Here is a 57,671-nt window from a genome sequence, read left to right as displayed (position 1 = left end):
CAGGGTGACGTCGCCCGCTTCCTCGGGCGTGACGATGCTGAATTCGCCCTGGAGGTTGGTGGTCGCCTGAACCCCCGTCCCCTCGACCACGACCCGCGCGCCGGGCAAGGCAACGCCGGTCGCGTCATAGATGCGCCCAGACAGGATCGGCCCGGAGGCGGGCACGCCCGCCGGTGCGGCATCGCTGGCAAGGGCGAATGCCGGGCTGGCGGCAAGCCCCAATGCGATGAGCGAGGCCCCCGCGAAACCGCGGATGCCGGAACGAATGGCGTGCATGATGCTCCCCCTGGGCGCTGGTCGTGCCGACACCCTCCCCGGCATCGGTCCTTCCCGCCCCCGTGGCGGCGCAATGTTACGGCGCGATGTTAACCAGATGACGTTTACATGACGCCGTCGTCAGGATCGATTTCCAAGGACGACATACGGCTGAATCCTCCCCGAAACGGGGAGGGGGACCATGCGAAGCATGGTGGAGGGGGATCGCCGCACGGGACGTCCTATGAGGAAGCCCCCCTCCGTCATCGCTACGCGATGCCACCTCCCCGTGCCGGGGAGGAATCACTTCCTGGTTAAGTACAGCCCCCGCAGCTTCGCGATCCTGGCCGGGTCCACGCCCAGTTCGTCCTTCAGATAGCCCATGGTGCCGCCCGGATGCCGGTCGGTCACGGCGAACACCGCCTCGATATAGCGGCGGTCGACCCCGGCGAAGGTTCGCGCGGCCTCGGGCGACAGCTTGGCCCAGAAGCCGGTCGGATGCGCGGGCGGCGGGGCCATATGCTGGTTGGAGAGGAGGTAATCCTCGATGACAGTCGCCCTCGGCACGCCCAGCGCCGACAGGAGCAGCGCGGCCGCCACGCCGGTCCGGTCCTTGCCCGCCGTGCAGTGGAAGGCGAGCGGCGCGTTCCCGGCCAGCAGTTCGGCGAACATGCGGCGGTACTGCCCCCGGAACTGGTCGAGCAGCTTGGGATAGGTCGCCGTCATCGCCGCCACCACCTGTTCATGCGTCCAGGTCGATGGATCGCCGGGCAGCATCATGCCGCTCATGTCGAGCGCATAATCGTCGCTCAACACTTTGGGCTTTTGCCCGGCGGGCCAGTTGGTCGGCTCGCCCGTGCGTTCGCGGGTGTCGCGGAAATCGCAGACGGTGCGGATGCCCAGTTTCTGGAGATAGGCATAATCCGCCGGGGTCAGGTCGTGCATCTGGCCCGAGCGATAGAGCAGCCCCCATTTGACCGTCCGCCCGTCCAGGGTGCGATAGCCGCCCAGGTCGCGGAAATTCCGCCCGCCCTGAAGCGGCAGCACCCGCTGGTGCGCCGGGGCCGCGACGGGCGCGGAGGCCGAAGCCCCCGCCCCCAACGGAACCGCGACCAGCAGCGCCAGGGTGAGAAGGCCGCGCATCAGAACTTCACCGTGGCTTCGAGGCCATAGGTGCGCGGTTCGTTGAAGAAGCCCGACACGCCGGTCAGCGTGTTCAGCCCCTTGTAGAACATATGCTGTTCGTTCAGCAGGTTGCGCGCCCAGGCGGCGACGCTGAGCGTCGCGCCGGTGCCGTTCAGCGCGATATCGGTGATGCCGAGCCGACCGTTGACGACGAAGCCCGGATCGCCCTTGGGCTGGCTCACCCCCGGCGCGGGGTCGTTGTAATTGGCGTAGAAGCCGCTGTCGTAATTGCCGTCGAGATGCGCGACCAAGGTGACATCACCCATCGGCCGATCATAGTCGATCGCGCCGCTGGCGGCGTGCGCCGGGGTATAGACCGGGTAGATTTTGATCGGCGTCGTCACCACCACGCCGCTCGCCCCTTGCGGGAAGGGATTGACCGTCGCCGGGATGGTCAGGTCGTTATAGGAATAGCTGGCCCCCAGCGTCAGCCCGGTCATCGGCGCGAAGGTCAGCTCCGCCTCGAACCCCTTGGCGCGGCCGGTGCCGGGCGCATTGGCGGTCTCGATGGTCGTCCGGTTGGTCTGGAGCAGATTGCCCTGCGCATCGACCTGGAGGTAATTGGCCTGGAAGTCGATCTGGATCGACTTGTACGCGCCGGTATAGGCGGACAGGTTCAGGCGGGCGCGGTGGTCGAGAAACTCGGTCTTCGCCCCGATCTCGAACATCGACAGGATTTCCGGGTTGAACGGCGCATAGCGCAGCGAGCGCGAATTGGCGCCGCCCGACTTATACCCCTCCGACCATTTGCCATAGACATGCACGTCGCCGGTCACGTCATAGGCCAGCGTCAGCAGCGGATCGACCCGCGACCAGGCGGCATTCAGGCGACGCGGCCCCGTCACCCCGTCGACATTGGGGGTGGCGCCGTTCACGATGAACAACTCGCCATGCTTCATGTCGCGGGTATAGCGCGCGCCCCCGGTCAGGTGCAGGCGGTCGTCCAGGATCGCCGGGGTCCAGGTCGCCTGGCCGAAGGCGCCGATGCTGCGCGTCGTGATCCGGCTGGCGCGGTCGAAGGGGACGGTCGCGATATTATAGGTGGCGACGGTCGCGGCGGTGCCGTCCGCATTCCACACCATGGTGTTGAACGCCTGGGCATTGTCCTCGCTATGCTCGCGATACGCCATCGCACCCGCGACATATTTCAGGCGCGGGGTGTCGCCGATCAACTGGATTTCCTGGCTGAACTGGTTCTGGGTAAAGCCCGCCAGGCTGTAGCGGCTGAACGCGCCGTTGGGCTTGTAGGTGGTGCTGTTCTGGCCGCCATTGTCATATTGGCTCTGGTCCAGCTCGCGGTATGCGGTGATCGACTTGAGCTGAAGTCCCGGCGCCAGGTCGAGGCCGAGCGTCAGGCGGTGGCCATGGGTCTTGCCGATGCTGTCCTGCTGCGGCACCCCGACGCTGGCGGTGCGCACCCGGTCGGGCTGGAGCGGCAGCGCGGGCGCGCGGGTCAGTGTGCCCGCCGTGATCGTCTGGAGATAGAGCGGGGTCGAGGCGTCGTAGGAGGTGTCGAAGGCATAATCCGCGCTGACGCCGTCCTGCGGCTTCCACAGCACTTCCACATGCCCGCCATGCCGGTCGAAGCCATTGAAGTCCGACTGGCCGGGCAGCGGATTGTCGACCAGCCCGTTCCGCTTGGTGACGATGCCGTCCAGCTTGACGCTGAAATTCTGCCATTCGGGCAGGTTGAGATGCGCCTCGATCTTGTGCGCGCCGAAATTGCCGATGCCCGCCGTCGCCGACAGGCCGAACTCGCCGGTGGGCTTCTTCGTCACGATGCTGACCGCGCCGCCCTCGGTATTGCGGCCGAACAGCGTGCCCTGCGGACCCTTCAGCACCTCGATGCTCTCGATATCGTAGAGCGCGGTGCCCAGCCCCTGGGCGCGGCCGAGATAGACGCCGTCGATATAGACGCCGACGCCCTGGTCGCGCGCGGGCTGGTTGCTGTCGGCCAGCACGCCGATGCCGCGAATGTTCATGATCAGCGCCGAGTTGCGCGAATAGAAGGGCGCGACGCGAAGCGACGGGATCGCGCCGTCCTGAAGATCGACCAGCGACTGGACATGGCGGTTCTTCAGGTCGTCGGCGGACAGGACCGAGATGGCGATCGGCGTCTTCTGAAGGCTTTCGGGCCGCTTCTGCGCGGTGACGATGACCTCGGCCAGCGTGCCGTCATCGGTCGTCTTCTGCTCATCGGGCGCGGTCGTTTTCGCCGGTTCGGGATCGGCGGCCATGGCAGGCGTGGCGATCAGAAGAGCCAGGACGCTGGACGCAAAGAACCGCCCCGCGCAACGCGGGTTGAACGAAGTCATGATGGTTATTCCCCCCAAAGGATTATGCCGCGATCCCTTGGTGCCGGATCATTGCGGCGTGATGACATTTTGGAGGAATGGCGATGATATTATGATGAAATCTCGTTCATCATGGTCGGCGGTTGTCGTTTCCACTGCCGCGCCGGATTATTCCGATCGCGATACTCAATGCCAGAGAATCAGCGGAGTGCCGCCTTCACGTCGTGACTACGGACATCGTCCGGAAATGCGGCGAGCCTGCGCACCCCCGGGCCATGATGCACCCGGTTCCTCACCCGTTCCCGATCGCCCGCGCCGCCAGCCCGCGCACATCGACCCGCGCCTTCAACCGGGCGCACAGCAGGGCGCTGCCGCTGATCTTGCGCTGGACGAACAGGGTTTCGACATGGGGCACCTGCCAGGTGTCGCGGTCGGCGATCAGGCTGCGGGCCTCTTCGCGCACCACCGGCACGAAGGCGCGGTCGCCGAAGTCGAAGGGCCCTGCCCGCGCCATGGTGTCGTCGATCGCGGCGATGATCCGGTCCACCGCCGGGCGGTGCGCGGCGACCGCCGCTTCGCCCAGAAAGCCCGTCTCCACCGCAATTTCGCGGATCCGGTCGCGGTCATGCGCCAGCCCCGCCTCGATCAACCGGCGATAGGAGGCGACCGTCTCCGCCGGCACGTCGCGGGTCGCACCGAAGTCGAGCAGGACCAGCCGCCCGGTATCCGCCTGCCACCGGTAATTGGCGAAGTTCGGATCGGTCTGCATCATGCCGAAGTCGAACAGCTCACGCAGCACCAGTTCGATCAGCGCGGTCATCGCGGCGTCGCGGGCGGGCTGGTCCGCCTCCGCCAGCGTCTCGATCGGCTGGCCGGGGATATAGTCCATCGCCAGCACCAGCGGCGTGGTCAGCACCGGCTCCGGGCGGGGCACGACATAGCGCGGATCACCGGCCAGCCGCTCGCCATAGGCGCGCATCCGGTCCGCCTCGCGGAGATAATCGGCTTCTTCGGCCAATTGGCGCTTGGCCTCTGCCAGCAGCGGCTTGAGGTCCAGCGCGGGCGGCAGCAGGTTGGAGACGCGCAGCAGCGTCGCGACATTGTCGACGTCCGAGCCGATGCTGTCGCGCACGCTGGGATATTGCACCTTGATCGCCAGCACCCGCCCGTCGGGCAGGGTCGCGCGGTGGACCTGCCCGATCGAGGCGGCGGCCATCGGTGCGGCCTCGAAATGGCGGAAGCGACGTCGCCAGTCGGCTCCCCACTCCGTGCGCAAGACCTTGTCGAGCTGCGCGGGCGGCATCCGATAGGCCTGGTCGCGCAGCCGGGCGAGGATGGTCTGGAGTTCGGGCGGCAACAGGTCGCCCGCATCCATCGAGATCATCTGCCCCAGCTTCATCGCCGCCCCGCGCAGGTGCGACAGCCGGTCGGCGACGCGCGCGGCATTGCCGGGGGTGAGGATCAGGTCGCCCAGGCGCGGCCGCTCGCCGCTGGCCAGCCTGCGCGCGCCCTCCGCCAGCATCCCGCCCGCGACCCCGCCCGCCAGCCGTCCGAACGCGCCGGCGCGCGCGATGCGGCCGCTGGGAACCGGGCGGTGGGTGGCGTTGTGGGTGGGCTTGTCGTCGTTATCGGTCATGACCGGGATAGCGGCGGGCGTGCGGCTTGGTTCCGTCGGCCCCGCCATGACCGGAACGGGACGGAGTGCGCGTCGCCGGAGGTGATCGCCATTCCTCCCCTTGCAGGGGAGGTGGCAGGCTGTAGGCCTGACGGAGGGGTGTCGCCGTTGGCGAGGACAGGGTGCACTCGCGACCGGGGACACCCCTCCACCAGCTTCGCTGGTCCCCCTCCCCTTGCAGGGGAGGAATGGCGATTGATCTGAATTTTCGCTAACGATCGAACGACATCAGGATCGGGCACGGCCCCGCCGACCCGCTGCCGCACTCCCTCGCCAGCGTCTGGAGGGCATCGCGCGCCGCCTGCAACTCCGCGATCCGGGCGTCCAGCGCGGCGATGCGTTCCTGGGCCAGCGACCTGGCCCGCGCCCGGTCGTCGGTCGCGTCCAGCGCCAACAATTCGCCGATCTGCTCCAGCGTGAAGCCCGCATTCTGTGCGGACCGGATGAAGCGCAACCGCCGCACGTCCGCCTCGCCATAGCGGCGGATGCGGCCACCCGATCCCGGTCCCTCGGGCCGCGCGGGCGTGTCGATCAGGCCGCGCCGCTGATAATAGCGGATCGTCTCCACCCCGACGCCGCCCTCGCGCGCCAGTCCGGCAATCGTCCAGTCGGCCATCGTCTTGACTCCGTACCATGGTACGCATGCCATATGGGGATCGGACCCCAGCCGGAGAAGATGATGGCGACGCCCCCGCCCCTACGCAAGATTGCGACCCTGTACCGCATGGTGATGCCCACCCACACCTGCCCCTATGGCCTGAAGGCGAAGGACCTGCTGCGCCGACAAGGTTACGAGGTCGAGGATCACCTCTTGCGCACCCGTGAGGAAACCGACGCCTTCAAGGCCGAGCATGGCGTGAAGACGACGCCGCAGGTCTTTATCGGGGGCGAGCGGGTCGGCGGCTATGACGATCTGCGCCGTTTCTTCGGCAAGCGGGTGGCCGATCCCAGGGCGACCAGCTATCGCCCGGTCGCCGCCCTGTTCGCGATGACCGCGCTGATGGCGCTGGCCGCATCCCAGGCGGTCTATGCCACGCCGTTCACGCTACGCGCGGGCGAATGGTTCGTCGCGTTCAGCATGGCGGTGCTCGCGCTGCTGAAGCTCCAGAATGTCGAGAGCTTCGCGACCATGTTCCTGAACTACGACCTGCTGGCGAAGCGCTGGGTCCCCTATTCCTATGCCTATCCCTTTGCCGAGGGGCTGGCGGGGGTGCTGATGATCGCGGGCGTGTTGACCTGGATCTCGGTGCCGGTCGCGCTGTTCATCGGGGGCGTGGGCGCGGTGTCGGTGGTCAAGGCGGTCTATATCGACCGGCGCGAATTGAAATGCGCCTGTGTCGGCGGGGCGAGCAATGTGCCGCTGGGGTTCCTGTCGCTGACCGAGAATGTGATGATGATCGCGATGGCGGTTTGGATGGTGGTCCGGCACGGGTGATCCCGCTCCTTCCGTGCTCGTAGGGACAGGTTTCCCCGGGGAAACGCGTCTATCCTCCCCTGCAAGGGGAGGGGGACCATGCGCCAGCATGGTGGAGGGGGCGTGCGGCGGGGGACGACCTTTGTGGCGATCCCCCTCCACCACCGCTTCGCGGCGGTCCCCCTCCCCGTGCCGGGGAGGATAAGTTTCCCCGGGGAAACATCGCCCCGCCCCCGCACCTTGCCCGATTGAATGAAATTTGCCATTAGGCTGCCCCAAAAGCTTCAAGGGGTGCGCGAGTGGCGGAAGATCATGCAATGCTGTCCCAGATTGGCGATCTGGCGAGCGCCGGCGAGCGGATGATCGAGCGGTTGCGGCGCAAGGCGTTCCTGCCCGAGAGCCGCAAGGGCCTGCATCTCCGCTTCGGCATCGCGGAGGCGGCGCAGTTGCTCGGCTGTTCGACCAACCGCATCCGCATGGCGGAGGAGGATGGCCGCCTCCCCCCTGCCCCGATCACCGACAATGGCCGTCGGCTGGGCTATAGCGTCGAGCAGATGCTGACGATGCGCGACGTTCTGGGCGCCTCCCCTGCCCGCGCGGCGCATGACGTGCCCGCGATCATCGCGGTCCAGAATTTCAAGGGCGGCGTCGGCAAGTCGACCGTCACCACCCATCTGGCGCATTATTTCGCGGTGCAGGGCTACCGCGTGCTGGTCGTCGATTGCGACAGCCAGGCGACGACGACGACGCTGTTCGGCTTCAACCCGCATTTCAACGTCACCCGAGAAGAGACGCTCTACCCCTATCTGTCGATCGACCCGACCCAGACCGACCTGGCCTATGCGGTCAAGCCGACGCCCTGGCCCAATGTCGATCTGATCCCTTCCAACCTCGAATTGTTCGACGTGGAATATGAACTGGCCGCGGCGGGCAGCGATGGCGGGTCGGTGCTGGCCGCGCGGTTCCGCAAGCTGAAGCGCGGGCTGGCCGAACTGGCGCGCGATTATGACGTGGTGCTGCTCGATCCTCCCCCTGCCCTCGGCACGATCAGCCTGGCGGTGATGCAGGCGGCCAATGCGCTGCTCGTGCCGCTCGCCGCGACGACGCCGGATTTCTGCTCGACCGTCCAGTTCCTGTCGATGATGGACCAGGTGTTGAACCAACTGACCAGCGCGGGAATCGAGGTGGATTACCAGTTCGTCCGGCTGATCTGCTCCAAGTTCGACGGCAACGACCCCAGCCACGCCATGGTGCGCGCGATCATGGAACAAAGCTTCGGCCCCGCGCTGCTGCCCGTGCCGATCCTGGAATCCGCCGAGATCAGCCATGCCGCGATGCGGATGATGGACCGTCTACGAACTCGAAAAGCCGATCGGCACGCCCAAGACGCACAAACGCTGCCGCGCCAATCTGGACGAGGCGATGCGCCAGGTCGAGCAACTGGTCCGCCAGGGCTGGGGCCGGATCGAACCGGCGAGCGAGGAGGCGGTGATCCATGCGGTGGCTTGAGCTTGCGAAACTCGCGAGAGGGCGCGTTTCGGGGCGGTGCCAGCCCGCTCCCCCACCCGGCCCCCCACACGGTATCCTGATGGGAGGCCGGGTGGGGGAGCGGGCTGGCACCGCAACATGCGTCACGACGCATGTTCAAAGGGATCAAGAATCCCCTCTTCCCCACACAGAGATGTTCTTGCAATGTTCTGCCGGGGAGGCATTCCATGGCGCGTAAACAATCCGACTATCTGGCGGCACTTCTGGCGGAGGAAGAGGGCGACGCCCCCTCCACGACCCCGGTCCGCGAGGCGCAGGCGGACCGCGTCCGCACCACCACGTTGCTGGGTCGCGAATCCGCACTGGCGCGGGTCGCCAGCGGCGAGGTGCGGCAGGTCACGCAGTTGCTGCTCGATCCGGCGCGTGTCCGGGTCTGGCCCGGCAATGCCCGCAACTATGACCTGCTGACCGAGGAACATTGCCGCGAACTGATCGACTCGATCATCGCGGAAGGGGGGCAGAAAGTCCCCGCCGTGGTCCGCCGGATCGAGGGCGACCCGGACCATGATTATGAGGTGATCGCGGGCACGCGGCGTCACTGGTCGATCTCGTGGCTGCGGGCGAACAGCTATCCCGACATGCTCTTCGTGGCGCAGGTCGCGAATCTGGACGACGAGGCGGCGTTCCGCCTGGCCGATCTGGAGAACCGCGCGCGCGCCGATGTGTCCGATCTGGAGCGGGCGCGCAATTACCTGTCGGCGCTGACCACCCATTATGGCAATCACCAGACGCGGATGGCCGAGCGGTTGAAGCTGTCCAAGGGCTGGCTGTCCAAGATGCTCAAGGTCGCCGCGCTCCCCGATGTCGTGATCGCGGCTTTCGCTTCGCCCTATGAGGTTCAGTTGAAGCCGGGCTATGCGCTGGCCCAGGCGATGCAGGACAAAGGGGAGGCCAAGGCGATCATCGGCGTCGCCCAGTATATCACGCGCCAACAGGTCGAGCGGCGTGAGGACGGCCTGCCCCCCATCCCGGCCAGCGAAGTCCTGCGCCGCCTGCTGACCGCGCGCAAGATGATGATGGGCGAGGATGGGGAGCCAGAGCGCTACCGCTATCACAATCGCTATGGCCGCGTCGTGCTGTCGGTTCAGTCGGCCAACCGCCAGGGCGTGACGGTGCGCCTCCATGCCGGTTCGGGTGCGGATGTCGAGGAAATTGTGAAGGCGTTGCGCGGTGCGCTGGCGCATCTCGAAGAGACGGGGCGGGGGCTTCAACCCTGATGTTTCCCCGGGGAAACACTGACGCGGCACCGCCCCCCTTTGCTATGTTTCCCCGGGGAAACATGCAGCGGGGTAACCGCGCATGAGCACCAAGCCCAAGGACGGCAGGTCCGAGCAGTTCGAGCTGTTCCTGCCCTATCTCGCCGATCTGCCGCTGCGCGATCAGCGCGAGATGATGGAGCGCCCTTTCTTCAGCCTGGCCAAGTCCAAGCGGGTCAAACCGATCGACTATCGTTCCCCCGACGGCAAGCTGTGGGTGCATGTGTCGGGCAATCCCGATTACGGTATGGCGACGATATGGGATGCCGACATCCTGATCTACTGCGCATCGATGCTGGCTGACATGGCCCGGCGCGGGATCAACGACGTACCGCGCAAGCTGCACCTGATGCCCTACGACCTGCTGCGCGCGATCGGGCGCCAGCCGACGGGACGCGCCTATGAGCTGCTCGGCCAGGCGCTCGACCGGCTGGTGTCGACAACGGTCAAGACCAATATCCGCGCCGAGAACCGGCGTGAGGCAACGTTCAGCTGGCTCGACGGCTGGACCCAGCTCGTCGACGAAAAGACCGAACGTTCGCGCGGGATGACCATCGAGCTGTCGAGTTGGTTCTATGAAGGCGTGCTGATGACGGGCGGGGTCTTGTCGATCGACCGCGCCTATTTCGACATTTCGGGCGGTCGCGAACGCTGGCTGTACAAGGTCGCGCGCAAACATGCGGGCGGAGCAGGAGAGGCAGGCTTCGCCATCTCGATGCCCACATTGTTCGAAAAGTCGGGCGCGGAAGGGCAATATCGCCGCTTCAAGTTCGAGATCGCCAAGATCGTCGAGCGCAACGCGCTGCCCGGCTATGCGCTGTCGCTCGAACATCACGAGGGGAAGCGCGAGCCCAGCTTGCGGATGCGTCGCCGAACGGAAGGGGAGGGGGGCGCGCCCTCCGCCCGCCCGAACGCTGGCCGTCCGAAACAGGCCAAGCGCCCCCACGATCCCGCTCCGACTGCGGCGACGCCCCAAGCCGCGTCCGAACCGGATGTCGACGTCACCTCGGTCATCCGGCGGAGCGTCAAGAGCCTGTCCAGCCGCGCGACCTTCGGCGAGATCACGGACGCGACACTGGCGCTGCTCCGGTCTGAATGTCCCGGCTGGGACTATCAGACCCTCCACGCCGAGTTCAAAGCCTGGGTCGAAGGCGATCCGGCCCGCACCCCCGCCAGCTATCAGAACGCCTTTATCGGCTATGTGCGTCGCTTCGACGCCAAGAACCGGCATCTGCTTCGCTGACGACAGGGGAGGGGCGCTGCCATCGTCTCGAGAGGTGGGGCCCCCGGCTGGCAGCCGTCACCGAATTTAGCTGCTAAATTTTGGTCGTGTCTTGGAACCACATGGAGCATCTCGCCTCTGTGCGTTCCCGATATATCGGTTGTCCGACGACCTTGCCGATCTTCCCGGAACGCAGGATGCCAGTTTGAACCTTGCCACGCACGATGCGCCAAAAACTGATTCAAGAAGACCCGCAATTTCATCGCGCAATCCGGCTTTTCGATATATCCGGAACGCATCTCGATACTACGGGAACGGTCCCGCGACACATCGGGAACGCCGGCCACGATATTCCGGGAACGGATGCTCGATATGTCAGGAACGCCGGGGTTGCTCGAAAGCGCCGAAATGCGGGAACTTTTTGCCTCAGGGTACCCGCTTAACCCTTTAATTCCTATCTAACGTTCTAACCATGGGAGATAAATTTTTTCCGAGTTTTCGAAGAGCTTGATCAGTTTTCTGTTTCAGCAGAAACGAAGCGATCTATCGGCACGGGTCGCGCAAGGTCCAGCGAACAAACGCGCTATGGTCAGTGGATTTCACCTGCGTCTCCACTTGGACGGGCTTCGGCTACGTGACGTTCGTCATCGACGCATTCGTCCGACGGATCGTCGGCTGGAAGGTCAGCGGCAGTCCTACCGCTGGCTTCGTGCTGGATGCACTGGAGCAAGCCATCCATGCCCGGCGCCCCACGGAGAAGGGCGCGCTCGTGCATGAAGTCAGACCGGCGCTGGTCGAGGAACTCGTCGAGGTAATCGAGACCGCGGCGGGTGAAGGCGGTGGTGGACCCGGCTTCGTCGTCGAGGCTGTCGATGACGCTGAGGCCCGCTTCTTCGGGCGCCATGTCCTGGGCGCGTTCCTCAATCACGTCGATGTCTACGTCGAAGTGTCTCGCCGCAAAGCGAGCGGTGAACACCATCGAGGGGGCCGCCATCAGGCGGCCTTCGCGACCGGGATCCGAGGCGTCCAGTTCCACGGCAGCAGTTCGTCGAGCCGCGTGGCGGGGTGGTCGGCAATGCGGGCGAGCACGTCGGCGAGCCAGGCTTGCGGGTCGACGGCATTGAGCCGCGCCGTCTGGATGAGCGTGTAGAGGATGGCGGCGCGCTGGCCGCCCCGGTCCGAGCCGCAGAACAGTCAGGCCTTGCGACCCGAGCGTCTCGGTCACGTCCTCGCCGAGCTTTGACAGGCGCGAGCCGCCGCAGGCCGGGCATGAGCACGGCGCCGGGATCACAACCCGCTCGCGCGGCAGGTGTTCTGGAAAGGGCTTCCTGACCGGCCGCTTGCGCTCGAACGGTGCGACGCTGGCGGTGTTGGCGGCGACCTCGGCGGTGAGGTCATCCTCGCTGGCGTCGGCCTCGAGATCCTCGAGCTGGAGCTCCATCTGCTCGAGCAGGCGGCGGCTGCGCTCGGCGCGCGCGCCATACTGCTCACGCCGGAGCCTGGCGATCTGCAATTTCAAGGTGCGCGATGACCGCCTCGATGGCGCTCTCGCGGGCGACTGCATGGGCGGCGCGCTCAAGCGCAGCGGCGAGCAGCGCCTTCAGCGCTTCGACATCGTCGGGAAAAGGCGAAATGACCGCTGCCACGCGGGAGAGTGAATCACCCCTGGCGTCCCCGCGCAAGCGATAATGGTCTATCCGGCGCTCGCCGGGCGCCAGCTATACTGCGGGTTCCGCCAGTCGATGCCCTCGAGCAGGCAGGCCAGCTGCGAGGCTGTCAGCGACACCACGCCGTCCTTCGCCGAGGGCCAGACGAACCGGCCCTTCTCCAACCGTTTGGCATAGAGCGACATGCCCAGGCCATCGTGCCAGATGATCTTCACCAGCGAGCCGATCCGGCCCCGGAACACGAACAGGTCGCCGCCATGCGGGTCGCGGTGGAGTTGCTGCTGCACCATGAGCGCCAGCCCCTGCATGCCCTTCCTCATGTCGGTGTGGCCCATCGCGATCCACACCCTGGCACCCGGCGGGATCATCGCAGCGCCTTCAGCGCCGCGGCCGCCAGCGCCGGTGACGCCGAGGCGAATATCCTCAGGCGGCCGCCATCGGGCAGATCGAGCACGGCCGCCACGACCGGCTCGGATACCGGCCGAGGCGCATCGTCCACGACCACCGCCGGCACGAACCTCGGCTCCGCCTGGCGAACCGCGGCACGGCGCCACTGGTAGATCAGGCTGCGAGCCACGTCATGCCGCCGGGCAACATCGCAGACCCTGGCACCCGAATGAAACGCTTCCGCCAGGATGCGCTCGCGCTGCTCGTCACTCCAGCGACGCCGACGCTCCGGCCCCCTCAATATCGTCATCTGCGCCATGGTCGGTACGGACGTCCTTACGTGCGGCTGTAAGGATCCCCTCTATCCCCGACCCGATCACAGCAAGGCGGCTCACGCCTGTTGTTGCCCCCTAATTGGCTGACAGAGCCTCGCGTGTTGTCGCGATGAACTCGCGGGGTGACCTGTAGCCGAGGGCGCGGTGTGGATGCACCTCATTATAGTGGTCGAGCCAAGCTGGTAGCTGCGCGATGACGGTCTGCGCGTCGGGCCTGGGGTTCACGCGGACGTAATCGCGCTTGAGGGTGCGGACGAACGCCTCGGCCATGCCGTTGGACCGCGGGCTGCTGACCGGGGTGGTGCGCGGCACCAGCCCGATGTCGCGGGCAAAGGTGCGGGTGTCGCGGGCGGTATAGCAGGTGCCGTTATCCGTTAGCCACTCGATTGGCTGGGGTACGCGGTTCACCCGACCGTAGCGGTGCTCGACGGTGGCGACCATCAGGTCCTGCACGTCCTGGGCGGTGATACCGCTCGTGGTTGCCACATGCCCCATGGCCTCGCGGTCGCAGCAGTCGAGCGCGAACGCGACGCGCACCTTTTCGCCGTTGTCACAGGCGATCTCCAGCCCGTCGGAGCACCAGCGAGTGTTGCGCTGGTCGACGGCGACACGACCGTCGTGACGGCGCTCCCCATGCCGTCCGCCGCCTCTTTGGAGCAGCAGTCCATGCACCTTCATGACGCGGTAGACGCGCTTGGGATTGGGAGCAGCGCGACCGGTCTGCTCAGCCTGGCGGCGCAGCAGGGCATGGACGCGGCGATAACCGTAGGTGGGCAGATCGGCGACAAGCACCCGGATGTCGGCGACCAGCTCGGCATCCGGCAATGGTGGCCGTCCGCGCGGTCGTGGCGGTGGTTGGTTGCGCATCGCAGACAGATGCGGGCGGGCGACGCCGAGCGCATCGGCTACCGCAGTCACAGAATGTCCCCGGTGTGACGTGACCCCGGTCTTTCATCCAGCGGCAACCAGAGACCGACCGTGGTTTTCGCGCATAAGCGCAGGTGAAGCAACGGGCGGGGTTAACCCCGCCCGTTGCTGTTCGAGCCCGGCAGCGAAGGCTGCCGGAGTGGCGTAGCCGAGCGAGGAGTGCGGACGCTCGTTGTTGTAGTCGTCGACCCAGCGGGCCAGAATCGAGCGGGCCTGACCGATGGTGAAGAACAGCGTCTCGTTGAGCAGCTCGTCGCGCATGCGACCGTTAAAGCTCTCGACGAACCCGTTCTGCGTGGGCTTGCCCGGCGCGATGTAATGCCACTCGATGCGGGCATCGCCGGACCAGGCGAGCACCGCGTTCGACGTCAGTTCGGTCCCGTTGTCGCTGACGATCATCTTCGGCCTGCCACGCTCGGCGATCAGATCGGCCAGCTCGCGCACGACCCGCCGGCCCGAGATCGACGTGTCCACCACCGCCCGAAGGCATTCGCGCGTGACGTCATCGACGATGTTGAGCACGCGGAACCGACGGCCGGTCACGAGCTGGTCGTGGACGAAGTCCAGACTCCAGCGCTGGTTGGGAAGCGCCAGCACTGACGCGGGCGCACGGCTGCCTGTGGCGCGCCTTCGTCCCTTCCGGCGCCTGACCGTCAAACCCTCCTCACGATAGAGCCGCTGGGTCTTCTTGCGGTTGATCGTGATGCCGTCCCGGCGCAGCAGGATGTGCAGACGCCGATAGCCGAACCGTCGGCGTTGCTGCGCCAGCTCGCGCAGCCGCGACCGCAGGTCGCCATCATCCGCCCGGCACGAGCGATACCGCATGCTCGTGCGGTCTGCCCCAACGACCGTGCATGCCCGCCGCTCGCTCATCCCCAGCGTCGCCTGGAGATGCGCGACCGCTTGCCGCTTCGCGGCGGGCGTCACCACTTTTTTGACAGCAGGTCTTTCAACCCCGCATTGTCCAGCATCGTGTCCGCCAGTAGCCGTTTGAGCCGGGCGTTCTCCTCTTCGAGCGACCGCAGGCGCTTTGCGTCGGATACCTCCAGGCCGCCGAACTTCGCCTTCCACGCATAGTAAGTCGCGCTCGACATCCCGTGCTTGCGGCACAGCTCCGTCACCACCGCACCCGCCTCGGCCTCCTTCAGGATGCCGATGATCTGCTCTTCCGAAAACTGCTTCCGCTTCATTCCGTCCGTCCCTTTAAGGAGACGGTCTCTACTTCCAGTTGGATGAAGAAACGGGGGTCACGTCACCGGGCAGTGAGGTCGAGCGCAAGAGCAGTTTTTTTGGGCCTGCGGCACGGGACACGGCCTCACGCAGCAGCTCGTTCTCCATGGCCTTCTTGCCGAGCAGCCTCTGCAGTTCGCGCACCTGCGCCTCCAGCGCCCGGTACTCGGACGCTGGCACCACCTCCTCGCCGGCTGCCGCGGCGGTCAGCGCACCCTGGTTCATCAGGCGGCGCCAGGTGAAGACCTGGCTGCCGCTGATGCCGTGCTGGCGGGCGACGAGCGACACGCTCATCCCCGGAAGATACGTCTCCTCGACGATCCGGACCTTCTCCTCCGGTGTCCACCGCCTCCGGCGCTGGACACCGGAGAGGACCTCGCCGTCATTGTAACGCCTGGTCGTACCGTCAGTCATATGCCTCACTCTTATCCAAGAGCGAGGCCCTGTCAGGTCATTTGAGGGGCCACCTCAACGCCGGATGCTCACACAATGCCCTTGCCGAAGGCATCAATGGCCTGTTCAAAGCCGAGGCCAGTCCACACGCCCTACGAAGCTATCTCCAAGGCATGACAGAACGAGCCCGACCGATTCACGTCAAAGCCCGCGGGCGTTCACGGATCGACCTTGTCACCATATCAGTGTCAAAGGACGCCCCGCCGTTCGACGGCCTCGCTATTTACCAGCGGTCGCCACCACCCTTCGTTGGCTAGAAACCAGCGAACCGTCTTCTCAATTCCGCTATCGAAGGATTCCTCAGGAACCCATCCCAGCTCGGGTGCGGATGCGTGAAGCATCGATGGCGTAGCGCTTATCATGGCCGGGGCGATCGACGACATGGGTGATCTGTCTTGCGTAACTCTCTCCATCCGCCCGCGGACGAAGCCGATCGAGTATCGCACAAAGGATCCTGACAACATCGACATTCTGTTTTTCGTTATGACCGCCGATATTGTAGGTTCGTCCCGGAACACCCTTTTCAAACACGGTTTGCAAAGCACGAACGTGATCCTCGACATACAACCAGTCGCGCACTTGGTCGCCCGCACCATAAATCGGCAAGGATTCGCCTACGAGTGCTTTGGCGATCATCAGCGGGATCAGCTTCTCGGGGAAATGATAGGGACCGTAATTGTTCGAGCAGTTGGTGATAAGTGTCGGCAACCCGAAAGTGTGTCCCCAGGCAGAGACGAGGTGATCCGAGCCAGCTTTCGATGCCGAATAGGGGGAGCGGGGATCGTAGGGTGTGTTTTCCGTGAAATACCCGTCCGCGCCGAGGGAGCCATAGACTTCGTCAGTTGAGATGTGGTGGAAACGAAATGCTGCCTGTTCGGTCGAATCCAGCCCGGCCCAATAGGCCTGGGCCTCCGCGAGCATGACATAGGTGCCCACGACATTGGTCTGTACGAATGCACCCGGACCATCGATCGAGCGGTCGACATGGCTTTCCGCGGCGAGGTGCGTGATGATGGTCGGGCGAAAATCAGCAATCGACGAACGCACCGCTTCCGCGTCGCAGATATCGCCCCTGACAAAACGATAGCGGTCGCTTGTTGCGACCGGAGCGACGGTCGTAGGCGATCCGGCATAGGTCAGCTTGTCGAAGTTGAGAACCTCGTAAGCTGTATGTTGGATCAGGTGCCGTACAAGGGCTGAACCGATGAAGCCGGCACCGCCGGTTACGAGAATGCGCATGACCGTTGCACTAGTTTGTGTCTTCATGTGGTGCAATCGTCGCGGACGATTGGCGTGCCGTTTTGGTTGACACCGGAAACGGACCGCCTAGGCAAACGGAGCATCGCCATTTGCTGGATTGTCCCCCCACTATGACTCAACGGTCGGACCGTATGTTCCTTTCCTCGCCGCACATGAGCGGTCGCGAGCAAAAGTATGTAGACGAGGTCTTCACGACCAACTGGGTCGCGCCGGTCGGCCCGATGGTCAACCGCTTCGAGCAGGATCTGGCCCGTTATACGGGCATCCCGCACGTCGCGGCGCTGTCGAGCGGGACCGCCGCGCTGCACTTGGCACTGCGCCTGAGCGGGATCGGCCAGGGTGACGCGGTATGGGGCGCGACGATGACGTTCATCGGCGGGGTCGCGCCGATCTGCTACCTGGGCGCCGTGCCGGTCTTTCTGGATATCGCGCGCAACGACATGCTGCTTGACCTGGACCTGTTGGAACAGGCGCTAGGGGAGGCCGATCGCGACGGTACGTTGCCGCGGGTCGTCATCAGCACCGACCTGTACGGCCACGTCGTCGATGGCGTGCGGATGCGCCGGCTGGCCGACCGATACGGCTTTGTCTGGATCGCTGACGCGGCTGAGGCTATGGGCGCATTCCGCCATGGCGTTCATGCCGGGGTCGGGGCTGATTTCGCGATCTTTTCCTTCAATGGCAACAAGATCATCACGACGTCGGGGGGCGGCGCGCTGGCATCGTCGGATGGCGATGCGATCGAGCGCGCCCGCTTCCTGTCGACCCAGGCTCGCGATCCCGCCCCGCATTACGAGCATACGACCTTTGGCTATAATTACCGTCTGAGCGGATTGTGCGCCGCGGTCGGGGTCGGGCAGCTTGAGGTGCTGGACGAGCGCGTCGCGGCACGTCGGCGCGTTCATGATCATTATCGCGCGCGACTGGGGGAAATGGACGGGTTCACGTTCAGCGACGAGCCTACGGACATGCGCGCCAACCGCTGGCTGACGACGGTGCTGATCGATCCGGTCGCGGCTGGGATCTCGTGCGAGGACGTGCGCCATGCGCTGGAGGCGGAACAGATTGAAAGCCGTCCGCTGTGGAAGCCGATGCATCTCCAGCCCGTATTTGCCGGTTGCCGTGCGCTGGGCGGCGACGTTGCAGCGCGGAATTTCGATCAGGGCCTGTGTTTGCCGTCCGGCTCGCAGATGACCGACAGCGACGTCGACCGCGTCGTCGACGTCATCCTGTCGCTGCGGCGACCAGCATCATGATGAAGCGGCTGTTCGATCTGGCTGTGGCGTCGCTGTGCCTGATCCTCTTTTCGCCGATAATGCTGGTGCTGGCGGTCATGATCGCGCGGCGTATGGGAAGACCGGTGATCTTCGCGCAGCAGCGTCCGGGACTGGGTGGTCGACCGTTCCGCATGTATAAATTCCGTACCATGAACGATCGGCGCGACGCCGACGGCATGTTGTTGCCGGATGGCGAGCGCCTGACCAGGCTGGGACAGTGGCTGCGCAGTTCCAGCCTCGACGAGCTGCCTGGACTTTGGAACGTCCTGCGCGGCGATATGAGCCTGGTCGGACCGCGCCCGCTGCTGATGGCCTATCTGGATCGCTACAGCCCGGAACAGGCGCGCCGTCATCTGGTGCGACCGGGCATCACCGGCTGGGCTCAGGTGAATGGCCGCAATGCGTTGACATGGAAGCAGAAGTTCGAGTTAGACACTTGGTATGTCGATCACCGCTCCTTCTGGCTTGACCTTCGCATCCTAGTGATGACCGTCACGCGCGTGATCCGGCGTGACGATATCAATGCCGCAGACGCAGCGACGATGCCGGAATTTCTGGGCGAGCAGGAGCTGCCGCCAGCGGGCCATTAACGCGGGCAGCATTCCTTTTCCGTCCGGACGGCGGGTGCCGATCGGACATCTATCTCCTCTTCTTTTTCAACAAGGTTTTTCCGTGTCCAAGCACCTATCGATCGAATTGGCGGGTGACATCATCACGCAACCGCTCGGCCGGCTCGGGCGGGCGCTTGAGGGGATCGATGTGAGCGTGCGGCACCACGACATCGACCAGCACAGTCAGGTTCTGATCGATGAGAGTCGAGCCGACGTTCTGATCCTTCATGCGGGACTGTCCCATTTCCTGCACGACGGCAACATAGAGGCAGCAAGCGAGCAGATGGCGCAATATTGTGAGCTGCTGGCCAGGGCCGCGGCTCGGGGATCGACGCTGATTGTCGTCAACAATCTGCTGGCGGTTCCTGGTCAGCGGATCGTCGGGATCGATGGGCTGAAGCTGGCCGATGGAATTGCGACGCTCAATCAGATGCTGACGCGCTGTGCGGAGAGCCATCCGATGCTCTCGGTCGCCGATCTCGCCGGGGTCGTAAGCCGGGTCGGGACCGATCGCGCGATCAGCATCCAGAATGACCTGGTCATGCGGATGCCCTATACCCAGCATGTCCTGCCCGCGATCATAGCGGAATATGCCCGCATCGTCCGCGAACGCTTCGTGCCGCGCAAGAAGGTGGTAGTGCTGGACGCGGACAACACGCTCTGGGGCGGGGTGATCGGGGAAGATGGGGTGGACGGTGTCGAGATCGGCAGCGAATATCCCGGTATCGTGTACCAGCGTTTCCAGCAACAGCTGCGCGCGTTGCGTGACAGTGGCGTCCTGCTGGCGATGGTATCGAAAAACAATCATGGCGATGTCGCCGAACTGTTCGCCAAGCGCGCGATGCCGCTGGCGCTGTCGGATTTCACCGCGACCCGGATCAACTGGGAGCGCAAGAGCCAGAACATCGCCTCGATCGCGCAGGAGCTGAACGTCGGCGTCGATTCGATGGTATTCATCGACGACAATCCGTTCGAGTTGGAGGAGGTCGGCCGGTCGCTGCCCGGGGTGTCGGGGCATCGTTTCGATGGGGGTAGGGCTGCGGACGCGCTGGCGCTGCTTGGAACCATAACCGACCTGGGCTGCTGGTCGTTGACCGCCGAGGACCGAGCCAAGTCGCAGCAATATGACCAGGAGGCGCAACGGCAGACGATCGCGCAGTCTGCTGAGACGATCGAGGACTATATCCGCTCGCTCGATATCCGCATCGAGGTCGGATTGAACCGCACCGCACAGGTGAAGCGGATCGCGCAGCTGACCAACAAGACCAACCAGTTCAACCTGACGACACGGCGGTGTAGCGAGGCGGAGATGCTGGCGCTGATGCAGCGCGCCCATGTCTATGATTTCCGTGTCATCGATCGTTTCGGTGACATGGGGATCGTCGGCGTGGTGATTGTAGCCGACGGGATGATCGATACATTTCTGATGAGCTGCCGCGCGATTGGCCGGAGGATCGAGCAGGAGATGCTGCGCCATGTTTGCGAACAGGAGGAAGGGGCGGTAAAGGGCGTCCTTATACCGACGGCCAAGAATGGGATGGTGGCGGATTTCTATACGGATAACGGCTTTACGTTCGCTGACGAAGCGGAGGGGATACGTTATTTTCAATATGCAGGCGGTCCGCGTGTTTCGGCACCGCTGACAATCAAAAAGGTGGATTGATGTCGGAACTGCCCGAGTTGCTTCATTCGGTATGGGCGCGTGTCGCCGCGGACATCGAGCCGCCGCTCGATCCCGAGGTGTATGATGACCTCAACGTGATCGATAACGTGGACTCCTTCACCATCGTCAACTTGTTGCTGGAAACCGAAGTCGCGATCGAGCAACAGACGGGTACCTACGTCACCCTGGCCGACGAAACGATCTTCGATGCGGCGAAGTCGCCGCTGCGACGCTGGGCGGACTGGGTCGCCTATGTCGAGGCGCGTCGTGGCTGAGGCAGAGCGCGCAGAGCTGCGTTTCGACAAGGCGCGGATCGCCGGAATCGTCACCACCGTCGGGGACCGTTGTGTCGAATTCGCGGCGGAGCGGGAGCGGTTTGGTTTGGGAGAGGGCGAGGCAGATCGCCTGCGGCGTGCGATCGGTCTCGATCGGCGACAGGTGGTATCGGGCGCGCAGACGACGACTGATTTGTGCGCACAGTCCGCGCGGGCCGTGCTTGCCGGTTGCGGGGTCGATCCGACAGCGGTGCAGGGGTTGATCCTGGTGACGCAGTCACCGGACCATGCCGCGCCATCGTCGGCGATCTCGCTCCAGCACCGGCTGGGGCTGCCGGTGACCTCGATGGCATTTGACATGCGGCTGGGCTGTAGCGGCTTCGTCTATGGTCTTGCGGTCGCGTTCGGGTTGGTACAGGCCGGGTTGAACCGGGTGCTGTTGTGCGTCGGCGATGTCGCAAGCCGTTTCATCGATGCCGACGATCATGCGATCGCGCCAATCATGGGCGATGCGGGCGCCGCGATCCTGATCGAACGCAAGGACAGCGATAGCTGGTTCCAGCTCTATTCGGACGGATCGGGCGCACGGGCGCTGATGATCCCCAACAGTGGCTTCCGGAATGTGCCCGAGGATGAAGGCAAGCCCGCGCTGATGCATATGGACGGCGCGGCGGTGTTCAACTTCACCCTTCAACGCGTCCCCGGCATGATGACCGACATCCTGGCCTTCGCAGGCAAGGAAATGGACGCGATCGACCAGTTCGTCCTGCATCAGCCCAACAAGTATATCCTGACCAACTTGCAGAAGCGTATGAAGATACCCGCGGACAGGATCAGCATGTCCACCCAGTCGCGCTATGGCAATCAGAACGCCGCCTCGATCCCCGGTACGATTTCCGGCTTTTTGTCGTCGCACTATGCAGAGGGCAAGGTCACTTCGCTCTTCGCTGGCTTCGGCATCGGGCTGAGTTGGGGTGCATGCGTATTGGAAACCGACAGCATCTACGCCCCGCCGACCCAGACCTATTCCGGAGAAGAATGATGACAAAGGACGAATTCCTGCAGGCCGTCGGCGATGTCATCGAGACCGAGCAGCCGTTGGAGGCGGGCCGCGATCTGGCCGATTATCCGAACTGGGACTCGCTGGGCATCCTGTCGCTGATCGACCTGTTCGAGGAAATGGGCGTCACCGTCGATCTGGAGGCACTTGCCGCGTTGAAGACCACCGACGATCTCGTGGCGTTGGCCGGATCGGCGATCGATGGCTGATCCCGAGGCGGCATCGCCCCATGCCGTTGTTGTCGGCGCGTCGAGCGGGATCGGTCTTTCGGTCGCGCAGCGGCTGGCGGAACGCATGCCCGTTACGGCGCTGGCGCGGCGTGTCGAACGGTTTGGGACGGCGGGCCATGACGGCATCATCGGGCTGTTCTGCGATGTGGACGACAGCGCCAGCATCGATGCGGCGTTGACCCAGGCCGTGGCCGAACGGGGCAAGATCTCGGCCTTGGTCTATTGTGCGGGCGCGCAAGTCATCAAGCCGATGCGTGCGATGAAGCCCGCGGAGATCGACCGGGTGATAGACGTGAATATCAAGGGTGCACTGCACGTTGCCCGGCACATGGCGAGCGCGCGCATCGCACAGGCGGATGCGGTATTCTGCGGGGTTTCATCGATTGCGGCCACGCGGCCTGAGCCGGGGATCGTCGCCTATGCCGCGGCGAAGGCGGCGCTGGACGCGATGATCAAGGGGCTGGCGCGTGAACTGGCGCCGCGCCGTTTCGTCGGTGTCGCGCCGGGCTGGCTCGATACTGAGATGACGCAGTCGCAGGCGCATATCTACAACGCCCAGTTTCGCGAGGAACTGGAGAAGCGTACCCCGCTGGGCATCACCTCGGTGCAGGCGGTGACCGATCTGATCCTGTACCTGCTGTCGCCAGCGGCCGGCTCGATCACGGGCCAGATCGTGACTATCGACGGCGGGGCCTCGCTCTAGATGTATTTGCACCATGTCGGATATGTCGTGCGCGACATCGAGGCCTATGCCCGCGGCCTGCCCGGGCTGGAGCAGGTGCGGATGGTCGAGGATCCGCTGCAACAGGCGCGGCTGGCACTCTATGGTGTCGGTGGATCGGCCGCCCCTTATGTCGAACTGATCCAGCCGCTGACCGCCGAAGCATTCACTTGGCAGCATATCGACCGCGTAGGGGAAGGGCTGCACCATATTTGTTACGGTGGCCTCGACGAAGCGGGCGTTATGGCGGTGATTCGCGAGCGGCGTATGCTCAAGGTACGCGGTCCCATCCCTGCGGTTTTGTTCGGGCGGGACGTGATCTTCGCCGTGACGCAGAAGAAGGCGATCGTGGAGTTCGTGTTGTGAGCAGGATCGCGTTCATGGGCGGCAGCGGTTTCGCCAAGGAGGCGTATGAGATCGCGCTTCTATGTGGTCATCGGGTGGTGGGCTATACCGGGCTAACGCCGGGCGTCATCAACGCGCCCTATTGGGGAACGGGCGACGCGCTGCTCGACCATCGCGCTGACTTCGACTCCGTTTTCATCGCCTTTGGCGCGGTGAACCGGAGCTCGTTGGAAGTCAGGCGTGATGCGATCGCCTGGGTGGATGGCAAGGGATTGGTTCTGGAGACGCTGGTGTCGCCCCGTGCCACGATCTCGATGGGGGCCTCGATCGCGGCGGGCGCCTTTGTCGCGCATGGCGCGGTAGTCAGTGTCGATGCGTGCCATCGACCGATGCGCTATCCTGAATACCAGCGTGATCGTCGGGCACGATGCGACGATCGGTGTCGGTGCGATCCTCGCCCCCGGCGCGTTTGTTGGCGGGGCCGCAGCGGTCGGCGACCATAGCCTGATCGGGCCTGGCGTCATCGTGCTTGAGGGGCGGCGTATCGGTTCCTTTGTCGTGGCGGGGTTGGGTAGTACGGTCGTGCGATCGGTCGCGGATGGCGCGACGGTGATGCCACAACGCAGCCGGGTCCTGAACGGCTGACGCCGTACTCCCCTGCCATCTCAGCCAGCGGCGAAAGAACGATGCGGATACTTATTCTCACGCAGTGGTTTCAACCCGAACCGCATTTCAAGGGTCTCGAATTCGCCAACGCCTTGCGTGACCTGGGGCATGAGGTCGAGGTGCTGACGGGCTTTCCCAATTATCCCGGGGGCACGGTCTATCCCGGCTATCGCATCCGGCTGGTGCAGCACGAGACGATGAACGGGATCTCGGTGACGCGCGGATATCTGTTCCCCAGCCACGATCAGTCCGCGCTGCGGCGGATCGCCAATTACGTGTCCTTCGCTGCGTCGACGACGCTGCTGGCGCTGACGCGGCGCAAGCCGGACGTCGTGTATGTCTATACGCCACCCATGACCGCGGCGCTCGCCGCGGTGGTGCTGCGGCTGTTCCGCCGCGTACCTTTCGTGTGCGATATCCAGGATCTGTGGCCCGACACGCTGGCCGCCACGGGGATGGTCAACAATCGCCGCATCCTGGCCGCCGTCGGCTGGTGGACGACGTTCGCACTGCGTCGCGCGGCGCGGATCGTCGTGTTGTCCAATGGTTTCAAGCGTCGCTTGCTGGAGCGGGATATCTCCACCCCGGTCAGGGTCGTGCCGAACTGGGCTCCACACGAAATCGTCGCTGGCGCTCGGCACGTGGCCGCCCGCCTTATTCCAGAGGATGGCGTGTTCACGATCCTCTTTGCCGGAAATATGGGCAGGGCGCAGGCGCTGGATACCGTGATCGAGGCGGCGCGGATCCTGCGCGACCGGGCGGTGCCCATCCGCTTCGTCATGGTGGGCGGCGGGGTCGAGGTGGAGCGGCTGAAGGAACGCGCGGGCGACCTGCCCCCCGATAGGATGGTGTTCCATCCCGCCCGGCACCCGTCGCAGATGAGCGATCTGTTCGCCGCAGCCGATGCGCTGCTGGTTCATCTGCGCGACGATCCGTTGTTCGATATCACGATTCCGTCGAAGACCCAGGCCTATATGGCGATTGGGCGGCCTATCCTGCTCGGGGTACGCGGCGATGCGGCCGCGATGGTCGAGGAGGCGGGCGCAGGCCTGATCTTCCCGCCGCAAGATGCCTCGGCGCTGGCCGACGTGGCGCAGCGACTGGCGGCGATGCCCGCTGCCGAACGTGCGGCCATGGGGGTGGCCGGGCGTCGTTTCTATGACGAGCGGCTGGCCTTTTCGATTGGCGTGGTCGCGATCGCGGAGGAGTTGGCCGCAGCCGCCGGTCAGTAAGAAGGGGCGTGACGCGGCACGGGTAACGCAAGGGGACGTTGCCTGCGCTGAATATCGACGATGGTCGCAGCGATTAACAACAACAATACGATATTGGCGCGGTTGGCCGTGAAGGCCGGACCTCCCAAGGATGCCCCGATCGTGAATAGAATCAGCATCACCAGGAAACGGCCCTGATCCATCGCACGGTGCCGCCAGCCGTGGATCAGTAAGGCGAGCAGGGCAATCACAAATCCCCCCAGCGCGACGATGCCCCCCTGATAGAAAAATTCCAGGAAGCCGTTGTCGAGCGGTAGATGCGACCCCAGCCCGCGTCCCAGCGGCCAATCTCCGACTTCGAAAAGCGATTGGAACAGGATCGAAACCTGACTGTCGGCCTGTCCGAAGCGCCCTGCGGTCAAGGCCGAAAACAAGCCTCCGGTATAATAGAGCGCAACCAGCGAATCGACATAGTCCGGATTGTAGCGGACGAATAGCGGTGGCACGATAAGCATCGTCGGCAGTGCAATGGCCAGTACCAGCCAGAAGGGGATCACGCCGATCCAGATTGCCAGAGCCGCCGAACAAACGATTCCAACGACGATGAAGTTTTTCGACAGGCTGAGGCCCCCGCCAGCCATGATCAATACCAGTAAGCCGACGAGCAGCAGCTTGTTCACCCTGGCATATTTCCAACAGAATACGAGTGCCATCAGGGCAACCGAATAGAATACCCCGGCTTCGAGCGGCTGGTTGAAAATGCCCGAGAAGCGCCCGATTTCCTGCGCCTGGGTCCAGACCGAATCGTCCTCGGTACGAACCCATAAGGTCATGACGGTCAGGATGCGCGGCGAGGCAAGGGCGCCCAGGGCAGCCAGGCTGGCGACGCCGGCGCATCCTGCGGCCGACAGCGCGCTATACAAGGTTGCATTCGGAGTCCGCGACAACAGCGCGGGAAAGCTGAGCAGCGCAACGACGGGCAAAGTGACGCGGATCATCGAGAAAAGCCCACTGGTCGCCAGCCCGGTCTGCCAGGACAGTCGGCTTGATACCGCCAGCGCGATCAGGCTGACGATTAGCGGGATGCCCCAGATGAATGGCCCGGCATGTTGACGGCGGGCCATGAAGAGGGCGGGGATCGTCAGAATCGGAACGGCGAGCTGGTCGACGCGCACTCCGCCAGGCAGGTACGGCATCAACGCCGACAACGTTATGAGCAGGGGAATGATGATGGCAGTCACGAACGCTCGTCCCTGAATGATTGGTCGCGTCGGCTCGCGAAGGCTTGGTCGGGATGAAGGCGATCGTGCAACGCCAGAAGCGGCAGGCCGACGAACAGGCGCAGGGTGGTCGCGACGTCCAGCAACCGCGGCGTTGCCACGGCCTGATCGGCCAGCCGGATCAAGCCTGCCGCGGTATGTGCGACGGAAAATTCCTGAGCCTTGTCCGCGCAGGCGGTGGCGATCGCACGGCGCTGGTCTCGGTCGGCGAACGCCGCGCGGACCAGATCGGCCATCGGGCGAAGTGGCAGATCGGCTCCCAGCTCGTTATAGGAAAAGCCGCTGATGTCGCTCAGGAAGCCATAGCTGAGCGGCTCTTCGATCGACTCCACCCCGACCATGGCGGGCAGGCCTGCTGCGGCCGCCTCGATCAATGCGGTGCCGCTGCCGACGAACAGGTCGGCCCCGTCCCAGATCGAACCCAGCCGGTCATAGGCGACCCGGCCGTGGAGCCGCACCCGATCGCCGATACCCAGCATCTGGGCCTGCGCCCGAAGGGCTTCGCGCTGGTTTCCTTCGCCATAGATGTCATATTGGAGATCGGGAAATTCGGAGAGGAGCTCCGGCATGATGGCGATGATGTGCCGGTTATACGTTTTGAACCGTTCCAGATTACCGACCGATACGATCCGATATCCCTCCCGTGGCGGCAGGCCGGCTGGCAGGGGGGCGACGTCGATGCCGATCGGCAATAACGGCGAGGATCGGTAATCGGGACGATCATGGAAGCGGACATAATTGTCCCGGCTGACCTCGTTGAAGAAGACGAGGTTTTCGGAAGGCAGGCGCCGGAACAGCGCCAATAGCTCCGCCGCAAAGAAATGGTGTGCGCGGTACAGAAACTCGTTCTGGTGATAAATGCCTGCCGTGACCCGGAATTCGGGTCGGTGACGGGCCAGTCGCGCGGCCACGATCAGGCCGAACGCACCCATGGCATGAAGGGTTGTCCCGAACGGCGCAAGCGCATCGCCGAGCCGATTCCAGGCGATCGGCGCGACGGCACCGAGCTGTCGCTGCAGGAGGTGGCCGCGATCGTGCTGGAATGATGCCAGGTCGAACAACTCAGCATGCCGTGCCAGCTCGCGCGTCAGGCCGATATCGCCACCCGGGCGAAGCACCAGTACGGCACAGCGTCGGTTCCTCGCCTTCATCGCCGCGCACGTCCGCACGAGGAAGGTCGTCCCCCCGTTCATCTCCAGTACGTTGGCAACGAAGATCATCGGCGGACATATTCCCGAAGCGCGATGAGCGTGATCGCGAAATAGATGCCATAGGTCAGCGCATAGGCCTGCGCCACTTCGCGCAGGCCGTAACCGGCGTGCAGTGCCAGCAGAGTGAACAGCAGGTATAGACCGCACTGTGTCAGCTCGGCGATAATGTGAATCTTGAGCGCGGCCTTGGCGATGCCGAGGAAACCGACGACATAGGAACAGACGCGTAAGGTATCGCCCAGCAATTGCCATCCGAGGACTTTTTCCATCGGCTGGAATGCGTCGGAAAAGAGCAGCGGCACGATGATCGGCCGGGCGAGATACACCAGGGCCGCACAGCCCGCGAAAGTCGGTCCTACAATCCGCAGGGCCCTGACGACCGCAGCCCCGGCCTGGCGCCGATCGGAAATCGCGGAGAGGCGCGGCATGTGGCTGGTCGCCAGGAAAACCGTATAGAAGCCCATGATCGCTCCCGACAGCCGGGTCAGTCCTTGCCAGATACCGGTGCTGGCGATGTCGAGATGCCCGGTCAGTTGCGTCCGGATGATAATTTCGGTCATAGGAAAGGCGATCGCAGATATTGCGCTGATGCCGGTATAGCGCAACAGCCGCCGGATGTCGCCGCGCTCCATGCGTGGCCGGGCAAGCGCGAGCAACCCGCGGCGATAGGCGATGATGACCGCCGGGATCGCGGTGCTGGCGGCGACGGCGAGCAATGCGACCGCCGCGCCAGCGACACCGCCAAGCCGGATCAGGCCGAATGCAACCGGAACCGCGCCCAGATAGCCGGCAACGGTGATGATCGCGAAATCGACGGGGCGACGCTGGCCGTTGACTGTCGCGACGACCGCCCCTCCGACGAAGCATAGGAAGTGCGCAACCCCGACCAGCGGGATGATCCATGCCATGCCGCCATGACCGAACAGGATCGACGCGAGCGGGCGCGCTGCCACCAGCGTCGCGACCATCACGATCGCGCTGGCCACCAGTCCGAACAGCGTGGCGCTGCCCAGGAACTTGGTCAGGCGTGCGAGGTCAGAATGATATTCTGCGACATATTTGGTGATGCCGTTCATGATACCGCCGCCCGCGAAGACGGTCATGATGGTCGCGACGCTCATCAGATTGCCGAGCAGGCCCAGCCCTGCGGGGCCGACGATCACCGCGATGAACTTGATGACCAGCAGGTTGACCGCCATCCGCATCCCATGCGCCAGCGCGGCCGCCGCGGGCGCGGCGAGCCTTTGGAACAGGGCCGGATGGAGGCGGCGACGGATCATGCCGTCAGGATGCCCAGCACCTCTTCGGCCACCCGGTCCGCCTGCGCCTCCGTCATGTCGGCGAACAGCGGCAGGCGCACGATCGTATCGGTGTAATGGTCGCTGTTGGGCAAGGAACGCCCGTCATGGAAGCGGTGGAAATAGGGGCTGCTATGCAGCGATAGATAATGTGAGGCGGCGCTGATACCGGCCGTGCGCAGTCCGTCGATCAATCGCTGTCGCTGTTCCAGGTCGGCGCAAACGAGATAGAACATGTGGGCATTGTTGGTCGCCCATTCCGGGAGCCGCGCGGTCCGTACGCCACAGGCGCCGACCTGCGTCGACAGCGCGCGATCATATCGCGTCCAGATGGCGCGCCGTCGCGCTTGAATTTCGTCCAGCCGTTCGAGCTGCGCGAGCAGATAAGCGGCGAGGACATCGGAGGGCAGGAACGACGAACCGATGTCCACCCAGCCATATTTGTCCACTTCGCCGCGGAAGAAGGCTGAGCGATTGGTTCCCTTTTCACGGATGATTTCGGCACGTTGCTGCATGGCCTCGTCCCGAACCAGCAGCAGTCCTCCTTCGCCGGCGCTGATGTTCTTGGTATCGTGAAAGGATAGGGCGCCGAGGTCGCCGATCGTGCCTAGGGGGCGCCCGCGATGATAGGAATCGATCGCCTGTGCGGCATCCTCGACGATTGCGATTCCGTGACGGCGGGCGATGTCGCCGATCCGGTCCATATCGCAGGCGACGCCGGCATAATGCACCACGACGATGGCCTTGGTACGTGGCGTGATGAGCGCCTCGATCGCGTCCGGCGAAATATTGGGATCGTCGACCCCGCTGTCGGCAAAGCGTAGCATCGCCCCGCGCAGTACAAAGGCGTTAGCGCTGGAGACGAAGGTAAACGACGGCAGGATCACCTCGTCGCCCGGCCCGATATCCAGCAGAAGGGCCGTCATTTCCAGCGCGTCCGTGCAGGACGTCGTTAGCAATGCGTGCCCCAAGCCCATCGTCCGAAACGCTTCGTGACAGCGCTTGGTGAACGGGCCATCGCCCGAATGCTTGTTCCCACGCAGGCATTCGGCGACATAGTCCAGCTCACGCTGTCCCACTGATGGCTTGTTGAACGGAATGGTCCTCATTCACCGATCTTTCGAAGCAAGTCTTTGCAAAGGGAGGGCGCGTCAGCCGTTCGCGGCATGCGAGTGGCTGGCGGCGAGATCGAGCAGATATTGCCCATAGCCGGTTTTTCGCCAATGCTTGTCCGGTTTGCGCGAGGGTCGCGATATCCAGCCAGCCATTGCGCCAGCCTATTTCTTCCAGACAGGCGATCATCGCGCCTTGGCGGTTCTGCACCGTCTCTACGAAATGGGCTGCGGCCAGCAGATCGCCATGTGTGCCGGTGTCCAGCCATGCAAATCCACGACCGAGCAGGCTGACCTTGAGCGCGCGCCGATCCAGATACGCCTGAAGAACGCTGGTGATCTCCAGCTCGCCCCGCGCACTCGGCGTGACGGACCGGGCTGCTGCGACGACTTCGCTGTCGAAAAAATAAAGGCCCGTGGCCGCGAAATGGCTACGCGGAATTTCCGGCTTTTCCTCGATCGATAGAACATGGCCCAGTTCGTCGAACTCGACGACGCCGAACTGGCGCGGATCCTTGACCTGATAGGCGAAGACCGTTGCTCCCTCGGTCGTGGCGGCCGCCGCTTCCACGATCTGGCGCAAGCCCTGACCGTAGAAGATGTTGTCGCCGAGCACCAGCGTGACTGGCGCGCCATCGATGAACTCCTCGCCGATCAAAAACGCCTGCGCCAGTCCGGCAGGGGTCGGTTGGATGGCATAGCTGATCCGAACGCCGAACTGCTCACCATTTCCCAGGACGCGCTGATAACTCGCGATGTCGGCCGGCGTGGTGATGACCAGGATATCCCGAATGCCAGCAAGCATCAGCACCGACAGAGGGTAATAGATCATCGGCTTGTCATAGATCGGCAGAAGCTGTTTGCTGATCCCCAGGGTCGCCGGATATAATCGGGTGCCGGTACCGCCGGCCAGAACGATCCCTTTGCGATGCAAGTCGCATACTCCTTGTCGTTAGATGCCCGGTCATCGATCGTAGAGGCCCGTCGCGGGGCTCTGGCTCAATCGCGTCAATCTGTCCAGTTGCCCAGACGATATCCGAGGGCGGATTGTGATCGCATAGGTCCCTTCAGGACTCTGCCAGATAGGCCTGTTCCAGCTCGAGGAGTGTCTTCTGTCGCCGCCAGACCCGCTTGGCTGGATTGCCGGTGTAGATGGACCAGGGTTGGGTCGACTGGGTGACGACCGAGAGCGCGCCAACGGCACAGCCTTCCGCCAACTCGACGCCGGGGAAAATGAGCGATGACGTGCCGATGATGCAGTGACGACCGATTCGCACCGCCTTCTTGGTTTCCTTCTTGTAGCGATCTGGAACGGTGGCGTTCGTCATCGTGGTGCCGCTGTAATCGTCGCTCTGTGCGAAGACATGGCAGCCATAGGCTAGCCCCGAAAAATCCTCGAACGTGATCCCCGGTTCGCCGCCTGCCACATTGCAGCCGAGCGCGATATGAACGTTGCGCCCCATCGTCACGCGCCCCGACACGCAGCAGAAGTCGTCTATGCGCGAGAAGTCACCAATCTCCATTTCTTCTGCGCCATAGATGCTGGCCCGGTCACTAATCATCACATCGCGGCCGACATGACGAAAGCCCATCGCCTCAACATCCGCGCGCTTCAGATAACCCATCTTTTTTCTCCCGACGTGCAGGGAAGGAGCGGGTACGACGTGGTGGCGTCCGGGTCCATGGCCTAAAAGCATGGACTGGATGCCTTGTCGGTGGTCGGACAGTCATGTATCCGGCGACGTCACTCCGCGCCTGCCGTCAGATCGTGGGAGTCCCGACCTTGCCGCGTGCCGGTGGCGGGAAGGGGTGGCGGCGTGTGTGATGAAACACTGATGGACGGAAAGACAGCCGTGGAAGAGAAGATCAATCAAGCGTTCAAGGATGCGATCGGCATCGATCCGGCCAAGAGCGATGTGCCGCTTGCCTATAACGAGACGCCTGGCTGGGATTCGGTGGCGCATATGGCGCTCGTCGCCGGGCTGGAAACGCAGTTCGACTGCATGCTGGACATGGACGACGTGCTCGACATGAGCAGCTACGACAAGGTTGTCGAAATCATGGGCAAATATGCCTGACGTGATCGACCTGGGCGGACGTGTCGGCGTGGTGACCGGTGCGTCACGCGGTATCGGCGCTGCCGTTGCCGAGGCATTGGCGCGGTCTGGCATGAACCTCATTCTTGGCGGCCATCGCCATGCCGACACGCTGGAGACCTTCGGGCAGGAACTCGCCCGCGGCCATGGGGTGACCGTGTCTTGCCATGCCGGTGACATGGCCGACCCGGCGACGGCGACCGCATTGGCCAAGCTGGCATTTGCACAGCATCGCCGGCTCGACCTGTGGGTGAACAATGCCGGGGTGCTGGTCGATGGCCTGATCGGGATGATTCCCGATGCGGACGTGCAGAAGACGCTGGCCGTCAACCTGGCCGGGACGATTCACGGTATCCAGCAGGCGACGCGGCTGATGCAGCGCGGGCAGGGCGGATCGATCGTCAATCTCGCGTCGATCATGGGCCGCTTCGGCAATGCCGGATTGCTGGCCTATAGCGCGTCGAAGGCTGGCGTGATCGGTGCAACGCTGTCGGCGGCCAAGGAACTGGCACCGAAGAATATCCGGGTCAACGCCATCGCCCCCGGCTTCATCGATACCGACATGGCTCAAGGACTGTCCGACGAGAAGATGGCGCAGCGCCTGTCGTCGATCGGTATGGGGCGGATGGGCAGCGCTGCGGACGTGGCGAACGCCGTCCTGTTCCTGGCCTCCGACCTTTCGGGCTATGTGACGGGTCAGGTCATCGGCGTCGACGGAGCAATGGTCGTTTGACGACGGGCGATCTGCTCGTGTCGATCGCGGCGATCGACCCCGCACGGCCAGCCTTGCTGGACGACACGGCGAGCGAATGGCTCAGCTATGGCGCGTTGTGTGCACGCGCCGCCAATTGGGCGGCGCGGCTTTCCGGTGCCCGCGCGCTGATGTTTCTTTATGCGGCCAACGACATCGACACGGTCGCGGCACTGCTCGGCGGCATGGAAGCCGGACATGCCGTCGTGCTGTTCGATCCGTCCCTGCCGCGCGCCAGCCGTGACGCGCTGGAGGCGACCTATGCGCCGGAATGGGTCGTCGAAGACGGCCGTGCCGAGGATCGCCGTTCCGGTGCCGCCGCGAGCGACCTACATCCTGCACTGACGGTTCTGCTGTCGACCTCCGGCTCGACCGGCAGCCCCAAGCTGGTAAGACTGACGCGCAGCGCGATCACCGCGAATGCGACCGGAATTGCCGAGGTGCTCGACATACAAGGCGACGATGTCGCGGCCGGCTATCTGCCGCTGCATTATTCCTATGGGCTGTCGGTACTGACCAGCCATCTGGTTCGCGGGGCGCGGATCCGGCTGACGGCAGCCGGCCTGACCGACCGGGCGTTCTGGCCGGCGATGCGCACGGCGGGCGTGACACACATGCCGGGCGTCCCCTTTCATCATCAGGTCATGGCCAAGCTCGGGTTTGCGCGGCTGGGGTTGGATCGCCTGCGCACGCTGACGCAGGCAGGCGGCGCGATGGATGCGGAACTGCGCCGACGCTGCCACGATCACATGAGCGCAGTCGGCGGATGCTTCTATGTCCTCTACGGACAGACGGAGGCTGCACCGCGGATGACGACGCTCCAGCCCGCCGACTTCCTTGTCGCACCGACGTCGGCAGGGACGCCGCTGCCCGAATGCCGGTTGGAGATCATCGATGCCGACGCGCAGGGTGTCGGAGAGGTGGTCTTCCATGGCCCCAACGTCATGATGGGCTATGCCGAATGCCGGGCGGATCTCGTGCGCGGGGACGAACTTGGCGGCATGCTGCGGACCGGCGATGTGGGCTATATGGACGATGCGGGCCGCCTGCATCTGACCGGGCGCGTCAAGCGCTTCGGCAAGGTCTTTGGCCTGCGCGTCAACTTGGACGACGTGGAAATGGTCGCCAACACCGTCTGCGACAGCGCCGTCACGCAGGAAGGCGAGGCGCTGGTCGTTAGCTACGCCCATGATGGGGACGACGAGACGGTGAGACAGGCGATAGTCGGTCGACTGACCGATCGGTTCACCGTGACACTCGCGGGCTATCGCTTTCGGCGGCTGGCGGCGGTGCCACGGACCGCGCGCGGCAAAGTGGATTACAAGGCACTGGAGACCGCAACGTGATAGGTTCGCTGGCTGCGGCGCTGGACGCTCCGGCTTATTCCCTGACGCAGGCGCAGCGCGCGCCACTGTTGCTCGACGGTCTTAACGAACTGACTGCGCATCATTATGCATCCGGGTTGCCGTATCGACGTATTATCGATGGTGCCTGGGGCGGGCTGCGGTCGGCGGCCACGGTCGAGGACGTGCCCTATCTGCCGGTATCGCTGTTCAAGACGCAGCGCCTGCAATCGATCGACGATCAGGCGGTGCGCGTCACGCTGACGTCGAGCGGGACGACCGGGCAGGCGGTTAGCCGGATCGCGCTCGACACGGATACGTCGACGATCCAGCAAAAGGCGCTCGCCAATTCACTTGCCCATGTTCTGGGCAAGCGCCGGTTGCCGATGCTTGTCATCGATACCGATATGGTGTTCAGGGATCCGCGCCGGATGAGTGCTCGCGGTGCTGGGGTGCTCGGTCTGATGCGCTATGGTCGCAATCACGCCTTTGCGCTCGACCCGGATCTTGAGCCGGATGTCGAGGCGGTACGCGCCTTTCTGGCGGAACATGGCGGTCAACCGTTCTTTATGTTCGGCTTTACCTTCATGGTGTGGATGCATTTCCACGATCGCTTCCGCGATAGCGGGATCGATCTCTCGAACGGCATCCTGATTCATTCGGGCGGCTGGAAGAAGATGGTCGAACGGTCGGTCGACAATGCGACCTTCCGTCATGCGTTCAAAGAAGCGTTCGGCCTTACGCGCATCTACAATTTCTACGGAATGGTCGAACAGATCGGATCGATCTTTCTGGAAGGTCCTGACGGCTTGCTGTTTCCGCCCAACTTCGCCGACGTCATCATCCGCGATCCGCAGAGCTGGCAGCCGCTGCCCGCCGGGCAATCCGGCGTGATCCAATTGTTGTCGCTGCTGCCGCATTCCTATCCGGGGCACAGCGTTCTGACCGAGGACATGGGTGTCGTCGAACGGGTCGATCCCGGTGTCGACGGATGGAATGGCCGGGGGGTGCGAGTGCTGGGCCGGGTAGCGAAGGCCGAGTTGCGCGGGTGCAGCGACGTGATTGCGGCGGCTTCAGCATGACCTGCATTTGGAGTCCGGCGCGCGCCGACGTGACGGACGATGCACTGCTGCGCCTCGTCACCGATATGGAATATCAGGGTCAGACACCGTGCGACCCCGCCGCGCTGGCGCTGCTCGGCAGCCTGTCTCAGCGCATCCTGCAGGATCCGGTATCGCGGCGGATGCCGCAATATGTCGCATTGGCCTATTGGCTTCGCCCAGCGGCGATATCCCGGCTGGTCGCGGCGCTGCCGGTGCCGCCAGCCGATCTCGTACCGGTGCCGCGCGGGGTGGCGCTTCACCTTCCCCCGACCAATGTCGACACCATCTTCGTCTATAGCTGGGCGATGTCGGTGCTGGCCGGGAACGCCAATGTCGTGCGGCTCGGCACGACACTGTCGGACGAGACCGAATGGCTGGTGCGGACGGTCATGTCGACGGTCGAGGCGCATGGGCAATCGGCGCGACAGCTGTTCTGCCATTATCCCTATGGCGGGGAAACCGAGCGGACATTGTCATCGCTCTGTGACCTGCGCATGATCTGGGGCGGCGATCACAAGGTCGCCACGGTATCGGTCGTCCCCATACGACTGGACGGCCTTTCGATCGGTTTTCCCGATCGAAAGTCGCTCGCGATCATTTCGAGCACTGCCTATCGCGCCGCCTCGGACGCGGAGCGCGACGCGCTGGCGGTACGGTTTTTCAACGACGTCTTCTGGTTCGATCAAATGGGCTGCGGATCACCGCGGCTGATCGTCTGGCTGGACGAACCGCGCGATCTTGCCGACGATCTGTATCGTCGGTTGGGAGCGGTCATCGCCGAGCGGCGCTATCGTGTCGAAACCGGGGTCGCGATCGGCAAGCTGGCACTGTCCGCCGATTTGCTGGCCGAGGGAATCGCGACGCGCCATCAAGCCTATTCGAATGAACTGCACGTCAACCGTGTCGAGGATCCGGTCGCAGCGCTGCGGCGTGGCCATGGCGGCGGCTTCTTGGCCGATTGGGTCGCCACGGACATGAGGGACGTCGCGGGCCTGATCTCCCGTCCTGTCCAGACGCTGACCCATTTCGGTCTTGGAGAGGATGAAACCGGTCGCCTCGCCCGGCTGATTGCCGGGCGAGGCGGTTATCGCATCGTGCCGATCGGCCAGGCGCTGCAATTCGATACGACCTGGGACGGTATCGACTTGATGGGGCATATGACCCGGAGCATCCTGATCCGGCGTTGACCCGCATTCGCGGATCAGCCTTGGCAGAGCACCGCGTTCCAAGTCCCCGGCGTGCCAGCGCGTGTGCAGACCCACGACGCGGGCTTGCCCGGTTGCGGGGCAACGTTGAACACGACGCTGCCCCGCGCCCATTGCTTGCGGTCGAAGGCGTCCGGCGCCTCCTGTGGTGACGCCGGACCAAAGGTAAGGACAGGCGCGTCACCCTTGGCACCATACCGGCCTGCGAAGGCGATTTCCGATTGGTGCGGATCGATCGTGATCGCACGTTCGAACCAGGTGATGTGTTGCGCCAGCCCGTCGGAGAAGGTCGCCCGACCGACCGGCGCGTTGCGTATGCCACGCGGATCGTAACCGCGATAAAGCTGACCGGCCGCGACATCGCCGTTCATGTCGATCAGGGCTGAGGTGCCCGCCGTATCGTGAAGGTTACCGTTGCAGAAATTTCCGCCCGCACGTACCGGCAATGCGGTCGATCGCCCCCAAATGATGCCGAACCGCCCCGCCGCCAGCGCGGCGGTCGACAGCTGTATGCCATTGCCCTGTACGCGCAGACCCTTGTGCGGGGCGGTGCCAGCGTCAAGACGGATGTCGCCGCCCGTGTTGCTCTCAAGATAATTGTCGCTGACGGTCGTCGCTAGGCAGGTACCCAGTACGATCGCGCGCCCCCCGATCCCCTCGATCAGATTGCCATCGATAGAACAGCGGTTAAGCGCGGGATCGTTGTCGCCATCGATGACGAAACCATCGGTCGCGAACTCGATGATATTGTGCGTGAACAGGCAGTCGAAAGCCATCGGCGCACTGACCACGGCCCCCGCGCCACCGCGGATGATCGCACCGATCATTCGTACGGATTGCAGATAGTCCTTCGCGCGGATCACCCAGTCGATGTTGCGGAACTGGGTGCCTGGTGCGATCACTAGTCGGCGCAGGCGATCGCCGTCCAGCATCGTCGTTCCCTTGCCGGGGCTGCTCTCGAACGCCGGGCCATCGATGACGAGGTCGTAGAATGGCCCACGCGACGCCGTGATCGCGACTCCGCGCCGTTCGCTGCGTAGCGTTCCCGGCCCGCTCAGGACCAGCCGGCGCGGGTCGGTGCCGTCATTCCCGCGCAGGTCGAGTTGCGAAAAGCGGAAGTCCCCGACCGGGATGAAGACATCCCGCCCATCGCGCAAGGCCGCCGCGACCGCTTTCTGGATCGCATCGGCATTGTCGGGGCGATCGGGGTCCGCGCCGAATTCGGTGATCGGTATCCCCGCGCGCGCCGGACCACCGGGGGCGGGGGATGCCGATGAATCCTCGGCCGCACGGACGGCGGCATGGGTGCCCACGCCAGCCAGTGCCGACGATCCGGCGAGCAGGAGATCGCGACGACTGGTCACCTAGGCGTCAAACTGCTTCCAGACGACACGACGCACATAGTCCGTGTAGCTCATGATGATCCGCAACACCTTGTCCGAGACATTGGGCTTCGCATAATCTGCAGGCAGCCGCAGCAGGCGATCGTCCCCGCGCGGCTGGTCGGCGAGGATCTGCAGGCCCTGCAGAATCCGGTTGCGCTGAACGCCGACCATCATGACGCTGGCCTCCTCCATCGCTTCGGGCCGCTCGTGCGCCTCGCGGATGTTGAGCGCCGGAAAGTTGAGGATCGACGATTCCTCGCTGATCGTGCCGCTGTCCGACAAGGTGACGCGCGCGTGCAGTTGCAGGGCGTTATAGTCGATGAACCCGAAAGGCTTCATCGTCACCACGCCAGGGTGGAAGGTGACACCGGTGGCGTCGATGCGCTTGCGCGTGCGCGGATGTGTGCTGATCAGGACGGGATGATCGGGATACGTCTCGGCGATCGCGTTGAGGCTGTCTGCAAGCGCGTGCAGGTTGCGGTCGGAATCGACATTCTCCTCGCGATGCGCGCTGACGAGGAAATAGCCGCCCTTGCGGAAGCCAAGCCGCTCCAGCACATCCGACGTCTCGATCGCGGCACGATGATGTGCCAGTACTTCAAACATCGGGCTGCCGGTTGTTATGACCCGGTCCGCTGGCAGTCCTTCGGCCAGCAGATAGTTGCGCGCGATCGTCGAATAGGGCAGGTTCACATCAGCGGTGTGATCGACGATGCGGCGGTTGATCTCCTCGGGTACGCGATCGTCGAAGCAGCGGTTGCCGGCTTCCATATGGAATACCGGAACCCGGCGTCGCCGCGCCGGGATCACCGCCAGACAGCTGTTGGTATCGCCCAGCACCAGGACCGCATCCGGTCGCTCCGCTGCGATCAGTGCATCCGCCTTGGCGATGATCGCGCCGATCGTTTCCGCCGCTGAACCACCGGCCGCATCCAGGAAATGATCCGGCGACCGGATACCCAGATCGTCGAAGAAAATCTGGTTCAACTCGTAATCGTAATTCTGTCCTGTATGGACGATCACGTGATCGGTATATTGGTCCAGCCGCGCCATCACGCGCGACAGACGGATGATCTCCGGTCGCGTGCCGACGATCGTCATGACTTTCAGGCGGGTCATGCACTCACCGCCGCGGCGATCGTATCCGGCTTCTGGCGATCGAAGATCTCGTTCGCCCACAACAGCGATATCATCAGTTCGTCTCCGATGTTTGTCACGTCATGCGCCCAGCCCGGTACGGTCTCGACGATCCGCAGGTCATCGCCGCTGGTATCCAGTTCGTGGAACTCGCCGGTAATCATATGCCGGAAGCGGAAGCGGGCGCGACCGTGGACGATCAGGAATTTCTCGGTCTTCGTATGGTGGTAGTGCCCGCCGCGCGTGACACCCGGATGTGCGTTGAAAACGGAAAACTGCCCGGAGTCGATTGTTTTCAGCATCTCGGCAAACGCACCACGCGGATCGCTGTGGGTGGTGATCGGATAGCTGAAGCTTTCCGGCGGCAGGTGAGAGACATAAGTAGCGTACAGGGCACGCTCCAGTCCGGTGCCGACGTGACCGATGATGCCGGTTTCGCGCATCGCGGCAAAACCGCGGATCGTATCGGCGACCGCGCCGACTGTCGTGTCATAGGCCGGGGCGACTTGATGCTGCCCGGCGGGGGGGACGTCGGACAGAATCGTCAGGAACGCCGTGACGACATCGTCGACATATACCAGACTGAGCCGTGCGGCGGGATCATGAACCTCGATCGGGATGCCACGCGCCGTCCGGTGACAAAAGGTGGCGATGGCGGAATTATAGTCGGGGCGTGCCCATTTGCCGAATATGTTGGGCAGGCGGAAAATATATACCGGCGCCCCGATGCGCGCGCCCAGGGTCGCCAGCGCCTGTTCGCCGGCGAGCTTGCTGCGGCCGTAATCCGTATCCTCGCCCGCCCGGCTGGACGATGCGACGATAACCGGAAGCGCCCGTCCGCCCGAGACGATCGAATCGGCCAAGGCCACGCTCGCATCGCGATTGACGGCCATGAACTCGGCCGTATCGCGCGGGCGGTTTGCGCCGGCCAGATGGATGACGGCATCGGCCTGGGCAATGCCGTCCGCCAGATCCGCTGGCGTAGAGGCGCGCGTGATGGCGATCGCGCGCTTGCCAAGTTCGGTCAGGCGTAATGTCAGGTTGCGCCCGATGAACCCTTCGGCACCGGTAACCAGAATGGTGTGCATCGTCATTGTGGCTCCGGCCTGCCAGCCAGCACGTTCTTCATATAGTCGAGGTTGCGCAGGATCTGCACCATTTCGTCATGGTCGAGACGCGTGGTATTGTGCGAATTGAAATCGCGATGTTCCGACACGGCCTGGTCGCCATCCTCGACATAGGCGGCATAGTTGAGATCGCGATTATCGGGGGCGATCCGGTAATAGCCGCCGCGGTCTTCCGCGACCGCCATCTCTTCGCGGCTCAGCAACGCCTCGTACAGTTTCTCGCCATGTCGCGTTCCGATCACCCGCGTGGGATGATCGGCATGCCCCATCACGTCCAGAACCGCCTTGGCCAGTCCGCCGACCGTGATCGCCGGCGCCTTCTGAACGAACAGGTCGCCATTGCTGCCATGTTCAAACGCATAGAGGACCAGGTCCACGGCCTCCTCCAGCGTCATGACGAAACGGGTCATGCCGGGATCGGTCAAGGTGATCGGCTTTCCGGCGCGGATCTGCTCGACGAACAAAGGGATGACCGATCCGCGCGACGCCAGCACGTTGCCGTAGCGCGTGACGGTGATCACCGTCGACGTTCCCAGCGCCAGTCGCGATTTGGCGATCGTCACCTTCTCCATCATCGCCTTGGAAATGCCCATGGCATTGATCGGATAGACCGCCTTGTCGGTAGACAGGCAGACGACCCGCGAGACGCCGGCCGAGATCGCCGCCTCCAGCAGGTTATCAGTGCCGACGACATTCGTCTTGACCGCTTCCATCGGGTAGAATTCGCAAGATGGAACCTGCTTGAGCGCTGCGGCATGAAATATATAATCGACTCCTTGCACCGCATTCGAAATCGATCGGAAATCCCGGACATCTCCGAGATAATATTTCAGGCGTGGATCCCTGTAATGAAGGCGCTGATCCTCCTGCTTCTTTTCGTCTCTGCTAAAAATCCGAATTTCGCGAAAAGGAGCATTCAGCAATCGACGAAGAACGGTCGAACCGAACGAACCGGTTCCACCAGTAATGAGCAGGACCTTGTCTTGAAACATCTATGATCTGCTTTTTGTTGTTTTTTCATCCGAATTGGGATGATGCCGGAAGGGTACGCCCGTTTAGATGGGCTGCGTGCGACGATCAAGGGCGATCAGCAGCCCGCTAACTCAGCAAGGCTGTGGATGACGCCTGCTGGACATGGCAGGGAAAACGCCGTAGAGTGGGCTGCAGAATAACGCAACTGGCGCGCCTGTTGCGACATCTTCCGTTTATCCGGAGTTTGCCTCTTGCCGTAAGGCGGTGAGCCGAATTTGCAGCTCAATGGATGTCCTTCTTGAAGACGCATAGTATCGCCACGCCATTGTTGGCTCTGCCGCCGACATCCAAGCGATTGATCCTGATTGGTGTCGATGCGGCATTGTGCGCGCTGGCCGTGTGGCTGGCGCTCTATCTGCGGCTGGGTGAATGGGTGTCGTTGACCGGACGGCCTAGCATCGCCGTCGTATTATCGCTCACGCTTGCGCTGCCGATCTTCTGGATTCTGGGCGTATATCGGGCGGTGTTGCGTCATCTGAGCACGCAGACGCTGATAACCTGTGCGGTCGCCTGCATGGCCTATGGGCTGACTTATTCGGCGATCATTACCGCTTATGCCTTTGATGATATTCCGCGTACCGTTGGCATCATCCAGCCGCTGCTGTTGTTCCTGGGCGTGACCTTCTCGCGCTCGCTTGCCGGGCTGTTATTGAGTGGCCGACTGACCGGATCGCGCAACCGACAGCGCGATGCGGCCATGGCCCTGATTTACGGGGCCGGTTCGTCGGGGCAGCAACTGGCCATGGCTATGGCCGACAGCCGGGAAATGCGGATCGTCGGCTTCCTCGATGACGATCAATCGCTCCATGGCCGGCGCTTGCGCGGACTGCCGGTGATGGACCCCGCGGAACTGGCAGATGCGATCAATCGCTGGCAGATCACGGACATCCTACTGGCGCTGCCGTCGGTATCGCGCGGCCGTCGCAACGAAGTCATCGCCGCGCTTCGCCGTTTTCCGATCAGCATCCGGACACTGCCCGGATTGATGGACCTTGCTCACGGCAAGGTCCATGCCAGCGACCTGCGCGAACTGACGATCGAGGACCTGCTCGCGCGCGAGGCGGTCGATCCCGACGAAGCACTCGTCGCCTCGACACTGCGCGGCCGCACGATCCTCGTGACGGGGGCAGGCGGATCGATCGGCAGCGAATTGTGCCGACAGATCATGCGCGGCCTGCCTGCACGCCTGTTGCTGTTCGAGGCAAACGAGTTCGCGCTTTACAACATCCATCGCGAACTGGAGCCACACGCGTCCGACAACGGGATCGAGCTGGTACCGCTACTCGGGTCGGTGGTCGATCGGGCGCGGGTCGCGACGGTCTTCGAGACCTGGACGCCGTACATGGTCTTCCATGCCGCTGCCTACAAACATGTCCCGCTCGTCGAACACAATGTGCTGGAAGGATTGCGCAACAACGTCATCGGGACACGTGTCGTCACCGAGGCGGCGGTGCGGTGCGGAGTGCATCACTTCGTGCTGGTCAGTACTGACAAGGCGGTCCGCCCGACCAACATCATGGGCGCAACGAAGCGCTGGGCGGAACAGATCCTGCAGGGATTGCAGGCCAGCGGCGCATCAACCTGCTTCTCGATGGTCCGTTTCGGAAACGTACTGGGATCGAGTGGCTCGGTCGTGCCGCTGTTCCGGGAACAGGTGCGCAATGGCGGTCCGCTGACGATCACGCATCGTGACATCACCCGCTTCTTCATGACGATCCCCGAAGCGGCGCAGCTCGTCATCCAGGCCGGTGCGATGGCGCGGGGCGGTGAGGTGTTCGTCCTGGACATGGGCGAGCCGGTGCGGATTATCGACCTGGCCCGCAACGTCATCGAACTGTCGGGATTTACCGTGCGCGACGAGGATAATCCGCACGGCGATATCGAGATCAAGGTGGTTGGTATGCGTCCCGGCGAGAAACTTTACGAGGAACTGCTGATCGGGAATGATCCGGTCGCAAGCGCGCATCCCCGAATTCTGATGGCCAGCGAGCCGTTCGAGGCTTGGGAGCGATTGCGCGCGCATCTCGACCGGCTCGAAGAACTGATCGCGGCCAATGACGTGGTGGCAACCAAGGCGCTGCTCGGCCAGGTCGTGCCGGAATTCGCATCGGTATCGGATATTGTCGACTGGACTCATCTCGCGGCAACGCTGCGCCGGTCGAATGCTTTGCCACAGCATACCAGTTTAGCGGGTGTTCTGTCATGACGACTTCGCCTTTGTCCCGGATAAGACAATGGTGCCGTGACGAGCAGATGCTCAGCATTCTGCTGATGGGTGGTCTGCTGTTGGTGTCATGCGTGGCGGGCGGCGCATCGCGCGCGAACCAGCCAGGCCAATTGGCGGTTCGCGTCGCGGCGATCATCGTGCTGATGATCCTGTGCTTTACGCGCCGGACCTGGACGGTCAGCGATGTCAGGATGCCGCTCGTGATTGTCGGAGGGGCGGCGCTTGTTGCCCTCTACCAGCTTGTTCCACTTCCGCCCTCGATGTGGCAGGCTCTGCCAGGTCGTGAACCATTCGTCGCTGCGATGGCGGCGGGCGATCAGCCGTGGCGACCGATTAACCTGACCCCCGATGCTGGGTGGAACGCCTTGCTTTCGCTGATCGTACCGCTGGCGATGATCGCAATCCTGGCGATACTGACCCAAGCCCGCGCTATGGCTGTCGTCCGGCTACTTTTGGCGATCGTGATTGTGGCCGCACTGCTCGGCTCGTTGCAACTCAGCGGCGCCACCTTCGACAATCCGTTCATCAATGAAACAGTCGGCGAGGCGGCGGGTATCTTCGCCAATCGCAATCACCAGGCTTTGCTGCTGGCCTGCGGTCTGCCCCTGTTGGGCCTATGGGCCTTTCGTCAGCGGGGGCGGCGGGAGCGCGAACGCATGGCTGCGGCGCTGGCGCTGGCGGTCTGGTTTCTGTTCCTTATCCTATTGACCGGATCGCGGGCCGGATTGATCTTGGCAATGGCCGGATTGCTGGCGATGGGATGTCTAGCCTTTCCCCGATTGCGTCGCCTGCGGCCAAGGTGGGTATTGCCAGCCGTGGCCGGTGCGGGGCTGCTGGCGGTTGGCGCGATCGTTTTGATTGGGATGAGCAGTGGACGGGCACTGTCGCTCCAACGGCTGTTTGCCAGTGCCGACGATCACGATATTCGCTCCACGGCGTTGCCGCTTCTGCGCAATATGGCGATACACTATTTCCCCTTCGGTTCAGGCATGGGGTCCTTCGATCCCATGTTCCGCATTGTCGAACCTCGTTCGTTGCTCGCCCCGACCTATTTCAATCATGCACATAACGACGCCCTGGAAATCGCGATCGAGGGCGGACTCCCCGCGATCATGCTGCTTGTGTTGGTCATCTTCTGCTGGGGCCGCCTGGCGATTACCGCGTGGCGTGATTTGAACGGCGGGCCGGGCACGGCCCTTTTCGGGATGGGCGATACTATCGCTGATCTTGGCGTCTAGCCTTGTCGATTATCCGATGCGAACACCGACGACGATGATGATGGCGGTGATCGCGATATGGTTGGCCCGGGGTTCCGGTCGGAGGCCAAGCCGCCGCGAGGCCGCTTTACCGTCCTGATGGTTCACCTTATAGGCTCCCTTATAATCCTGAATATGGGACTACTTCAGTTATGCGTCGCTTGAGGCTGGCCCTGCCGGCAATTATCCTACTCGCTGGATGCGCTCATCGAGCACCGCTCCAGTCGACGGCCGAACTGACGGTGGTTCAGGATATGCGAGCGATGCCAGCGCCACTGCGCTCCGATCTCACGGCTCCGGAGCGTGCGAGCTTCGTCGGACCGCTCGATACCATTTCGGTCGACGTATTCAATGTTCCTGAAATGTCGAGGGAGGTGCAGGTCGATGCCGGTGGGCGCATTGCCATGCCGCTGATCGGTTCGATCGAAGCCGGCGGCAAGACATCTGCAGAGCTTGCAAGTGCGATCGAGGGAGCCCTTCGTCAGCGCTATGTCAGAGACCCCCAGGTGACGGTCAACATCCGTAACGCCGTCAGCCAAGTGGTAACGGTGGATGGGCAGGTCACCGAGCCAGGCCTTTACCCGGTGACAAACCAGATGACGTTGTTGCGCGCGGTAGCTTCGGCCAAGGGTCTGTCGGAATATGCACGGCAGGAGGATGTCGTCATTCTGCGCACGGTCGACGGACGGCGTATGGCAGGGCTTTATAATCTCGCTGCCATCCGGGAAGGGCGCTACGCTGATCCGGCGATTTACGCCAACGACGTCATTGTCGTGGGCGATTCTTCACAGCGCCGCATGTTCCGCGATATTGTCGGCCTGTCGCCATTGTTGGCGGCACCGCTCCTCGCGATCCTTCAAAAATAAGCGCTAGGCGTCGTCACATGAGAAAAGCCACCGACGTCTTGCACGTTGTCGAAAACCGAGCGAGCGATGGGCATGATACGCCACGATTGCCGCTCTTGAGGCAGTATCTTCGCATCGCTCTTCGCTGGCGCTATGTGGTCGGCGGCATCGTCGCGGGCTGCTTGCTGCTCGGCATCATCATCACCTTCATGATGACGCGGCAGTACACCGCGACGACGACCGTCGAGATTTCGCGTGAATCGAACAATATCGTTGCCATCCAGGGCGTAGAACGCGAAGCGGGGCTAGCCGATCAGGAATTCTATCAGACCCAATACGGGTTGCTGCGATCACAGTCGCTGGCAGAGCGTGTCGCAGGACAGCTCAGGCTTGTCGACGACCCCACCTTCTTCACGCAGTTCCACGTCAAATCGAAGGCCCCCGCTTTCGAACTGATCAATGGTCACTACAGCCCGACCGGGCGGCAGGTCCGCCTGCGTGTTGCGGGAGAAGTATTGCTAGACCACGTCGATATTGCACCGACGCGCCTGTCGCGGCTCGTTGAAATCCGCGTGACGACACCCAGCCCTGAACTGTCGGCAAAGATCGCCAACGCCTGGACCGCCAGCTTCATCCAGGCGTCGTTGGAGCGGCGCTATCAAGCCACGTCCTATGCACGCAATTTTCTTGAAAACCGTATCGAAACTTTGCGGGTTCGCCTTGAGTCATCCGAACGAAAGCTGGTCGCCTATGCTTCGGCTCAGAAGATCATCAATCTCCCGGGCTCGACGGAGCAAGGGCGGTCATCCAATGACCGGTCGATCCTGACGGATGATCTGACGTCCCTGAATACGGCATTGGCATCGGCTACTGCCGATCGGATCGCGGCTCAGGCGCGTTACGAAAAGCGTGGCGCGTCGGGAACCAGCGCGGAAGCATTGCGCAACGTCGCAATCAACAATCTGCGTCAGCGGCGAGCCGAGCTAGCCGCCGAATATAAGCGGTTAATGCTTCAATTCCAGCCAGAATATCCTGCGGCCCAGGCAGTAGCCGCGCAGATAAGCCAGCTGGACCAGAGTATCGCGCGTGAAGAAGCCAGGGTCACCGGGTCGCTCGACGCCGATTATCGCCAATCTCTCGATCGTGAACAACGCCTCAAAGCGCGCGTCGAAGCATTGAAGCAAGGCTTTCTTGATCTACGCCGTCGGAGCATTCAATATAATATCTTCCAGCGCGAAGTAGATACGAATCGGCAACTATATGATGGCTTGCTGCAACGCTACAAAGAGATCGGCGTAGCGGGCGGGGTAGGCGTCAATAACGTTGCGATCGTCGATCCGGCGGACGTGCCCGATCGCCCATCGAGCCCCCGTTTGGCCCTGAATCTCGCGCTGGCGCTGATTCTCGGCTGCGGTCTTGGCGTGCTGTCGGCTCTGGCGCTGGAGCAGATCGATGAGGCCATCGTGGATCCGGCAGACATCCAGAACGAGCTCGGCGTGCCATTGCTGGGATCGGTTCCGAAGCTGCGGGAAGGTGAGCCCAAGGACGCGCTGCTGGACCGCAAATCGGCGTTGGTCGACGCATATATGGCGGTGCAGACTAACCTGCAGTTTACTTCCGAGGCTGGCGTGCCGCGCTCTATTGCGGTAACCAGCACCCGTCCGGCCGAGGGTAAGTCGACCACCGCGCTGGCACTGGCGACCACATTGGCGCGCGCCCACAAGCGCGTAATACTAATCGACGGCGACATGCGGTCGCCATCGATCCACCATCTAATCGGCGTGTCGCACGATCATGGCCTGAGCAACTTCCTGAGCGGGCAGGACGATATCCAATCGCTGCTCGTCGATGGTGGAGCGCTGGGTTTTGCGGTGATGACCGCTGGGCCGATTCCGCCCAATGCGGCCGAACTGCTGACCGGTGATCGGCTGAAGCTGCTGATCGAACGACTGCTGGAAGAATTCGATCATGTGGTGATCGATTCGCCGCCAGTCATGGGGCTGGCCGATGCTGCGCTGATCGGCAGCCATGTCCAGGGCATCGTCTATGCCGTCGAAGCGCACGGAACGCGGACGAGCGTGGTGAAGATCGCGCTGTCACGCCTCGTCAGCTCGCGGGTACGCCTCCTGGGTATGGTCGTAACCAAGTTCGAGAGCAAGAAGGCCAGCTATGGCTACGGGTACGACTATGGCTATGGCTATGGCCGCGCGGGTCAAGATGTCTGATACGACCAGCCTGCCGATGCCCGGTCGGCCCGTAGGGTTGGGGATTCGCCTGTTCGTCTGTTTGGCATTGGTCATCCTGTTGGTGATTACGCTGGTGACCGGCATAGCCAATATGGTCCGGTCGACCGCACCCGAGTTGGCGTTGCGTCTCGCGCCCTGGAATGGCCCGGCTGCGGCAAATGCCGCAGAGCAACTCGTGTTCAGCGATCCGAAACAGTCCGAGCGTGCGTTGGGTCTGGCTCAACGCGCGTTGCGACGGGATCCCACGCTTGTTGCTGCGGTCACAGCACGCGGAATAGTTGAGGAACTGCAAGGCCACGCTGACGCAAGCCGCCACGATCTTGTCTATTCCGCCTGGTTGTCGCGCCGTCACCTGCCGACGCAACTATGGTGGATTGAGTATGGCGCCGCGCATGCCAACATCCCGCTGGCATTGTTGCATTATGATCTTGCCCTTCGTGCGATCCCGCAGGCTCCCGATATTCTGTTTCCCATCCTGGGAAGCGCGATCGCGCAGCCGGAGGTCCGCCGGAAGCTGCTGCCGATCCTCCGCGAGGCACCGGCCTGGCGGAAGCCCTTCTTTCATTGGCTCGCGACCAATGGCGTCGATTATCCGTCAACGGCACTCCTGTTGAGCGATTTGCGGCTTAAAGGCAACGATCTCCCCCCAGCCTTGTACGGGCAGGTTGAAAATGGGCTGATCGCGCAAGAAGATTATGACGCCGCCTGGAATTTTTATCGGCAGCGTCACCCCAACGCGCGCCGGGATGCGACTCAGGACGTGACTTTCCGATCCGCCAGTGCCGGATATCGGTCGCCGTTCGATTGGAACGTGCTCGACGGGCAGGGGGAAGCTGTTATCGGTCAGCAGGGTGGAGACTTCGTTCTTTCTTTTTCCACGATCCCGACCAATTCGACGCAATTGGCCCGTCAGACGATGCTTTTACCCCCCGGCCATTATACGTTACGTGACGACGTTCGTTTTGACGCCGCTCCGGTCAAAATGCGTCCCTATTGGATTGTGCAATGTCTTGATGGCCGGAAATTGGTCACCATTCCTATCGGAAGCAAGATTGCGCAGCCCTTTGCCATGCCCATGGATTGTCCGGTACAGTGGCTGATCTTGGCCAGCGATGCATCCGACACGCCGCAAGGAAGTGAAGGGGTCATTCATTCAGTGATGGTGCAGCGCAATAGTGCAGGGAATGCTCAATGACGAGCTGCTATTTTTTTTTAATCTTGGCAATGATCACCATGTCTTCCGATAGTGGCCAGACTCATGGCGCATCCCATCAGTCGCAATTTGATATTCGGTTGAAGACCGATATTGATTCCAATATTGCCAAGAGAGTCGGAAGCAGGCTGGAATCGCGGATCAACAATCGTATTGGACGAACGACTTCCATCGACATTAATCAAGAAACGAGTTACCAAAATTCCGATAATTTTGTGACAAAAGTAGAAATTCCGACCCGCCCGGATCAGGCTGGCAGATAGCCATTTTGACTAAGACCATAGTTGGCATGAAGATACCAGCTGCTCGGTAAACGGCAGACTTTGCGCGAGACCATAGAGTAGGTGGTATAGTCGCAATCGGTTTTGCGATTGCCTTATATCAGCCGACCGCCGCCCCGGTACGTCCTCCAATTTAACATAACAAATATTATCAAACCTAAGGAGTGCAAGCACCAGATACAAATGACACCACTCTGCTAGATAGAAATGGCACTGCCGGTGCTGTCAGCGGGTCGCCGGTGTCATAGCCTTCCTCGGCAACGAGGACGCGCATGATATGACGGTGCTGACGATGAGTGCTGCAGAGATCACCCGGTTCGACACGTTGATGCGGGTCGACCGCGGCGAGATCCGGATCCCGGACGCGATGGAACTGCTGGGCCTCCAGCGGCGGCAAATTTACCGGCTGCTCCGCCGTCTTCGGCATGAAGGCGCTGCGGGCCTCGTCTCGCGCAAGCGCGGGCGGCCGCGCAACCGGCGCTTTAGCGATGCCTTCCGCGCCGAGGTGGTCGCGCTGGTGCGCGAACACTATGCCGACTTCGGCCCGACGCTCGCGCGCGAGTACCTCGCCGAGCGCCATGGTCTGGGACTGTCGTGTGAAACGCTGCGACAGATCATGATGGAAGCCGGCCTCTGGAAAGACCGCGCAGCTAGGCGCCCTCGCCCCTATCAGCCCCGCTACCGGCGCGACTGTCGCGGCGAGCTGGTCCAGGTCGACGGCTCAAAACATTGGTGGTTCGAGGAACGCGGCCCGCAATGCACGCTGCTGGTGTTCATCGACGACGCCACGAGCGAGCTGAGGCACCTCGAGATGGTCGAGAGCGAGAGCACGTTTTCCTACATGCGCGCGACGAGGACGTACCTTGAGCGGCACGGCAAGCCGGTCGCCTTCTATACGGACAAGCACAGCGCCTTCCGCAACAACACGGCCTCGGCAAACGGCGACGGGATGACCCATCTTGGGCGCGCGCTGGACCGGCTGAACATCGAGCTGATCTGCGCAAACTCGCCGCAGGCGAAGGGCCGTGTGGAGCGCGCCAATGCCACGCTGCAGGACCGGCTCGTCAAGGCGATGCGGCTCCACCGCATCAACACCATCGACGAAGCCAACGCCTTCCTCCCCTCCTACATGGTGCAGCACAATCAACGGTTCGCCAAGGCGCCGTTCGACCCGCGCGATCTGCACCGGCCGCTCGCCATCCACGAGAACCTCGAAGCCGAGATGGTCTGGCGCGAGCAGCGCACCGTCACGGGCGCCCTCACCCTCCATTACAACAAGGCGATGTTCATCCTGGAGCCGTCCCCGGTCGCACAGGGCCTCGCCCGCAAGAAGGTGGATGTGTGCGAGTATCCGGATGGCCGGCTCGAGATCCAGCACGACGGCGAAGTCCTGCCCTATCGCGTCTTCGACAAGATGCGCCGCGTGAACCAGGCGCCGGTGGTCGACAATAAGCACCTCGACGCAGCACTCGCCCTCGCTCACGCCATCCAGCAAGTGCAGCCGCACCACGCCAAGCGCAACAACAACGAGCCTGCGCGTACCGCCCAGCCCGGCGGCATGTTCAAGACCCCCTCGCCCGTACCCCCTGGACCGAAGCTGGATCGCCGCAAACTGGGCAATCAGCGCCTCAAGCGAGGTCCCCGCCTTTCCAACGATGAACTTGTTGGGCGTGGCTTGGGAGAGTACGTCCACCAGCAGACAGGATGACCGGATACCGCGCCTGCCGGCGTCTCAAAAACGATGGTGAAACGGGGCGGCCAACGGCTTCCCAAAAACCCATTAAGTGACATTCCGAGAAGGTTGGAAGTAGCCACGCGGCGTTGCTAGGCCGCATGAGTACCCGTCGATAAATACGGACTGAGGAATACGTCAGCCTGCGGCCGTCATACCGCAGATGTCGGTGAGCAAAGTCGGACCTTCGGGTTGCCAACCCAAATGCTTCCGCGTCAACGTGCTAGATGCTGACATGTCCTTCGATGCGAATGCTGCAAGCCAGCCGAAATGCGCACCAGCCTCGTCCGTGCTCACGGACCTCAACGGCAGGCCGAACGTCTGGCCGATCGCCTCGGCAATGTCGCGCAAGCTGATCGCGCCTTCAGCGGTGCCATGGTAGCGCGCGCCGGCCTCGTTCCGCTCCAGCGCCATCCGGTAAAGACGGGCGGTGTCGAGAACGTGCGCGGCCGACCATGTGTTGGCGCCCTCGCCGACATAGGCTGAGACGCCCTTCTTACAGGCAAGCCCGATGAGGTCGCTGACCAACCCTTGCTTGCGGGTGTCATGGATCTGAGAGTTACGCAGCACGATGACGTGGATACCGCGCCCGTACAGCGCCTCCCCTGCCAATTCGGAGGCTATCCGCGGGTTGGGACTATAGGCATTGAAGACATCCTCCGATGCCGGCTCGCCCAGTGCGGTCGATCCCATGGCGGTACTGGACGTGATGATGAGCGGCTTGGATGTACCTTCCAGGCCTGCGCCCAGCGCCTCGATGGCACGCCGATCCTTCTGGCAGTTTTCCAGGAAGTCCGCAAAATTATGGTCGAACGCCGTGTGGATCACACCGTTGCAGGCGGCCGCGCCTTCTGTCAGGCTTTCCAGATCCTCGATATCGCCCCGATGCGCCTCGGCCCCCGCCGCAACCAGCGCGTCAGCGCCAGCATCCGATCGGGTGAGGCCCAACACGCGATGCCCGGCACCCAGCAGCTCGGGGATGATGTGGGAGCCGATAAAGCCGGTCGCCCCGGTCAGAAACACGCGCATCGAACATTCTCCATGGCAGATGCAGCCATATCAATCCACGCGCTATCCCGTAAAAGTAGTGAGGGTATCCTATTATAGTTACTAACGGGAAGACGATGGCGACTGACTTCGACAATGGTCTCGGCCGCTATCTGAAGGATCGCCGTAGCCGGCTTGATCCGGACGCGTTCGGCTTTTCGACACAGCGTCGCCGGACCCCCGGCCTGAGACGCGAGGAGGTGGCGCAGCGCGCCAACATCAGCCCGACTTGGTACACCTGGCTTGAACAGGGACGGGGCGGGGCACCCTCGCCCGACGTGCTGAACCGCATCGCGCGCGGGCTGATGCTGACCGACGCCGAGCGCGAGCATCTGTTCATGCTGGCGCTCGGCCGCCCGCCCGAAGTCCGTTATAAGGCAACCGATACGGTGACGCCGCGCTTGCAACGTCTGCTCGACATGATGATCGCCAGCCCGGCGATCATCAAGACCGCGACTTGGGACGTGGTGGCGTGGAACCAGGCTGCGGCGCTCGTGCTGACCGATTACGGCACGCTGCCGCCTAAGGAGCGCAACATATTGCGGCTCGTCTTCTGCAACGACCGGATCCGCGGATCGCAGGAGGATTGGGAAAGCACCGCCCGTTTCGTCGTCGGCGCCTTTCGAGCCGATGCGGCGCGGGCCGGTGCTGTGTCGGAAGTCGGCCAGCTCGTCACCGAGCTTTGCGCGACAAGCCCGGACTTCGCGGCGCTCTGGGCGGACAACGACGTGCGCTTCCACGGCGAGGGGAGTAAGCGGCTCCGCCATCCCGAGTTAGGGCCGATCGAGCTGGAATATTCGGGCTTCGCGGTCGATGGCCGCCCCGATCTTGGCATGATCGTCTACAACCCTGTCGATCCCGCCGTCGCCGATCGCGTCCGGTCGCTCGTTGCCGGGTAGCTTTGCGCTTTCGCGAAAGGGAATGGCGATCGAGACCACAACCTCAATCAGCTGATTTATGGCGAGGAGCCGGTTCCGTTAGGCTGGCGGATGCGTGCGAGCGTCCCCTTCCCTCCGCGTCCTACTTCGGGTTCTTCAAGTGGTCGATAAGGGACCTGAGCGCGGCGGACACATGCCGACGCCCGGAATAGTAAAGGAACAGCTCGCTGAACTGTGCGCGATAATCGGGCAGGCATCGGATCAGCCGTCCGCTGTCGATATGCGCCCGCGCGCCCTCTTCGAAAACGAAGGCAAGGCCGGCACCTTGCAGGGCGGCTTCGATCATGAGCGATTGATCGTTGAGGATCAGCGACCCCGTGACGTTCGTCTTGCTGATCTGGCCGTTACGCTCGAACATCCAGGGTGTCAGAACGCCGCTCGGTAGCCGGTACAGGATACAGCAGTGGTGGACGAGGTCGTCCGGGCTCATCGGCAGGTCCCGCCCGGCCAGATAGGCGGGCGAGGCAAGAACTGCGAAGTGGAAGGCCTGGTTCAGGCGCACCGCGATCATGTCCTGCTGCATGGCGATGCCGAACCGGATACCGGCGTCGAACCCCTCGGCGACGATGTCCACCATTCGGTCATTGGAATCGATTTCCACCGACAAGCGGGGATAGGTCGAGGCCAGCGCGGTGACCGCGCCGATGATGCTGACGCTGACCGAACGGGGGACGGTGAGACGAAGCGATCCGTGCGGCTCGCCCCGGAAATCATCGACGGCATCGACGGCCTGGTCGAGTTCGCCCAGGGCCTGCTTGGCACGGGAATGTAAGAGGCGGCCAGCCTCGGTCAGCGAGACGCTCCGCGTCGTCCTGTTGAGCAGCCGAACCCCCAGCCGTTCCTCCAGCGTCCGTACCGCGTGGCTGAGCGTGGACCGTGTCACCCCGCGATCGAGAGCGGCCCGCTGAAAGCTGAGCCTGTCGGCGACGGCCACGAACGCGGCGATTTCCTGGAGATTTCGACTCATTGTTCGATATCATTCAACAGCTTATTCGGGATTGTCCATCTAATCCTTCCGAATTTTCACGGCTAGAATGCGCATGTCAGAGGCAGGCCAGCCCCCGCCGGGATGATCGGCTTGCCTCTGAATGTGCCACCCGGATCGGCTGTCCGACCGGTATCAGGAGTCGTATATGGCTGACCGCCATTCGTTGAAACGCGCTTGGCTTCCGCTGGCGAGCATCGCGGCGATCGCCGGATCGCTGGTCGCGGCCTTTGCCTGGAGCGCCGGACTGGTCGGCAACCGGATCACCACCGCGACTTTCCTGGCCGATACGCCCAAACCCTTCCCGGCGGGCTATCGTCGCGCGCATGGCAAGGGCATCTGTTTCGATGGAGTCTTCCATGCGAGCGGTGCCGCTGCGTCAATTTCGACATCGCGGGTGTTTTCACAAGCGCAGGCACGGGCCATCGGCCGTTTCTCGATCGGGACGGCGGATCCCTATGCGCCGGACAATTCGACGCGCACCGTCAGCATGGCCATGCTGATCACCGCCGATGACGGTGAACAATGGCGCATGAAAATGAACAACGAGCCGCTCTTCGCGACCCATGATGCGAAAGGCTTCCTCGCCCGAATTGCCGCCTTTGCGCCCGATCCGGCGACCGGCCAGCCCGATCCGACGAAGGTCGCGGCGTTCTACCGAGATTATCCCGAAGCCCGCCGCGTCATCGAAGCGAAGGCCAAGGCGCCGTGGCCGAGCAGCTTCGCGGGCGCGCAATATCATGCCATCCACGCCTATTTCTTCATCGGCCCCGACGGGCGGCGCCAGCCGGTGCGATGGAGGTGGCGTCCCCATGCCCCATTTACCGGCTGGAGCGTCGAGGAACGCGCCAAGGCCGATCCCGATCACCTGTTCAAGGATATCGCCGAGCGCCTGACACACGGGCCGCTGCGCTGGGACCTCGTGCTGCAACTGGCGGAGCCGGGTGACCCGGTCGACGATCCGTCGCAGCCCTGGCCCGCGACACGCCGGCAGATCGTCGGCGGCACGTTGGAGGTCACGCGCGTGGTCGACCAGGCCAAGGGCCTATGCCGGGATATCAATTTCGATCCGACCCTCGTGCCGAAGGGCATCGCGCTCACGAACGATCCGGTGCTGGCCACGCGTGGCGGGATCTACGCGCATTCCTACAATGCCCGCCTCCGCGAGATCGGCTATGGTCGTGCCACGGATGCGGTCGGCAGGGGAGCCGGTCGATGAACGACAGCGTGTCCGATGCCGCACGGGATGAAGACCAAGCGCAATGCGTCGAGGCGGACCGAGGGCATTTCAACGTCCTGGCGCGGGTGCTGCACTGGGGGATGGCGGCGGCAATCTTCGCCATGCTCTTTATGGGTGTCGGCATGACGACGTCGCTGACCTGGCGTCCGGTGCTGCTCGACCTGCACCAGCCGCTCGGGCTCGCCATCCTGCTGCTGGTCGTCGTCCGGCTGGCCAACCGGTTGCGTCACGGCGCCCCGGCGCTACCGCCCGAGACACCCCGGCTCCAGGCGCTGGCGGCGACCGCCAGCCACTGGATGCTCTACGGCCTGATGGTCCTGCTCCCGCTGATCGGCTGGGGGATGCGATCGGCCGGGGGCTGGCCCGTCAGGATGATCCAGGGATGGAATTTGCCGCCGATCGCCCCGACCGACCCGACGGTTTATGCCCTGTTGCGCGATGCGCATAGCATTCTGGCGTGGTTGCTGTTCGCGGTGGTGATCGCGCATCTGTCGGCGGCTTTGCTGCACGGCTGGATTTACCGCGACGGGGTGTTCTCGTCGATGGCGCGGGGCCCGGCGCGTTCCGCTTAGCCGACCCGCCTGACGTCGCCCGGCCCGCACACCGCTTTTCCGCAACTATTTTCCCGGCCCTCGGGCCGAACACCGACACGGTCGGAGAAAGAGCAGTACGTCATGGCAATATTGTTGACCGGAAGCACCGGCCATACGGGCATGGAAATTGCCCGCATCCTGGCGTCGCACGATGTTGCGGCGAAGGCTCTGACACGCTCGCCCGACAAGGCCCGCTTGCCCGCCGGTGTGACGCCGGTCCGGGGCGACCTGTCCGATATCGAGGTCATGCGCGACGCGCTTCAGGGGATCGAAACGCTTTTGCTGCTGGCGCCCAATGTGCCGGATGAGTTGGATCAGACACTTACGACGCTTGCCCTGGCACGGGATGCGGGCGTGCGCGGGATCGTCTATCTTTCCGTCTTCGAATGCGATCGTCATGCCGACGTTCCGCATTTTGCTTGCAAGGTCGCAGCGGAACGGATGATCGAACAATGCGATCTGCCCGCGACGATCCTGCGCTCCGCCTATTTCATGCAGAACGACCTAGAGCAGAAATCGCCGCTCTTGGATCATGGGGTCTACGGCATGCCGCTGGGGCATGTTGGCATGGCCGCCGTCGATACGCGCGACCTTGCCGAAATCGCGGCCATGCAGCTCCTGCGGCGCCACGCGGCCTCGACCCAGCTGGCGCGGGAATGCCTTAATGTTGTCGGCCCGGACGATCTGACGCCGGAGTCGATCACGCAAATCTGGAGCGACGCCCTGGCCCGCGATATCGCCTATGCCGGTGATGATCTGGACGCGTTCCAGGACCGGCTCAAGCCGTTCGTCCCGGCCGGGTTCGCCTATGATCTGGGCCTAATGCTGCGCGCCTTCCAGCGTCACGGCGCCCGCGCCAGTGCGGAAGACCGTGCGACCATGTCGAGACTGCTAGGTCGCCCGCCTAGGCGCTATGCGGCGTTCGCCGCCGAGACCGCGAAGGCCTGGGCAAGCGCGTCGACACCGGTTCGGTGTGACTGAAACGGGACGGTCATCGATCCCTCGCGCGGTGCGTAGTGGCCGGATCATTCGGTGGCATAGGCGTGGCCTTCCTCCTTCGTTCTAGCAAATGAGCGACGGCCGAGACGTCTAGGGCTATGTCATATGGGATCGAATATCGGGAAAGGAGTTTGGTCTTAAAACCTGGCTCAAAGCGTCCTGAGAGTCACCTTGACCGTGCCGACTGAAACCCGGACGCTCCGGGCCATGCCGATAACCACCAGTGCCAAGCCTATTGCCAACTCCGATAAAGTCATACTCCTAATCCTGCTGCTGGTATCGCTGTTTCTGACGACAACGGTCAATCGCTGGACGGGGGTGGCGCTGGTCAGCGTTCATCCCGACGCCGGATGGATCGCGTCGGCCGCCATCCCCTCCTGCATCGTTATACTCAGCCTATATTGATCTGGCCCCCGTTTCACCGGACGGGTTCAAGCGGTTGCAGAAACCAGTGCGCGATGCTCGCGCGGCGAACGCATTTTGAGCCCTGAATGGGGGTGGTTGTCGTTGTAGTCCTCGATCCATCCGGCAAGCGATGTCAACGCGGTGAGTGCGTCCGGCAGCGGCGAGACGCGGACGTAATCCCGTTTGAGGGTATGGACGAAGGCCTCCGAGATGCCGTTGGACTGCGGGCTGCGGACGGGGGTGAAGCAGGGTTTGAGGCCCAGCTGCCGGGCAAAGGTCCGTGTTTCGCAGGCGGTATAGGCCGAACCGTTGTCCGACAGCATCTCGACCGGTGTCGCCGCGCGCATGGTGCCGAAGCGGGTTTCCACGGCTTCCAGCATGATGTCGCGCACGTCCGAGCCGCTGATGCCGGCATTG

At 63.3% G+C, this 57,671-nt stretch carries 50 protein-coding genes and 8 pseudogenes (1 of these 58 running past the window's edge); 32 read left to right on the top strand and 26 right to left on the bottom strand.

The features are described 5' to 3' along the window. From QE379_RS00285 to QE379_RS00265, 5 genes are all read right to left on the bottom strand, one after another. Positions 1-276: the beginning of a TonB-dependent receptor gene (locus QE379_RS00285; RefSeq protein WP_306996738.1), read on the bottom strand. Its footprint begins 2,520 nt before the window's first position; only the first 276 of its 2,796 coding nucleotides appear in the window; the start codon lies at positions 274-276; the stop codon falls past the left edge of the window. Positions 277-558: 282 nt separating this feature from the next. Then, on the bottom strand, positions 559-1,398 hold the full coding sequence (locus QE379_RS00280) for a tyrosine-protein phosphatase (protein WP_306996736.1): 840 nt from the start codon (positions 1,396-1,398) through the stop codon (positions 559-561). Beyond that, complete coding sequence (locus QE379_RS00275; protein ID WP_306996733.1) at positions 1,398-3,755, bottom strand: TonB-dependent receptor; 2,358 nt, start codon at positions 3,753-3,755, stop codon at positions 1,398-1,400. The genes QE379_RS00280 and QE379_RS00275 overlap by 1 nt, the downstream gene beginning before the upstream one ends. A 271-nt stretch (positions 3,756-4,026) precedes the next feature. After that, a complete protein-coding gene (locus QE379_RS00270; RefSeq protein WP_306996731.1) occupies positions 4,027-5,370 on the bottom strand; it encodes an AarF/ABC1/UbiB kinase family protein in 1,344 nt (447 codons plus the stop codon). A gap of 250 nt (positions 5,371-5,620) precedes the next feature. Beyond that, on the bottom strand, positions 5,621-6,025 hold the full coding sequence (locus QE379_RS00265) for a MerR family DNA-binding protein (protein WP_306996729.1): 405 nt from the start codon (positions 6,023-6,025) through the stop codon (positions 5,621-5,623). A gap of 33 nt (positions 6,026-6,058) precedes the next feature. Here QE379_RS00265 and QE379_RS00260 point away from each other — a divergent pair, with 33 nt between their 5' ends. The 5 genes and pseudogenes from QE379_RS00260 to QE379_RS00240 all read left to right on the top strand — a co-directional run. After that, positions 6,059-6,844, top strand: a complete 786-nt coding sequence (locus QE379_RS00260; RefSeq protein WP_373461697.1) for a MauE/DoxX family redox-associated membrane protein — start codon at positions 6,059-6,061, stop codon at positions 6,842-6,844. A gap of 296 nt (positions 6,845-7,140) precedes the next feature. Next, positions 7,141-8,332, top strand: a pseudogene (locus QE379_RS00255) (AAA family ATPase). Between the two features lie 206 nt (positions 8,333-8,538). Continuing rightward, the gene (locus QE379_RS00250; RefSeq protein WP_306996727.1) at positions 8,539-9,588 is read left to right on the top strand and encodes a ParB/RepB/Spo0J family partition protein; all 1,050 of its coding nucleotides are present in this window, start codon (positions 8,539-8,541) and stop codon (positions 9,586-9,588) included. Positions 9,589-9,670: 82 nt separating this feature from the next. Then, positions 9,671-10,870, top strand: coding sequence for a replication initiator protein A (locus tag QE379_RS00245; RefSeq protein WP_306996725.1), 1,200 nt, complete (start codon positions 9,671-9,673; stop codon positions 10,868-10,870). Between the two features lie 541 nt (positions 10,871-11,411). Next, positions 11,412-11,624, top strand: a pseudogene (locus tag QE379_RS00240) (DDE-type integrase/transposase/recombinase); the annotation flags it as partial. A gap of 218 nt (positions 11,625-11,842) precedes the next feature. Here QE379_RS00240 and QE379_RS19530 read toward each other — a convergent pair. From QE379_RS19530 to rfbB, 8 genes and pseudogenes are all read right to left on the bottom strand, one after another. Next, positions 11,843-12,043, bottom strand: a pseudogene (locus tag QE379_RS19530) (transposase domain-containing protein); the annotation flags it as partial. Positions 12,044-12,059: 16 nt separating this feature from the next. Beyond that, a pseudogene (locus QE379_RS00235) lies at positions 12,060-12,495 on the bottom strand (IS66 family transposase); the annotation flags it as partial. 47 nt (positions 12,496-12,542) lie between these two features. After that, positions 12,543-12,884: an IS66 family insertion sequence element accessory protein TnpB gene (gene tnpB / locus QE379_RS00230; RefSeq protein ID WP_306996723.1), complete on the bottom strand. Its 342-nt coding sequence runs from the start codon at positions 12,882-12,884 to the stop codon at positions 12,543-12,545. After that, positions 12,881-13,213, bottom strand: coding sequence for a transposase (locus QE379_RS00225; protein ID WP_306996721.1), 333 nt, complete (start codon positions 13,211-13,213; stop codon positions 12,881-12,883). Before QE379_RS00225 ends, tnpB begins: the two co-directional genes overlap by 4 nt. A 100-nt stretch (positions 13,214-13,313) precedes the next feature. Continuing rightward, positions 13,314-14,180: pseudogene (locus QE379_RS00220) on the bottom strand (IS3 family transposase); the annotation flags it as partial. A 9-nt stretch (positions 14,181-14,189) separates the two neighbouring features. Continuing rightward, a protein-coding gene (locus QE379_RS00215; RefSeq protein ID WP_373461696.1) for an IS3 family transposase occupies positions 14,190-15,355 on the bottom strand; the annotation gives its coding sequence in 2 pieces (ribosomal slippage) (positions 14,190-15,094 and positions 15,094-15,355; 1,167 coding nt in all). A 94-nt stretch (positions 15,356-15,449) separates the two neighbouring features. Then, a pseudogene (locus QE379_RS00210) lies at positions 15,450-15,809 on the bottom strand (transposase); the annotation flags it as partial. Between the two features lie 227 nt (positions 15,810-16,036). Next, a pseudogene (gene rfbB / locus QE379_RS00205) lies at positions 16,037-17,087 on the bottom strand (dTDP-glucose 4,6-dehydratase). Between the two features lie 173 nt (positions 17,088-17,260). Here rfbB and QE379_RS00200 point away from each other — a divergent pair. From QE379_RS00200 to QE379_RS00155, 10 genes are all read left to right on the top strand, one after another. Beyond that, positions 17,261-18,364 (top strand): DegT/DnrJ/EryC1/StrS family aminotransferase, encoded by a 1,104-nt coding sequence (locus tag QE379_RS00200; RefSeq protein WP_306996719.1) that lies wholly within the window; start codon positions 17,261-17,263, stop codon positions 18,362-18,364. Further along, on the top strand, positions 18,361-18,975 hold the full coding sequence (locus QE379_RS00195; RefSeq protein WP_306996717.1) for a sugar transferase: 615 nt from the start codon (positions 18,361-18,363) through the stop codon (positions 18,973-18,975). The genes QE379_RS00200 and QE379_RS00195 overlap by 4 nt, the downstream gene beginning before the upstream one ends. Before the next feature lie 34 nt (positions 18,976-19,009). Continuing rightward, positions 19,010-20,659 (top strand): HAD family hydrolase, encoded by a 1,650-nt coding sequence (locus QE379_RS00190; protein WP_306996715.1) that lies wholly within the window; start codon positions 19,010-19,012, stop codon positions 20,657-20,659. Then, positions 20,659-20,934: a hypothetical protein gene (locus QE379_RS00185; protein ID WP_306996713.1), complete on the top strand. Its 276-nt coding sequence runs from the start codon at positions 20,659-20,661 to the stop codon at positions 20,932-20,934. Before QE379_RS00190 ends, QE379_RS00185 begins: the two co-directional genes overlap by 1 nt. Then, a complete protein-coding gene (locus tag QE379_RS00180) occupies positions 20,927-21,976 on the top strand; it encodes a ketoacyl-ACP synthase III (protein ID WP_306996711.1) in 1,050 nt (349 codons plus the stop codon). The genes QE379_RS00185 and QE379_RS00180 overlap by 8 nt, the downstream gene beginning before the upstream one ends. Beyond that, positions 21,973-22,203, top strand: a complete 231-nt coding sequence (locus QE379_RS00175) for a hypothetical protein (protein WP_306996709.1) — start codon at positions 21,973-21,975, stop codon at positions 22,201-22,203. The genes QE379_RS00180 and QE379_RS00175 overlap by 4 nt, the downstream gene beginning before the upstream one ends. Continuing rightward, the gene (locus tag QE379_RS00170; protein WP_306996707.1) at positions 22,196-22,927 is read left to right on the top strand and encodes an SDR family NAD(P)-dependent oxidoreductase; all 732 of its coding nucleotides are present in this window, start codon (positions 22,196-22,198) and stop codon (positions 22,925-22,927) included. Before QE379_RS00175 ends, QE379_RS00170 begins: the two co-directional genes overlap by 8 nt. Continuing rightward, positions 22,928-23,311 (top strand): VOC family protein, encoded by a 384-nt coding sequence (locus tag QE379_RS00165; protein WP_306996705.1) that lies wholly within the window; start codon positions 22,928-22,930, stop codon positions 23,309-23,311. A 351-nt stretch (positions 23,312-23,662) separates the two neighbouring features. Next, a complete protein-coding gene (locus tag QE379_RS00160) occupies positions 23,663-23,935 on the top strand; it encodes a hypothetical protein (RefSeq protein WP_306996702.1) in 273 nt (90 codons plus the stop codon). Positions 23,936-23,976: 41 nt separating this feature from the next. After that, positions 23,977-25,188, top strand: coding sequence for a glycosyltransferase family 4 protein (locus QE379_RS00155; RefSeq protein WP_306996700.1), 1,212 nt, complete (start codon positions 23,977-23,979; stop codon positions 25,186-25,188). Here the strand turns inward: QE379_RS00155 and QE379_RS00150 are convergent. The 6 genes and pseudogenes from QE379_RS00150 to QE379_RS00125 form a co-directional block, all read right to left on the bottom strand. Beyond that, complete coding sequence (locus QE379_RS00150) at positions 25,182-26,408, bottom strand: hypothetical protein (RefSeq protein WP_306996698.1); 1,227 nt, start codon at positions 26,406-26,408, stop codon at positions 25,182-25,184. The genes QE379_RS00155 and QE379_RS00150 overlap by 7 nt on opposite strands. Further along, positions 26,405-27,667, bottom strand: a complete 1,263-nt coding sequence (locus QE379_RS00145; protein WP_306996696.1) for a glycosyltransferase family 4 protein — start codon at positions 27,665-27,667, stop codon at positions 26,405-26,407. Before QE379_RS00145 ends, QE379_RS00150 begins: the two co-directional genes overlap by 4 nt. Continuing rightward, positions 27,664-28,938, bottom strand: a complete 1,275-nt coding sequence (locus tag QE379_RS00140) for an O-antigen translocase (protein WP_306996694.1) — start codon at positions 28,936-28,938, stop codon at positions 27,664-27,666. Before QE379_RS00140 ends, QE379_RS00145 begins: the two co-directional genes overlap by 4 nt. After that, a complete protein-coding gene (rffA, locus tag QE379_RS00135; protein WP_306996692.1) occupies positions 28,935-30,065 on the bottom strand; it encodes a dTDP-4-amino-4,6-dideoxygalactose transaminase in 1,131 nt (376 codons plus the stop codon). The genes QE379_RS00140 and rffA overlap by 4 nt, the downstream gene beginning before the upstream one ends. 42 nt (positions 30,066-30,107) lie before the next feature. Continuing rightward, positions 30,108-31,002 (bottom strand): annotated as a pseudogene (gene rfbA, locus QE379_RS00130) (glucose-1-phosphate thymidylyltransferase RfbA). A gap of 133 nt (positions 31,003-31,135) precedes the next feature. Beyond that, complete coding sequence (locus QE379_RS00125) at positions 31,136-31,693, bottom strand: acyltransferase (protein ID WP_306996691.1); 558 nt, start codon at positions 31,691-31,693, stop codon at positions 31,136-31,138. 210 nt (positions 31,694-31,903) lie between these two features. Between QE379_RS00125 and QE379_RS00120 the strand changes: the two genes are divergently transcribed. Genes QE379_RS00120 through QE379_RS00100 form a run of 5 tightly spaced genes read left to right on the top strand, consistent with a single transcriptional unit; the run spans position 31,904 to position 36,548 of the window. Beyond that, complete coding sequence (locus QE379_RS00120) at positions 31,904-32,146, top strand: acyl carrier protein (RefSeq protein ID WP_306996688.1); 243 nt, start codon at positions 31,904-31,906, stop codon at positions 32,144-32,146. Next, positions 32,139-32,897, top strand: a complete 759-nt coding sequence (locus tag QE379_RS00115) for an SDR family NAD(P)-dependent oxidoreductase (protein WP_306996686.1) — start codon at positions 32,139-32,141, stop codon at positions 32,895-32,897. The genes QE379_RS00120 and QE379_RS00115 overlap by 8 nt, the downstream gene beginning before the upstream one ends. Then, positions 32,894-34,261 carry an AMP-binding protein gene (locus QE379_RS00110; protein ID WP_306996684.1) on the top strand — a complete coding sequence of 456 codons (1,368 nt, stop codon included), beginning with the start codon at positions 32,894-32,896 and terminating at the stop codon, positions 34,259-34,261. Before QE379_RS00115 ends, QE379_RS00110 begins: the two co-directional genes overlap by 4 nt. Next, complete coding sequence (locus QE379_RS00105) at positions 34,258-35,340, top strand: acyl-protein synthetase (protein WP_306996682.1); 1,083 nt, start codon at positions 34,258-34,260, stop codon at positions 35,338-35,340. The genes QE379_RS00110 and QE379_RS00105 overlap by 4 nt, the downstream gene beginning before the upstream one ends. Continuing rightward, complete coding sequence (locus QE379_RS00100) at positions 35,337-36,548, top strand: acyl-CoA reductase (RefSeq protein ID WP_306996680.1); 1,212 nt, start codon at positions 35,337-35,339, stop codon at positions 36,546-36,548. The genes QE379_RS00105 and QE379_RS00100 overlap by 4 nt, the downstream gene beginning before the upstream one ends. A 14-nt stretch (positions 36,549-36,562) precedes the next feature. Here QE379_RS00100 and QE379_RS00095 read toward each other — a convergent pair whose 3' ends face one another. The 4 genes from QE379_RS00095 to QE379_RS00080 are packed head-to-tail and all read right to left on the bottom strand — an operon-like array spanning position 36,563 to position 41,207. Then, positions 36,563-37,930, bottom strand: a complete 1,368-nt coding sequence (locus QE379_RS00095; RefSeq protein ID WP_306996677.1) for a hypothetical protein — start codon at positions 37,928-37,930, stop codon at positions 36,563-36,565. Further along, positions 37,931-39,070 carry a non-hydrolyzing UDP-N-acetylglucosamine 2-epimerase gene (gene wecB / locus QE379_RS00090; RefSeq protein WP_306996675.1) on the bottom strand — a complete coding sequence of 380 codons (1,140 nt, stop codon included), beginning with the start codon at positions 39,068-39,070 and terminating at the stop codon, positions 37,931-37,933. Continuing rightward, on the bottom strand, positions 39,067-40,182 hold the full coding sequence (locus QE379_RS00085) for an NAD-dependent epimerase/dehydratase family protein (RefSeq protein ID WP_306996673.1): 1,116 nt from the start codon (positions 40,180-40,182) through the stop codon (positions 39,067-39,069). The genes wecB and QE379_RS00085 overlap by 4 nt, the downstream gene beginning before the upstream one ends. Next, a complete protein-coding gene (locus tag QE379_RS00080; protein ID WP_306996671.1) occupies positions 40,179-41,207 on the bottom strand; it encodes a polysaccharide biosynthesis protein in 1,029 nt (342 codons plus the stop codon). Before QE379_RS00080 ends, QE379_RS00085 begins: the two co-directional genes overlap by 4 nt. Before the next feature lie 269 nt (positions 41,208-41,476). Between QE379_RS00080 and QE379_RS00075 the strand changes: the two genes are divergently transcribed. From QE379_RS00075 to QE379_RS00045, 7 genes are all read left to right on the top strand, one after another. Then, complete coding sequence (locus tag QE379_RS00075) at positions 41,477-43,453, top strand: nucleoside-diphosphate sugar epimerase/dehydratase (protein WP_306996668.1); 1,977 nt, start codon at positions 41,477-41,479, stop codon at positions 43,451-43,453. Next, the gene (locus tag QE379_RS00070) at positions 43,450-44,712 is read left to right on the top strand and encodes an O-antigen ligase (protein ID WP_306996666.1); all 1,263 of its coding nucleotides are present in this window, start codon (positions 43,450-43,452) and stop codon (positions 44,710-44,712) included. The genes QE379_RS00075 and QE379_RS00070 overlap by 4 nt, the downstream gene beginning before the upstream one ends. A gap of 281 nt (positions 44,713-44,993) precedes the next feature. Continuing rightward, entirely contained in the window at positions 44,994-45,596 is a 603-nt protein-coding gene (locus QE379_RS00065) for a polysaccharide biosynthesis/export family protein (RefSeq protein ID WP_306996664.1), read from the top strand. A 17-nt stretch (positions 45,597-45,613) separates the two neighbouring features. Beyond that, positions 45,614-47,800: a polysaccharide biosynthesis tyrosine autokinase gene (locus QE379_RS00060; RefSeq protein ID WP_306996662.1), complete on the top strand. Its 2,187-nt coding sequence runs from the start codon at positions 45,614-45,616 to the stop codon at positions 47,798-47,800. Further along, on the top strand, positions 47,793-49,016 hold the full coding sequence (locus QE379_RS00055) for a hypothetical protein (RefSeq protein WP_306996660.1): 1,224 nt from the start codon (positions 47,793-47,795) through the stop codon (positions 49,014-49,016). The genes QE379_RS00060 and QE379_RS00055 overlap by 8 nt, the downstream gene beginning before the upstream one ends. A gap of 23 nt (positions 49,017-49,039) precedes the next feature. Further along, complete coding sequence (locus QE379_RS00050) at positions 49,040-49,297, top strand: hypothetical protein (protein WP_306996658.1); 258 nt, start codon at positions 49,040-49,042, stop codon at positions 49,295-49,297. A gap of 295 nt (positions 49,298-49,592) precedes the next feature. After that, entirely contained in the window at positions 49,593-51,023 is a 1,431-nt protein-coding gene (locus tag QE379_RS00045) for an ISNCY family transposase (RefSeq protein WP_306996656.1), read from the top strand. Between the two features lie 162 nt (positions 51,024-51,185). On the opposite strand, the gene QE379_RS00040 is transcribed toward QE379_RS00045, so the two are convergent. Then, entirely contained in the window at positions 51,186-52,076 is an 891-nt protein-coding gene (locus QE379_RS00040) for an SDR family oxidoreductase (RefSeq protein ID WP_306996654.1), read from the bottom strand. A 95-nt stretch (positions 52,077-52,171) separates the two neighbouring features. On the opposite strand from QE379_RS00040, the gene QE379_RS00035 reads away from it, so the two are divergent. Beyond that, positions 52,172-52,993, top strand: coding sequence for a helix-turn-helix transcriptional regulator (locus tag QE379_RS00035; protein WP_306996652.1), 822 nt, complete (start codon positions 52,172-52,174; stop codon positions 52,991-52,993). 121 nt (positions 52,994-53,114) lie between these two features. Here the strand turns inward: QE379_RS00035 and QE379_RS00030 are convergent, their stop codons facing one another. After that, positions 53,115-53,999 (bottom strand): LysR family transcriptional regulator, encoded by an 885-nt coding sequence (locus QE379_RS00030; protein ID WP_306996650.1) that lies wholly within the window; start codon positions 53,997-53,999, stop codon positions 53,115-53,117. Between the two features lie 166 nt (positions 54,000-54,165). Between QE379_RS00030 and QE379_RS00025 the strand changes: the two genes are divergently transcribed. The 4 genes from QE379_RS00025 to QE379_RS00010 all read left to right on the top strand — a co-directional run bounded on the left by QE379_RS00025 (position 54,166) and on the right by QE379_RS00010 (position 57,254). Beyond that, complete coding sequence (locus tag QE379_RS00025) at positions 54,166-55,236, top strand: catalase family peroxidase (RefSeq protein WP_306996648.1); 1,071 nt, start codon at positions 54,166-54,168, stop codon at positions 55,234-55,236. Beyond that, a complete protein-coding gene (locus QE379_RS00020) occupies positions 55,233-55,829 on the top strand; it encodes a cytochrome b (protein WP_306996646.1) in 597 nt (198 codons plus the stop codon). Before QE379_RS00025 ends, QE379_RS00020 begins: the two co-directional genes overlap by 4 nt. 114 nt (positions 55,830-55,943) lie before the next feature. Beyond that, on the top strand, positions 55,944-56,831 hold the full coding sequence (locus QE379_RS00015) for an SDR family oxidoreductase (protein WP_306996644.1): 888 nt from the start codon (positions 55,944-55,946) through the stop codon (positions 56,829-56,831). Positions 56,832-57,020: 189 nt separating this feature from the next. Beyond that, positions 57,021-57,254 (top strand): hypothetical protein, encoded by a 234-nt coding sequence (locus tag QE379_RS00010; RefSeq protein WP_306996642.1) that lies wholly within the window; start codon positions 57,021-57,023, stop codon positions 57,252-57,254. Positions 57,255-57,280: 26 nt separating this feature from the next. On the opposite strand, the gene QE379_RS00005 is transcribed toward QE379_RS00010, so the two are convergent. Beyond that, positions 57,281-57,671: integrase core domain-containing protein (locus QE379_RS00005; RefSeq protein ID WP_306996640.1), on the bottom strand; the 391-nt coding region annotated here is incomplete at its 5' end.

It is taken from the genome of Sphingomonas sp. SORGH_AS_0879 (assembly GCF_030819175.1).
GTDB lineage: Bacteria > Pseudomonadota > Alphaproteobacteria > Sphingomonadales > Sphingomonadaceae > Sphingomonas.
The sequence above is the reverse complement of the archived record's forward strand: the minus strand, read 5'-3'. Positions and strand labels throughout refer to the sequence as shown.

Bases quoted from the DNA above. Each gene is read 5' to 3' on its own strand.
- QE379_RS00280 (WP_306996736.1), bottom strand. From the start codon at position 1,398: ATGCGCGGCCTTCTCACCCTGGCGCTGCTGGTCGCGGTTCCGTTGGGG.
- QE379_RS00275 (WP_306996733.1), bottom strand. From the start codon at position 3,755: ATGACTTCGTTCAACCCGCGTTGCGCGGGGCGGTTCTTTGCGTCCAGC.
- QE379_RS00270 (WP_306996731.1), bottom strand. From the start codon at position 5,370: ATGACCGATAACGACGACAAGCCCACCCACAACGCCACCCACCGCCCG.
- QE379_RS00265 (WP_306996729.1), bottom strand. From the start codon at position 6,025: ATGGCCGACTGGACGATTGCCGGACTGGCGCGCGAGGGCGGCGTCGGG.
- QE379_RS00260 (WP_373461697.1), top strand. From the start codon at position 6,059: ATGGGGATCGGACCCCAGCCGGAGAAGATGATGGCGACGCCCCCGCCC.
- QE379_RS00250 (WP_306996727.1), top strand. From the start codon at position 8,539: ATGGCGCGTAAACAATCCGACTATCTGGCGGCACTTCTGGCGGAGGAA.
- QE379_RS00245 (WP_306996725.1), top strand. From the start codon at position 9,671: ATGAGCACCAAGCCCAAGGACGGCAGGTCCGAGCAGTTCGAGCTGTTC.
- tnpB (WP_306996723.1), bottom strand. From the start codon at position 12,884: ATGATCCCGCCGGGTGCCAGGGTGTGGATCGCGATGGGCCACACCGAC.
- QE379_RS00225 (WP_306996721.1), bottom strand. From the start codon at position 13,213: ATGACGATATTGAGGGGGCCGGAGCGTCGGCGTCGCTGGAGTGACGAG.
- QE379_RS00200 (WP_306996719.1), top strand. From the start codon at position 17,261: ATGAGCGGTCGCGAGCAAAAGTATGTAGACGAGGTCTTCACGACCAAC.
- QE379_RS00195 (WP_306996717.1), top strand. From the start codon at position 18,361: ATGATGAAGCGGCTGTTCGATCTGGCTGTGGCGTCGCTGTGCCTGATC.
- QE379_RS00185 (WP_306996713.1), top strand. From the start codon at position 20,659: ATGTCGGAACTGCCCGAGTTGCTTCATTCGGTATGGGCGCGTGTCGCC.
- QE379_RS00175 (WP_306996709.1), top strand. From the start codon at position 21,973: ATGATGACAAAGGACGAATTCCTGCAGGCCGTCGGCGATGTCATCGAG.
- QE379_RS00170 (WP_306996707.1), top strand. From the start codon at position 22,196: ATGGCTGATCCCGAGGCGGCATCGCCCCATGCCGTTGTTGTCGGCGCG.
- QE379_RS00165 (WP_306996705.1), top strand. From the start codon at position 22,928: ATGTATTTGCACCATGTCGGATATGTCGTGCGCGACATCGAGGCCTAT.
- QE379_RS00160 (WP_306996702.1), top strand. From the start codon at position 23,663: ATGCGTGCCATCGACCGATGCGCTATCCTGAATACCAGCGTGATCGTC.
- QE379_RS00155 (WP_306996700.1), top strand. From the start codon at position 23,977: ATGCGGATACTTATTCTCACGCAGTGGTTTCAACCCGAACCGCATTTC.
- QE379_RS00145 (WP_306996696.1), bottom strand. From the start codon at position 27,667: ATGATCTTCGTTGCCAACGTACTGGAGATGAACGGGGGGACGACCTTC.
- QE379_RS00140 (WP_306996694.1), bottom strand. From the start codon at position 28,938: ATGATCCGTCGCCGCCTCCATCCGGCCCTGTTCCAAAGGCTCGCCGCG.
- rffA (WP_306996692.1), bottom strand. From the start codon at position 30,065: ATGAGGACCATTCCGTTCAACAAGCCATCAGTGGGACAGCGTGAGCTG.
- QE379_RS00125 (WP_306996691.1), bottom strand. From the start codon at position 31,693: ATGGGTTATCTGAAGCGCGCGGATGTTGAGGCGATGGGCTTTCGTCAT.
- QE379_RS00120 (WP_306996688.1), top strand. From the start codon at position 31,904: ATGGACGGAAAGACAGCCGTGGAAGAGAAGATCAATCAAGCGTTCAAG.
- QE379_RS00115 (WP_306996686.1), top strand. From the start codon at position 32,139: ATGCCTGACGTGATCGACCTGGGCGGACGTGTCGGCGTGGTGACCGGT.
- QE379_RS00100 (WP_306996680.1), top strand. From the start codon at position 35,337: ATGACCTGCATTTGGAGTCCGGCGCGCGCCGACGTGACGGACGATGCA.
- wecB (WP_306996675.1), bottom strand. From the start codon at position 39,070: ATGACCCGCCTGAAAGTCATGACGATCGTCGGCACGCGACCGGAGATC.
- QE379_RS00085 (WP_306996673.1), bottom strand. From the start codon at position 40,182: ATGACGATGCACACCATTCTGGTTACCGGTGCCGAAGGGTTCATCGGG.
- QE379_RS00080 (WP_306996671.1), bottom strand. From the start codon at position 41,207: ATGTTTCAAGACAAGGTCCTGCTCATTACTGGTGGAACCGGTTCGTTC.
- QE379_RS00075 (WP_306996668.1), top strand. From the start codon at position 41,477: ATGTCCTTCTTGAAGACGCATAGTATCGCCACGCCATTGTTGGCTCTG.
- QE379_RS00070 (WP_306996666.1), top strand. From the start codon at position 43,450: ATGACGACTTCGCCTTTGTCCCGGATAAGACAATGGTGCCGTGACGAG.
- QE379_RS00065 (WP_306996664.1), top strand. From the start codon at position 44,994: ATGCCAGCGCCACTGCGCTCCGATCTCACGGCTCCGGAGCGTGCGAGC.
- QE379_RS00060 (WP_306996662.1), top strand. From the start codon at position 45,614: ATGAGAAAAGCCACCGACGTCTTGCACGTTGTCGAAAACCGAGCGAGC.
- QE379_RS00055 (WP_306996660.1), top strand. From the start codon at position 47,793: ATGTCTGATACGACCAGCCTGCCGATGCCCGGTCGGCCCGTAGGGTTG.
- QE379_RS00045 (WP_306996656.1), top strand. From the start codon at position 49,593: ATGACGGTGCTGACGATGAGTGCTGCAGAGATCACCCGGTTCGACACG.
- QE379_RS00040 (WP_306996654.1), bottom strand. From the start codon at position 52,076: ATGCGCGTGTTTCTGACCGGGGCGACCGGCTTTATCGGCTCCCACATC.
- QE379_RS00035 (WP_306996652.1), top strand. From the start codon at position 52,172: ATGGCGACTGACTTCGACAATGGTCTCGGCCGCTATCTGAAGGATCGC.
- QE379_RS00030 (WP_306996650.1), bottom strand. From the start codon at position 53,999: ATGAGTCGAAATCTCCAGGAAATCGCCGCGTTCGTGGCCGTCGCCGAC.
- QE379_RS00025 (WP_306996648.1), top strand. From the start codon at position 54,166: ATGGCTGACCGCCATTCGTTGAAACGCGCTTGGCTTCCGCTGGCGAGC.
- QE379_RS00020 (WP_306996646.1), top strand. From the start codon at position 55,233: ATGAACGACAGCGTGTCCGATGCCGCACGGGATGAAGACCAAGCGCAA.